Source organism: Streptomyces sp. TSRI0281 (assembly GCF_001905125.1).
Lineage (GTDB): Bacteria > Actinomycetota > Actinomycetes > Streptomycetales > Streptomycetaceae > Streptomyces.
Genome location: NZ_LWLE01000036.1, coordinates 232220 through 289890 on the forward strand (window position 1 = coordinate 232220; position 57671 = coordinate 289890).

At 68.6% G+C, this 57671-nt stretch carries 53 protein-coding genes and 3 tRNA genes (2 of these 56 running past the window's edge); 30 read left to right on the plus strand and 26 right to left on the minus strand.

Translation table 11 applies throughout. The annotated features are described in order from the left end of the window. The 4 genes from sigM to trxA form a co-directional block, all read left to right on the plus strand. Positions 1 to 286 carry the 3' end of an RNA polymerase sigma factor SigM gene (gene sigM / locus A6A29_RS37880; protein WP_073727722.1) on the plus strand. Its footprint begins 419 nt before the window's first position, so the window shows 286 of its 705 coding nt (coding positions 420-705); the start codon falls outside the window, past its left edge; its stop codon occupies positions 284 to 286. Beyond that, entirely contained in the window at positions 283 to 1248 is a 966-nt protein-coding gene (locus A6A29_RS37885; RefSeq protein WP_073727724.1) for a hypothetical protein, read from the plus strand. The genes sigM and A6A29_RS37885 overlap by 4 nt, the downstream gene beginning before the upstream one ends. Positions 1249 to 1363: 115 nt before the next feature. Then, entirely contained in the window at positions 1364 to 2335 is a 972-nt protein-coding gene (gene trxB, locus A6A29_RS37890) for a thioredoxin-disulfide reductase (RefSeq protein ID WP_073727726.1), read from the plus strand. Between the two features lie 43 nt (positions 2336 to 2378). Next, entirely contained in the window at positions 2379 to 2711 is a 333-nt protein-coding gene (gene trxA, locus A6A29_RS37895) for a thioredoxin (protein ID WP_073727728.1), read from the plus strand. A gap of 83 nt (positions 2712 to 2794) precedes the next feature. On the opposite strand, the gene A6A29_RS37900 is transcribed toward trxA, so the two are convergent. From A6A29_RS37900 to rpmH, 9 genes are all read right to left on the minus strand, one after another. After that, positions 2795 to 3412: a GNAT family N-acetyltransferase gene (locus tag A6A29_RS37900; protein ID WP_073727730.1), complete on the minus strand. Its 618-nt coding sequence runs from the start codon at positions 3410 to 3412 to the stop codon at positions 2795 to 2797. Between the two features lie 304 nt (positions 3413 to 3716). After that, positions 3717 to 4817 carry a ParB/RepB/Spo0J family partition protein gene (locus A6A29_RS37905; RefSeq protein ID WP_073727732.1) on the minus strand — a complete coding sequence of 367 codons (1101 nt, stop codon included), beginning with the start codon at positions 4815 to 4817 and terminating at the stop codon, positions 3717 to 3719. Beyond that, on the minus strand, positions 4814 to 5890 hold the full coding sequence (locus tag A6A29_RS37910) for a ParA family protein (protein WP_073727734.1): 1077 nt from the start codon (positions 5888 to 5890) through the stop codon (positions 4814 to 4816). Before A6A29_RS37910 ends, A6A29_RS37905 begins: the two co-directional genes overlap by 4 nt. A gap of 304 nt (positions 5891 to 6194) precedes the next feature. Beyond that, positions 6195 to 6911: a 16S rRNA (guanine(527)-N(7))-methyltransferase RsmG gene (gene rsmG, locus A6A29_RS37915; RefSeq protein WP_073727736.1), complete on the minus strand. Its 717-nt coding sequence runs from the start codon at positions 6909 to 6911 to the stop codon at positions 6195 to 6197. A 109-nt stretch (positions 6912 to 7020) separates the two neighbouring features. Beyond that, complete coding sequence (locus A6A29_RS37920; RefSeq protein ID WP_073727738.1) at positions 7021 to 7530, minus strand: Jag family protein; 510 nt, start codon at positions 7528 to 7530, stop codon at positions 7021 to 7023. 14 nt (positions 7531 to 7544) lie between these two features. Then, positions 7545 to 8822: a membrane protein insertase YidC gene (gene yidC / locus A6A29_RS37925; protein ID WP_073727740.1), complete on the minus strand. Its 1278-nt coding sequence runs from the start codon at positions 8820 to 8822 to the stop codon at positions 7545 to 7547. Between the two features lie 3 nt (positions 8823 to 8825). Beyond that, a complete protein-coding gene (gene yidD, locus A6A29_RS37930; protein ID WP_073727742.1) occupies positions 8826 to 9185 on the minus strand; it encodes a membrane protein insertion efficiency factor YidD in 360 nt (119 codons plus the stop codon). Further along, positions 9182 to 9553, minus strand: coding sequence for a ribonuclease P protein component (rnpA, locus tag A6A29_RS37935; RefSeq protein ID WP_073727745.1), 372 nt, complete (start codon positions 9551 to 9553; stop codon positions 9182 to 9184). Before rnpA ends, yidD begins: the two co-directional genes overlap by 4 nt. Before the next feature lie 18 nt (positions 9554 to 9571). Next, positions 9572 to 9709: a 50S ribosomal protein L34 gene (rpmH, locus tag A6A29_RS37940; RefSeq protein WP_003967884.1), complete on the minus strand. Its 138-nt coding sequence runs from the start codon at positions 9707 to 9709 to the stop codon at positions 9572 to 9574. A gap of 381 nt (positions 9710 to 10090) precedes the next feature. Here rpmH and dnaA point away from each other — a divergent pair, with 381 nt between their 5' ends. From dnaA to A6A29_RS37990, 9 genes are all read left to right on the plus strand, one after another. Further along, entirely contained in the window at positions 10091 to 11908 is a 1818-nt protein-coding gene (gene dnaA / locus A6A29_RS37945; protein WP_073727747.1) for a chromosomal replication initiator protein DnaA, read from the plus strand. A 1164-nt stretch (positions 11909 to 13072) separates the two neighbouring features. After that, complete coding sequence (dnaN, locus tag A6A29_RS37955; RefSeq protein ID WP_073727749.1) at positions 13073 to 14203, plus strand: DNA polymerase III subunit beta; 1131 nt, start codon at positions 13073 to 13075, stop codon at positions 14201 to 14203. Between the two features lie 148 nt (positions 14204 to 14351). Further along, positions 14352 to 15230, plus strand: coding sequence for a phosphogluconate dehydrogenase (NAD(+)-dependent, decarboxylating) (gnd, locus tag A6A29_RS37960; protein ID WP_073727751.1), 879 nt, complete (start codon positions 14352 to 14354; stop codon positions 15228 to 15230). A 45-nt stretch (positions 15231 to 15275) separates the two neighbouring features. Further along, positions 15276 to 16418, plus strand: coding sequence for a DNA replication/repair protein RecF (gene recF / locus A6A29_RS37965; protein ID WP_073727753.1), 1143 nt, complete (start codon positions 15276 to 15278; stop codon positions 16416 to 16418). Next, positions 16415 to 17023, plus strand: coding sequence for a DUF721 domain-containing protein (locus tag A6A29_RS37970; RefSeq protein ID WP_073727755.1), 609 nt, complete (start codon positions 16415 to 16417; stop codon positions 17021 to 17023). Before recF ends, A6A29_RS37970 begins: the two co-directional genes overlap by 4 nt. 560 nt (positions 17024 to 17583) lie before the next feature. Next, on the plus strand, positions 17584 to 19653 hold the full coding sequence (gyrB, locus tag A6A29_RS37975) for a DNA topoisomerase (ATP-hydrolyzing) subunit B (RefSeq protein WP_073727757.1): 2070 nt from the start codon (positions 17584 to 17586) through the stop codon (positions 19651 to 19653). 46 nt (positions 19654 to 19699) lie between these two features. Continuing rightward, on the plus strand, positions 19700 to 22324 hold the full coding sequence (gene gyrA, locus A6A29_RS37980) for a DNA gyrase subunit A (protein WP_073727759.1): 2625 nt from the start codon (positions 19700 to 19702) through the stop codon (positions 22322 to 22324). 93 nt (positions 22325 to 22417) lie between these two features. Then, positions 22418 to 23005: a DUF3566 domain-containing protein gene (locus tag A6A29_RS37985; RefSeq protein ID WP_073727761.1), complete on the plus strand. Its 588-nt coding sequence runs from the start codon at positions 22418 to 22420 to the stop codon at positions 23003 to 23005. Between the two features lie 70 nt (positions 23006 to 23075). Next, positions 23076 to 23149, plus strand: a tRNA-Ile gene (locus A6A29_RS37990). 382 nt (positions 23150 to 23531) lie between these two features. Here A6A29_RS37990 and A6A29_RS37995 read toward each other — a convergent pair. Continuing rightward, the gene (locus A6A29_RS37995; RefSeq protein WP_073727763.1) at positions 23532 to 23891 is read right to left on the minus strand and encodes a DUF6344 domain-containing protein; all 360 of its coding nucleotides are present in this window, start codon (positions 23889 to 23891) and stop codon (positions 23532 to 23534) included. Between the two features lie 291 nt (positions 23892 to 24182). Here A6A29_RS37995 and A6A29_RS38000 point away from each other — a divergent pair, with 291 nt between their 5' ends. Both A6A29_RS38000 and A6A29_RS38005 read left to right on the plus strand, forming a co-directional pair. Further along, positions 24183 to 24317 carry a DLW-39 family protein gene (locus tag A6A29_RS38000; RefSeq protein ID WP_003958712.1) on the plus strand — a complete coding sequence of 45 codons (135 nt, stop codon included), beginning with the start codon at positions 24183 to 24185 and terminating at the stop codon, positions 24315 to 24317. A 554-nt stretch (positions 24318 to 24871) separates the two neighbouring features. Next, positions 24872 to 26221 (plus strand): hypothetical protein, encoded by a 1350-nt coding sequence (locus A6A29_RS38005; RefSeq protein ID WP_073727767.1) that lies wholly within the window; start codon positions 24872 to 24874, stop codon positions 26219 to 26221. Positions 26222 to 26289: 68 nt separating this feature from the next. On the opposite strand, the gene A6A29_RS38010 is transcribed toward A6A29_RS38005, so the two are convergent. Continuing rightward, a complete protein-coding gene (locus tag A6A29_RS38010; protein WP_073727769.1) occupies positions 26290 to 27750 on the minus strand; it encodes a serine/threonine protein kinase in 1461 nt (486 codons plus the stop codon). 146 nt (positions 27751 to 27896) lie between these two features. After that, complete coding sequence (locus tag A6A29_RS38015) at positions 27897 to 28445, minus strand: helix-turn-helix domain-containing protein (RefSeq protein WP_073727771.1); 549 nt, start codon at positions 28443 to 28445, stop codon at positions 27897 to 27899. Positions 28446 to 28624: 179 nt separating this feature from the next. Here A6A29_RS38015 and A6A29_RS38020 point away from each other — a divergent pair. Further along, positions 28625 to 28697 (plus strand) — tRNA-Ala (locus A6A29_RS38020). Between the two features lie 107 nt (positions 28698 to 28804). On the opposite strand, the gene A6A29_RS38025 is transcribed toward A6A29_RS38020, so the two are convergent. Continuing rightward, positions 28805 to 31648 (minus strand): PDZ domain-containing protein, encoded by a 2844-nt coding sequence (locus A6A29_RS38025; RefSeq protein ID WP_079183189.1) that lies wholly within the window; start codon positions 31646 to 31648, stop codon positions 28805 to 28807. 530 nt (positions 31649 to 32178) lie between these two features. On the opposite strand from A6A29_RS38025, the gene A6A29_RS38030 reads away from it, so the two are divergent. After that, complete coding sequence (locus tag A6A29_RS38030) at positions 32179 to 33021, plus strand: DUF2690 domain-containing protein (protein WP_073727773.1); 843 nt, start codon at positions 32179 to 32181, stop codon at positions 33019 to 33021. 163 nt (positions 33022 to 33184) lie between these two features. Here the strand turns inward: A6A29_RS38030 and A6A29_RS38035 are convergent, their stop codons facing one another. Further along, entirely contained in the window at positions 33185 to 33904 is a 720-nt protein-coding gene (locus A6A29_RS38035) for a DUF5324 family protein (RefSeq protein ID WP_073728122.1), read from the minus strand. A 326-nt stretch (positions 33905 to 34230) separates the two neighbouring features. On the opposite strand from A6A29_RS38035, the gene A6A29_RS38040 reads away from it, so the two are divergent. After that, positions 34231 to 34758, plus strand: coding sequence for a peptidylprolyl isomerase (locus A6A29_RS38040; protein ID WP_073728124.1), 528 nt, complete (start codon positions 34231 to 34233; stop codon positions 34756 to 34758). A 119-nt stretch (positions 34759 to 34877) separates the two neighbouring features. Then, on the plus strand, positions 34878 to 35786 hold the full coding sequence (locus A6A29_RS38045; RefSeq protein WP_073727775.1) for a rhomboid family intramembrane serine protease: 909 nt from the start codon (positions 34878 to 34880) through the stop codon (positions 35784 to 35786). Between the two features lie 249 nt (positions 35787 to 36035). On the opposite strand, the gene crgA is transcribed toward A6A29_RS38045, so the two are convergent. Beyond that, a complete protein-coding gene (gene crgA, locus A6A29_RS38050; RefSeq protein WP_073727777.1) occupies positions 36036 to 36290 on the minus strand; it encodes a cell division protein CrgA in 255 nt (84 codons plus the stop codon). Positions 36291 to 36431: 141 nt separating this feature from the next. On the opposite strand from crgA, the gene A6A29_RS38055 reads away from it, so the two are divergent. From A6A29_RS38055 to A6A29_RS38080, 6 genes are read left to right on the plus strand one after another with little or no spacing between them, the layout of a single operon-like run. Beyond that, on the plus strand, positions 36432 to 37199 hold the full coding sequence (locus A6A29_RS38055) for a DUF881 domain-containing protein (RefSeq protein ID WP_073727779.1): 768 nt from the start codon (positions 36432 to 36434) through the stop codon (positions 37197 to 37199). 18 nt (positions 37200 to 37217) lie between these two features. Continuing rightward, a complete protein-coding gene (locus A6A29_RS38060; RefSeq protein ID WP_073727781.1) occupies positions 37218 to 37958 on the plus strand; it encodes a class E sortase in 741 nt (246 codons plus the stop codon). 56 nt (positions 37959 to 38014) lie between these two features. After that, the gene (locus A6A29_RS38065; RefSeq protein WP_073727783.1) at positions 38015 to 38203 is read left to right on the plus strand and encodes a hypothetical protein; all 189 of its coding nucleotides are present in this window, start codon (positions 38015 to 38017) and stop codon (positions 38201 to 38203) included. Next, the gene (locus A6A29_RS38070) at positions 38200 to 38838 is read left to right on the plus strand and encodes an aminodeoxychorismate/anthranilate synthase component II (protein WP_073727785.1); all 639 of its coding nucleotides are present in this window, start codon (positions 38200 to 38202) and stop codon (positions 38836 to 38838) included. Before A6A29_RS38065 ends, A6A29_RS38070 begins: the two co-directional genes overlap by 4 nt. Beyond that, positions 38835 to 40259, plus strand: a complete 1425-nt coding sequence (locus A6A29_RS38075; protein WP_073727787.1) for a class E sortase — start codon at positions 38835 to 38837, stop codon at positions 40257 to 40259. Before A6A29_RS38070 ends, A6A29_RS38075 begins: the two co-directional genes overlap by 4 nt. Positions 40260 to 40286: 27 nt before the next feature. Further along, a complete protein-coding gene (locus tag A6A29_RS38080) occupies positions 40287 to 41015 on the plus strand; it encodes a class E sortase (protein ID WP_073727789.1) in 729 nt (242 codons plus the stop codon). Between the two features lie 193 nt (positions 41016 to 41208). On the opposite strand, the gene pknB is transcribed toward A6A29_RS38080, so the two are convergent. The 6 genes from pknB to A6A29_RS38115 all read right to left on the minus strand — a co-directional run bounded on the left by pknB (position 41209) and on the right by A6A29_RS38115 (position 49267). Beyond that, positions 41209 to 43176 (minus strand): Stk1 family PASTA domain-containing Ser/Thr kinase, encoded by a 1968-nt coding sequence (pknB, locus tag A6A29_RS38085; protein WP_073727791.1) that lies wholly within the window; start codon positions 43174 to 43176, stop codon positions 41209 to 41211. A gap of 170 nt (positions 43177 to 43346) precedes the next feature. Beyond that, positions 43347 to 44801: a peptidoglycan D,D-transpeptidase FtsI family protein gene (locus tag A6A29_RS38095; RefSeq protein WP_073727793.1), complete on the minus strand. Its 1455-nt coding sequence runs from the start codon at positions 44799 to 44801 to the stop codon at positions 43347 to 43349. Then, positions 44798 to 46198 (minus strand): FtsW/RodA/SpoVE family cell cycle protein, encoded by a 1401-nt coding sequence (locus A6A29_RS38100; RefSeq protein WP_073727795.1) that lies wholly within the window; start codon positions 46196 to 46198, stop codon positions 44798 to 44800. The genes A6A29_RS38095 and A6A29_RS38100 overlap by 4 nt, the downstream gene beginning before the upstream one ends. A gap of 23 nt (positions 46199 to 46221) precedes the next feature. Continuing rightward, complete coding sequence (locus tag A6A29_RS38105; RefSeq protein ID WP_073728126.1) at positions 46222 to 47733, minus strand: Stp1/IreP family PP2C-type Ser/Thr phosphatase; 1512 nt, start codon at positions 47731 to 47733, stop codon at positions 46222 to 46224. 129 nt (positions 47734 to 47862) lie between these two features. Beyond that, the gene (locus A6A29_RS38110) at positions 47863 to 48381 is read right to left on the minus strand and encodes an FHA domain-containing protein FhaB/FipA (RefSeq protein WP_073727797.1); all 519 of its coding nucleotides are present in this window, start codon (positions 48379 to 48381) and stop codon (positions 47863 to 47865) included. 10 nt (positions 48382 to 48391) lie between these two features. After that, complete coding sequence (locus A6A29_RS38115; protein WP_073727799.1) at positions 48392 to 49267, minus strand: FhaA domain-containing protein; 876 nt, start codon at positions 49265 to 49267, stop codon at positions 48392 to 48394. Positions 49268 to 49582: 315 nt separating this feature from the next. On the opposite strand from A6A29_RS38115, the gene A6A29_RS38120 reads away from it, so the two are divergent. Together A6A29_RS38120 and A6A29_RS38125 are read left to right on the plus strand one after the other, a co-directional pair. Continuing rightward, positions 49583 to 49665 (plus strand) — tRNA-Leu (locus A6A29_RS38120). 213 nt (positions 49666 to 49878) lie between these two features. Further along, positions 49879 to 50598, plus strand: a complete 720-nt coding sequence (locus A6A29_RS38125) for a phosphatase PAP2 family protein (RefSeq protein ID WP_079183190.1) — start codon at positions 49879 to 49881, stop codon at positions 50596 to 50598. A gap of 175 nt (positions 50599 to 50773) precedes the next feature. On the opposite strand, the gene A6A29_RS38130 is transcribed toward A6A29_RS38125, so the two are convergent. The 3 genes from A6A29_RS38130 to A6A29_RS38140 are packed head-to-tail and all read right to left on the minus strand — an operon-like array spanning position 50774 to position 53563. Beyond that, positions 50774 to 51412 (minus strand): response regulator, encoded by a 639-nt coding sequence (locus A6A29_RS38130; protein ID WP_079183191.1) that lies wholly within the window; start codon positions 51410 to 51412, stop codon positions 50774 to 50776. A gap of 52 nt (positions 51413 to 51464) precedes the next feature. Further along, positions 51465 to 52442 carry an NAD-dependent epimerase/dehydratase family protein gene (locus tag A6A29_RS38135; RefSeq protein WP_073727803.1) on the minus strand — a complete coding sequence of 326 codons (978 nt, stop codon included), beginning with the start codon at positions 52440 to 52442 and terminating at the stop codon, positions 51465 to 51467. Then, positions 52439 to 53563, minus strand: a complete 1125-nt coding sequence (locus A6A29_RS38140) for an AfsA-related hotdog domain-containing protein (RefSeq protein ID WP_073727805.1) — start codon at positions 53561 to 53563, stop codon at positions 52439 to 52441. The genes A6A29_RS38135 and A6A29_RS38140 overlap by 4 nt, the downstream gene beginning before the upstream one ends. Before the next feature lie 400 nt (positions 53564 to 53963). Between A6A29_RS38140 and A6A29_RS38145 the strand changes: the two genes are divergently transcribed. Then, the gene (locus tag A6A29_RS38145) at positions 53964 to 54692 is read left to right on the plus strand and encodes a ScbR family autoregulator-binding transcription factor (RefSeq protein ID WP_079183192.1); all 729 of its coding nucleotides are present in this window, start codon (positions 53964 to 53966) and stop codon (positions 54690 to 54692) included. Between the two features lie 203 nt (positions 54693 to 54895). Here A6A29_RS38145 and A6A29_RS38150 read toward each other — a convergent pair whose 3' ends face one another. Continuing rightward, positions 54896 to 55507: an FMN-dependent NADH-azoreductase gene (locus tag A6A29_RS38150; RefSeq protein WP_073727807.1), complete on the minus strand. Its 612-nt coding sequence runs from the start codon at positions 55505 to 55507 to the stop codon at positions 54896 to 54898. A 192-nt stretch (positions 55508 to 55699) separates the two neighbouring features. Here A6A29_RS38150 and A6A29_RS38155 point away from each other — a divergent pair, with 192 nt between their 5' ends. Continuing rightward, positions 55700 to 56047: a winged helix-turn-helix transcriptional regulator gene (locus A6A29_RS38155; RefSeq protein ID WP_073727809.1), complete on the plus strand. Its 348-nt coding sequence runs from the start codon at positions 55700 to 55702 to the stop codon at positions 56045 to 56047. A 110-nt stretch (positions 56048 to 56157) separates the two neighbouring features. On the opposite strand, the gene A6A29_RS38160 is transcribed toward A6A29_RS38155, so the two are convergent. Next, positions 56158 to 56607, minus strand: a complete 450-nt coding sequence (locus A6A29_RS38160; protein ID WP_073727812.1) for a MarR family winged helix-turn-helix transcriptional regulator — start codon at positions 56605 to 56607, stop codon at positions 56158 to 56160. Between the two features lie 81 nt (positions 56608 to 56688). Here A6A29_RS38160 and A6A29_RS38165 point away from each other — a divergent pair, with 81 nt between their 5' ends. Next, positions 56689 to 57671, plus strand: the 5' portion of a protein-coding gene (locus A6A29_RS38165; RefSeq protein WP_241838795.1) for a hypothetical protein. It continues 268 nt past the right edge of the window; only the first 983 of its 1251 coding nucleotides appear in the window; its start codon is at positions 56689 to 56691; the stop codon falls past the right edge of the window.

Genomic DNA, 57671 nt, shown 5'->3' on the forward strand with positions numbered 1-57671 from the left:
CGAACAGCGCGCCGCCCTCGTCCTGGTCGATATGCAGGGCTACCCCGTCGCGGAGGCCGCTCGCATTCTCGACGTGCCGACCGGCACCGTGAAAAGCCGCTGCGCACGCGGCCGGGCGAGACTGGCACCCCTCGTCACCCATCTGCGCGGTGACAACGGGGATAGTGGCGGCCTCGCCGTGGGAAGGAACCGGACGCCCGGGACATCCGTCCCACCAGCGTCAGGACCAAAGGACGCAGGAACAAGTGATCCTGCTGCTGTGAAGGGAGGAGGTGGGCGCACGTGACATCCACGACGGACACCGCTCAGCACCCGGACGTCTCGGAGATCTCCGACCTCACCGAAGGACTTCTCTCCCCTTCCCGCACAGCGGAAGTCCGCAGCCATGTCGACGGTTGCGCACTCTGCGGTGACGTCCGCACCTCGTTGGAGGAGATCCGCGGGCTGCTCGGCACGCTCCCGGGCCCTCAGCCGATGCCCGAAGACATCGCCGGACGCATCGACGCCGCTCTGGCGGCAGAAGCCCTTCTCGACTCCACCGCCCCCGACAGCACGGCCGATGTTTCACGTGAAACATCGTCGTCCACCGAGGACCTCGCCCCACAGACGACCGCCCTCCCGGACCAGCGCACCGGTCCTTCCCCCGCCGACCGCCCCGCAGGGCGCCCACGGGCCGCCACAGGACCGGGCCGCCACCCCTCCCGGCGCCGCCGCCGCGCAGTGATCATCGGCACGACGTTCGGGGCTGCGGTGATCGCCATGAGCGCCTTTCTCCTCCAGCAGCTCCAGACCCCGCAGGACACGGCAGGCAGTCGGGCGGACAGCAGCGCCGCCTCGGCAGAGAGCAGCGCACAGACCTTCTCGGAAGGCACCCTCGAAGGCAGGGTGCAGGGCCTGCTGAGCAGCGCAGCGGCCCCGGAGAGTCCCGGCGGCCAGAAGCAGCAGCCGGAGGCCGGCACCAAATCCACCAATGAAGTCGGCGCTCCCGACTCCTCCGCACCCAAGAATCCGCTGCGTACCCCTACCGTGGCAGTGCCCCCGTGCGTTCAGCAGGCCACCGGCCGGAACACCCCGGCTCTGGCCCTCGACGAGGGCCGCTACCAGGGAACGGACGCCTTCCTCGTCGTCCTGCCCCATGCCACCGACGCCACCCGCGTCCAGGCCTACGTCGTCGATGCCACCTGCGTCGATGCCACGCCCGAGGCCAAGGGACGGCTGCTGCTCACCCACTCCTACGACCGCCCCTGACAACGGCCCCGGCACGTCGGGAATGCATCCCCCGTAGGATCCGTTGGGTGGGGTGAGAGTCGTTGAACCGGCCCCAGTAGGCAGTAGGCAGTCTGCAGAGACGAGGAAGTAACCCGTGAGCGACGTCCGTAATGTGATCATCATCGGCTCCGGACCGGCCGGTTACACGGCCGCCCTCTACACCGCGCGGGCATCGCTGAAGCCGCTGGTCTTCGAGGGCGCCGTCACCGCCGGCGGTGCGCTGATGAACACCACCGACGTGGAGAACTTCCCCGGCTTCCAGGACGGCATCATGGGCCCCGAGCTCATGGACAACATGCGCGCGCAGGCCGAGCGCTTCGGTGCGGAGCTCGTCCCCGACGATGTCGTCTCCGTGGACCTCACCGGCGACATCAAGACCGTCACCGACACCGCCGGCACGGTCCACCGTGCGAAGGCCGTCATCGTGACCACCGGCTCCCAGCACCGCAAGCTCGGTCTGCCGAACGAGGACGCCCTCTCCGGACGTGGTGTCTCCTGGTGCGCCACCTGCGACGGCTTCTTCTTCAAGGACCACGACATCGCCGTGGTCGGCGGCGGCGACACCGCCATGGAAGAGGCGACTTTCCTCTCCCGGTTCGCCAAGTCCGTCACGATCGTCCACCGCCGTGACTCCCTGCGCGCCTCCAAGGCCATGCAGGACCGGGCCTTCGCCGACCCGAAGATCAAGTTCGCGTGGGACAGCGAGGTCGCCGGGGTCCACGGTGAGCAGAAGCTCTCCGGTCTGACCCTGCGCAACACCAAGACGGGCGAGACCTCGGAGCTCCCTGTGACCGGCCTGTTCATCGCCGTGGGTCACGACCCGCGCACCGAACTCTTCAAGGGTCAGCTCGACCTCGACGACGAGGGTTACCTCAAGGTCGAAGCCCCCTCGACGCGTACCAACCTGACGGGTGTCTTCGGCGCGGGAGACGTTGTCGACCACACCTACCGACAGGCCATCACCGCTGCCGGTACCGGCTGTTCCGCAGCTCTGGACGCCGAGCGCTTCCTCGCCGCGCTCGCCGACGGCCAGCTCGCCGAGCCGGAGAAGACCCCGGCAGTCTGATCTGTCTCACCTCACCCCACCACGAGAGACTAAGGAGGCCGCCGTGGCCGGCGACCTGAAGCACGTTACTGACGACACTTTCGACGAAGTGGTCCTGAAGAGCGAGAAGCCCGTACTGGTGGACTTCTGGGCGGCCTGGTGCGGCCCCTGCCGCCAGATCGCCCCCTCGCTGGAGGCCATCGCCGCTGAGCACGGCGACCAGATCGAGATCGTCAAGCTCAACATCGACGAGAACCCGGCCACCGCCGCCAAGTACGGCGTGATGTCCATCCCGACGCTCAACGTCTACCAGGGCGGCGAGGTCGCCAAGACGATCGTCGGTGCCAAGCCGAAGGCCGCGATCCTCCGCGACCTCGAAGGCTTCATCGGCCAGTAAGCACCACCCTGCACGATGTTTCACGTGAAACGGGCCCACCCCTTGAAGGGGCGGGCCCGTTTCACGTCTCAGAGACTTCCTGCTCAGAGCGGACGCAGTACCGGCTCCTTGTGCACGGCTCCCAGCAGCCGGTCCAGAGCGAGCTCGACATCCTCCTTCCAGGAGAGCGTCGTCCGCAGCTCCAGCCTCAACCGCGGGTACGTCGGATGCGGCCGCACCGTCTTGAATCCGACCGCAAGCAGATGGTCCGCCGGGAGTACACAGGCAGGCTCCTTCCACCGGGCGTCCCCGAACGCCTCAATCGCCTTGAACCCCCGCTGCAACAGGTCCTTGGCCACTGTCTGCACCATGACGCGTCCCAGCCCCTGTCCCTGATATCCCGGCGTGATCCACCCCGTGATGAGCTGAACGGCATCGGGGGAGACGGGGCTGGTGGGAAACGCGGTCGCCCGCGGGACATACGCGGGCGGCGCGTAGAGAACGTAGCCGACCGGCACATCATCGACATGGACGACCCGACCGCAGGAACCCCACTCCAGCAGCACAGCGGAGATCCAGGCTTCCTTCTCCAGCTCAGGCCTGCCCGCCTTTACCGCGGCTTCGCCGCTGACCGGATCAAGTTCCCAGAAGACGCACGATCGGCAACGCTTGGGGAGATCCGGAAGGTTGTCCAGTGTGAGCGGTACGAGTCGACGCCCCATGAAGGCGATTCCTCACTTCCTTCGCCCGCCGCATCGCGTGCGGCTGTCAGCGCACTCCGTTCGCGGAACAGACTGCCGACGAAACCTCCGACGGCCCCCAGGCCCAACCCGACGGTCATCAGTCGGCTGCGGCTCACTGCTCGCACGGTCTCCCGCCTCCTCTGAGGTGGATCCAGGTGGATGCGCCATACCAGAACGCATCGTATCCACCCAGAGTTGATGCGGAAACCGAGAGAGAGCAAAGGGCGGGCTGTGTTCCGGCATTCGCCGGAACACAGCCCGCCCCACACGGGTCCTTCGGACCTCAGCCGTCCGCGTCCTCTTCCGAGCCCTCGGCGAGTCCACGCTCCAGCACACGTCCCTCGCCCGGTGCGAGGCTGCCGAGAATCCGGTCCAGATCCTCCATCGAAGCGAACTCGACGACGATCTTGCCCTTCTTCTGGCCGAGGTCGACCTTCACCCTCGTCTCGAACCTGTCGGAGAGCCTGGATGCCAGATCGCTCAGGGCGGGCGACACCCGCCCGCCGGCCCGCGGCCCCTTCGACTTCGGCGAGCTCGTGGGGCTCGACCCCATGAGCGTCACGATCTCCTCGACCGCGCGCACCGAGAGCCCTTCGGCCACGATGCGATGGGCCAGCCGGTCCTGCTCCTCGGAGTCATCGACGGACAGCAGCGCTCGGGCGTGACCGGCCGAAAGCACTCCCGCAGCGACCCTTCGCTGCACGGGCGGAGACAGCCGCAGCAGGCGCAGGGTGTTGGACACCTGCGGACGGGACCGCCCGATCCGGTCGGCCAGCTGATCATGGGTGCACTTGAAGTCCTTGAGAAGCTGGTCGTACGCAGCCGCCTCTTCCAACGGGTTCAGCTGAGCTCGGTGAAGGTTCTCCAGGAGAGCGTCCAGGAGCAGCTTCTCGTCGTCCGTCGCCCGGACGATGGTCGGAATCCGCTCCAGACCCGCCTCGCGGCAGGCTCTCCATCGACGCTCACCCATGATGAGCTCGTAGCGGTCCGGACCCACCTTCCGCACGACGACGGGCTGGAGGAGACCGACCTCCTTGATGGAGGTGACCAGCTCGGCGAGAGCGTCCTCATCGAACACTTCACGAGGCTGCCGGGGGTTCGGCGTAATCGATCCGATGAGGATCTCGGCGAAGTACGCCCCGGCAGAAGCCGTCGTGTCAGCAGCCGTCTCCCGCTCGGCCTCCGGGGCACTCGGCTCCGGCACCACCGAAGCCTGCGGGAGTGTGGTCACCTTCGCGGCAGCCACTCCACGCTCGGCCGTCAGCACCGGAACCGTCCCGGGCGACGTCGAGCCGCCCCCGGGAGACGACACCTGCTTCTCCTGCGGAGCCGCGGGGATCAGCGCACCGAGCCCACGCCCCAACCCTCTACGACGCTCACTCACTGAATGCCCTCCGAGATGCTTTGCTGGCTGTTCTGACTACCCGTGTGGGCATGCTGGGCCTCGTAGTGCACCCCGACGCCCCGCAGGGCAATCTCACGTGCCGCCTCAAGATACGACAGTGACCCGCTGGATCCCGGGTCGTAGGTCAGCACGGTCTGCCCATAACTCGGCGCCTCCGAGATCCGCACCGACCGCGGAATGCTCGTCCGCAGCACTTCCTTGCCGAAGTGGGTGCGCACCTCCTCGGCGACCTGCGAGGCGAGCCTGGTCCTGCCGTCGTACATCGTCAGCAGGATCGTCGACACATGCAGATCCGGGTTCAGATGCCCCCGGATCAGGTCGACGTTCCTCAGCAGCTGCCCCAGTCCCTCCAGCGCGTAGTACTCGCACTGGATAGGGATCAGCACCTCGGCCCCGGCGACCATGGCGTTGACCGTCAGCAGACCGAGCGAGGGCGGACAGTCGATGAGGATGTAGTCCAATGGCTGCTCATACGCCTGGATGGCCCGCTGAAGCCTGCTCTCCCGCGCCACCAGCGACACCAATTCGATCTCCGCACCGGCGAGATCGATGGTGGCGGGGGCGCAGAAGAGACCTTCGACGTCCGGGACCGGCTGAACCACCTCGGAGAGCGGCCGACTCTCCACCAGGACGTCATAGATGGAGGGAACCTCGGCATGGTGGTCGATTCCCAGAGCCGTGGAGGCGTTGCCCTGCGGGTCGAGGTCGACCACCAGAACACGCGCGCCGTGCAGTGCCAGCGACGCGGCAAGGTTGACCGTCGAAGTCGTCTTGCCGACCCCGCCCTTCTGGTTGGCCACCACCATGACGCGGGTCTGGTCAGGGCGGGGCAGCCCCTCGCCGGCGCGGCCAAGGGCCTCAACCGCCAGCTGAGCCGCACGACCGATGGGTGTGTCGTCCAGCGGCGGCGGTGTTTCACGTGAAACACCCTCCCCCGCGGACTCGGTTCGGGGACCGGGGACCGGATCGGTCATCGGTCCCGCGATATTGGCGTCGGACCGCAAGGATTCACTCTCCTCGACTTCAGGCTCGCAATGAACAGAGCCTGCCATGCTTTCGGGGTCGTGAACCAGCGAGGCCCGCTGTTCTGTGGATGAATCCACGTCTGTGGACAACTCGGTAGCCCTAACGGGCTTGCGGTCGCGCGGCGTGGCGGCCGCGCGACCGCGGCTGATGATTCCCTGCAGCAGAGAGCGACGTTTCACGTGAAACACGATGCCCTCGCATCGCTACTACCAGGCCACGACACTCCGCACGAGGTACGTACAGCCTCATTACCGGAGCATTGCTGATAGATGGAACGAACCGGTAGGTAACGGACTCCTGGGTCTCATCACCCCGGCCCCTCCGACCCCGTCAGCGACGCCGACGCGTACGTCCCACCCGCGCGGCCTTGGCCCTCTTTGCGGCGAACCTCACACCACCGGGGCTCTCCCCGACCACCACACGTACCACCGTGGACGTCGGATCGACCACGCCCTCACCGACGTGCAGCACCTCGGTCTCGACCACCCCGAGCTTGCTCAGGGCGGCACGAGCGCCCTGGATCTCCTCCGCCGCGGTGTCGCCCTTCAGCGCCAGCATCTCTCCGTACGGGCGCAGCAGGGGCACACCCCAGCCCGCCAGCCGGTCCAGCGGGGCCACCGCACGAGCTGTCACCACATGAACGGGCTGCAGGGTCCCGAGGACTTCCTCCGCGCGGCCACGAACGACCGTCACATGATCCAGTCCCAGCAGCTCGACGACTTCCTGGAGGAAATTCGTCCGTCGGAGCAGCGGCTCCAGCAGGGTGATCTTCAGATCCGGGCGCACCAGAGCAAGCGGGATACCCGGGAGGCCGGCCCCCGAGCCCACGTCGCACACCGTGACCCCCTCAGGGACCACCTCGGAGAGCACCGCGCAGTTCAGCAGGTGACGCTCCCAGAGCCGCGGCACCTCACGCGGCCCGATCAGACCACGCTTGACCCCGGCATCCGCAAGGAGCTCCGCGTACCGGACGGCTTCCGGGAAGACCTCTCCGAATACCGCCTGCGCCTCTTCAGGTGCCTGGGGGAGCTCTGCTGCCTCCGTCACGGGGACCGTCCTTCCGTACCGCACTAACGCACTGTGGGTGGCTGACTATCAGGCTGACAAAGATCGGCCCCGCCTGCGAACAGACGGGGCCGACAGTACAAGGATCCGGTCAGGCCGGGAGAACGACGACGAAGCGCTGCGGCTCCTCGCCCTCGGACTCGCTCCGCAGACCGGCTGCCGCGACCGCGTCGTGCACGACCTTGCGCTCGAACGGCGTCATCGGGTCCAGCTTCATCGGCTCGCCCGAGGTCTTCACCTCGTCCGCGGCCTTGGCACCCAGCGCGGCGAGGATCTCGCGCTTCTTGGCCCGGAAGCCGCCGATGTCGAGCATCAGACGGCTCCGGTCACCGGTCTCCCGGTGGACGGCCAGCCGCGTCAGCTCCTGAAGCGCCTCCAGCACCTCGCCGTCGCGCCCCACGAGCTTCTGCAGTTCACGTGCCGAGTCGCTGATGATCGAGACCGCGGCCCGGTCCGCCTCGACGTCCATGTCGATGTCGCCGTCCAGGTCGGCGATGTCAAGCAGGCCCTCAAGGTAGTCGGCTGCGATCTCCCCTTCCTGCTCAAGGCGGGTCAGAGTGTCGCTGCCCTCAGCGGCCGTGGAAGTGGTGCCTTCCGTCACGGATGGACTCCTTCTTACTTCTTGGACGGGTGCTTGGGCCGCTGCGGGCCCTTGCGCTGTCCGGACTTGGCTTGGCGTGAGGAGCCGGACGCGGGCTTGCCCGCCGCCTTCGGCTTGTCGTCGTCCTGCGAGGCGTCGCTCTTCTCCAGCGAGGTCTTGGAGCCCTTCTCGGCCGCATCGGCCGTATCGGAATCCTTGGCACCACCGGCCGTGGTGGCCCCGGTCTGGCGCTTCGCCTTGGTCTGCCGCTTGGGCTGGTGCCGCTTCTGCGCACCGCCGCCCTCGGCCTCGGCCACGGCCGTATCGCTCTTGGCCACCGTGCCGTCCTCCTGGGCCGCGAGACCCAGCTTGGCCAGACCGGTGATGAACTTGCGCTCGATGTCATTGCGGTCCGGGCCCTTGGCGACGATCCGCTTGATCATGTTGCGCCTGGTCCGCCCGCGGACCTCGCCATGAGCGGTCACGCTCTTCAGCAGACGTCCCAGGTACTGGTCCTGCGCCTTGCTGCCCGGCGTCGGGTTCTGGTTGATCACATACATCTGCTGACCCATGGTCCAGACGTTGGTGGTCAGCCAGTAGACGAGGACACCGACGGGGAAGTTGATACCCATCACGGCGAAGATGACCGGGAAGATGTACATCAGCATCTTCTGCTGCTGCATGTACGGGGTCTTCACCGTCAGGTCGACGTTCTTCGTCATCAGCTGGCGCTGCGTGAAGAACTGCGACGCGGACATCATCACGATCATGATCGCGGTGACGACGCGGACGTCGGTCAGCGAAGCCTGGAGAGAGGCGACCTTGTCGGCGCTGTCCGTGAACTTCGCGGCCAGCGGGGCACCGAAGATGTGAGCCTGACGCGCGCTGTCGAGCAGCGACTGGTCGATCGCGCCGATCTTCTTGCCCGAGGCGATGGCCGAGAGCACGTGATACAGGGCGAAGAAGAACGGGGACTGCGCCAGGATGGGAAGGCACGAGGAGAGCGGGTTGGTACCCGTCTCCTTGTACAGCTTCATCATCTCTTCGGACTGACGCTGTTTGTCGTTCTTGTAGCGCTCCTGGATCGCCTTCATCTTCGGCTGGAGCACCTGCATGTTCCGGGTCGACTTGATCTGCTTCACGAAAAGCGGGATCAGACAGATCCGGATCAGCACCACCAGGGACACGATGGACAGGCCCCAGGCCCAGCCCGTGTCATCACCGAACATCGCTCCGTACAGCTTGTGGAACTGGACGATGACCCATGAGACAGGTGTGGTGATAAAGCTGAACAGACTGGCAATCGTGTCCACTAATCAGGCTCCTTGAGCTTTGGACGAGGTCTCTGTGGCCGGGCTCAGGGGTTCGGAGACCGACCCCCCGGGCGGCACATCAGCGGCGGAGTCCCCGCCCTTGCCGCCGCGCAGAGCGTTGCGCAGCAACTCGTGCCAGCGCGGACGCTTGCGTGGCGGAACATGATCCACACCGCCGGGTGACCACGGATTGCATCGCAGGATGCGCCATGCGGTCAGCGCTGTTCCCTTGATCGCACCGTGTCGGTCGATCGCCGTATATCCATAGTGGGAACACGACGGGTAGTAACGGCAGACAGGCCCGAGGAGTGGGCTGATCGTCCACTGATACAGCTTGATGAGAGCCAGCAACGGGTACTTCATCGCGCGCCCCCTCCCAGGAGCCGCTGCAGGGCGGCGTCCAGGTCTCGGGCCAGCTGTGCATGGTCGGCGTCGCCCGATCCGGGCAGCGCTCGTACGACAACAAGGCTACCGGGGGGCAGCTGAGCCAGCCGTTCGCGGACCAGATGACGAAGCCTTCGCTTCACCGCTGTGCGTACGACAGCTCCACCCACAGCTTTGCTGACAACGAAACCCGCACGCGGCGGGGGAACAGTCTCCCCAGTCACGTGCGGGTCCGTTGCACCGCTGCATAGATGGACGACGAGTAGCGGACGTCCGGCTCGACGTCCTCGTCGTACCGCGGTCGCGAAGTCCTCGCGCCGCCTCAGCCGATTCTCGGTAGGCAGCACGTCATGACCTGTAAACGATCAGGCGGACAGGCTGCTGCGGCCCTTGCCACGGCGGTTCGCGAGAATCGCACGGCCGGCACGGGTACGCATACGCAGCCGGAAGCCATGGGTCTTGGCGCGACGACGGTTGTTCGGCTGGAAGGTGCGCTTGCTCACTCGGGGGCTCCAGAAATGATTCGTGTGTTGGCGGGACATCGCCTGGCTGTCACCGTGCGCCCACGAGGAACTCGCGTAAACGCCTTAGTGCACCGCTTCACAATCACAGATCGTGATCTTTGCCCATCGGAGGCAGGCGGCAGCAGCCATCGACAACTCGACCTGGTCACGGTACGCGCGGCTACGCCATCCGGTCAAACCGGCCCCGCACGGGCCACCGCTATGCACAGCCTGTGGACAACAACTTGAACCACGCGGGTCGGCCTGACTACCTTGGCTGAACTCCGGTTCTTTTCCTTCCCGCCTGCCGGGCCTCACCCGACCCGACCCATCCCGTCCCGAGAACCACACATTCGTGGGACCTGCGAGAGAGCGTGCCCTGTGGCTGACGTACCTGCCGATCTTGCCGCAGTGTGGCCACGAGTGCTGGAACAACTCCTCGGGGAGGGCCAGCAGGGCATCGAGCCGAAGGACAAGCAGTGGATCGAGCGCTGCCAGCCGCTGGCACTCGTCGCCGACACCGCACTGCTGGCCGTCCCGAACGAATGGGGCAAGCGCGTCCTGGAGGGCCGGCTCGCGCCGCTCATCAGCGAGACGCTGACCCGTGAGTGCGGCCGCCCCATCCGGATCGCGATCACCGTCGACGACTCCGCCGGCGAACCGCCCACCCCGCCGGCGCCCCCGATGCACCAGCAGTCCCACCAGGGCCAGCAGGCCCACCGTTACCAAGGGCAGCAGCACGACGACTCTCCGCACAACGACGGATACGACGGTTACGGGCACCGGCCCTCGGACGACGGCATGCCGACCGCCCGCCCGGCCTACCCCGACTACCAGCAGCAGCGCCCCGAGCCCGGCGCCTGGCCCCGCACCCAGGAGGACCTCTCCTGGCAGCAGCCCCGGCACGGCGGATACCAGGACCGCGAGCAGCCCTCCGACCAGTGGCGCGAACCGTACGGAACCGGGCGGCCCCAGCAGCCGCAGCACGACTACCGGCCGCAGCCGCCGGAGCGCCAGGGCTACGAGCAGCAGCGCCCCGACCGCCACGACATGCAGGAGCAGCAGCCCCAGCACCGCCAGGGCGGGCCCGGCCCCGGCCGCACCGGAGGCGGCGGTCCCGGTCCGATGGGCGCCCAGTCGGCGCCGCCGCCCGGTCCCGGCGAGCCCCATGCCCGGCTGAATCCGAAGTACCTCTTCGACACGTTCGTCATCGGCGCCTCCAACCGGTTCGCGCACGCCGCGGCCGTCGCCGTCGCCGAGGCTCCGGCGAAGGCGTACAACCCCCTCTTCATCTACGGGGAGTCGGGGCTCGGCAAGACCCACCTGCTGCACGCCATCGGGCACTACGCGCGCAGCCTCTACCCGGGGACCCGGGTGCGGTACGTGAGCTCGGAGGAGTTCACCAACGAGTTCATCAACTCGATCCGTGACGGCAAGGGCGACACGTTCCGCAAGCGCTACCGCGACGTGGACATCCTGCTGGTCGACGACATCCAGTTCCTGGCGAGCAAGGAGTCGACGCAGGAGGAGTTCTTCCACACCTTCAATACGCTCCACAACGCCAACAAGCAGATCGTGCTGTCCTCCGACCGGCCGCCCAAGCAGCTGGTGACCCTGGAGGACCGGCTGCGGAACCGTTTCGAGTGGGGGCTCACCACCGATGTGCAGCCCCCCGAGCTGGAGACGCGCATCGCGATCCTCCGTAAGAAGGCGGTCCAGGAGCAGCTCAACGCCCCGCCGGAGGTGCTGGAGTTCATCGCCTCCCGTATCTCGCGCAACATCCGCGAGCTGGAGGGCGCGCTGATCCGGGTGACGGCCTTCGCCAGCCTCAACCGGCAGCCGGTCGACCTCGGGCTGACCGAGATCGTGCTCAAGGATCTGATCCCGGGCGGCGAGGACTCGGCTCCGGAGATCACCGCACCGGCCATCATGGCGGCGACCGCGGACTACTTCGGTCTGACGGTGGAGGACCTGTGCGGATCCTCCCGCAGCCGCGTCCTGGTGACGGCGCGCCAGATCGCGATGTATCTGTGCCGCGAGCTGACGGACCTCTCCCTGCCGAAGATCGGCGCGCAGTTCGGCGGCCGCGACCATACGACGGTGATGCACGCGGACCGGAAGATCCGGGCACTGATGGCGGAGCGGCGTTCCATCTACAACCAGGTCACCGAGCTCACCAACCGCATCAAGAACGGCTGACGCACCGACTCGGCCTGCCAGCCCCACACGACGCCTGCTGACACACCCGCCCCGCCTCCATACGGCGCACCAGGCGTGTCGGACGTACGAAACGGCGCCCCGGAAGGACTCTCCACGGTCCTTCCGGGGCGCCTTTTCGTCGTCGGCGAACCCGTCGGTACGGCAGTCGGCATCCCCTCGATACGGCGGTCCGCACCCCTCAATACGGCAGCCGACACCCCTCGTACGCGGTCGACGCGCCCGACGCGACGGCCTTCGTGAGCCTTCTGGATGCCTCCTGATGCCCTCCGGAAGGCGTCCAGGAGCCCTCGGACAGCCCTCTGCGGCGCCTCGATCGGGCCGGAAGAGTGCCGGAAGCACGCCCGGAAGCCCCTGCCCGAACCCGCCGCCGCGTCACCGCTGTTCGAATAGGGGCCGCCGAGCGCCCCTTCTCCACAGATCTGGGAGGAATCTGCCGTCCACAGCCTGGGGACTGGGAAGTTGTCCATATTGCGTCCACAGGGGCATCTGCCGATACTCCATCAGACCAGGTCAGGTGCCTGGGGATTTGTGGTCAACAATGATCCACAGCCTGTGGACAAAGTTTTCGTCCACAGGGGGGCTTCGGAGTTGTCCACCGTCGACCCACAGGCCGGGCCGTGTTGTCCCCAGCTTCTCCACAGCCCTGTCCACTGTTCGGCAACCCAGCACCCACTTTCACCGCCGAGAGTGAAAGGCGTCACACCATGAGGGTCGGTTGGGCTGTGGGGAACGTGGGTAAAGCTGGGGACAGGCCTGGGGAGAAGTAGCCCCCTCCTGTGCATCGGGTGTGCAGAACTTTCCTGTGTCCACAGAAACGCCTGGTTGTCCACCGGTACCGCCCACAGGGTCGGTGGATAAAAAACCGTGGCTGACCTGCGCAAACGACGTTATCCACGGTTTCCACAGGGCCTACTACTACTACCACTCAGAGTTAGCCAGGAATCCGCTTCGAAGTGGGGCCTGTGGACAACTTGAGTGGCGAGTGCCGCTGACCTCTTGGCGCGACTTGACCCCGAGCAGCAACGACTGTCGGTGCCGTACGTCAGACTGGACCCCGGGTCCTCCCCAGCCCCTCGGCAGGGAGACCCCATCCAGACGACGAAGGCCAGCAGGGCGAGCGAGCAACAGCAGGAGGCGGTTCCGGTGAAGATCCGGGTGGAGCGCGATGTACTCGCGGAGGCGGTGGCCTGGGTGGCCCGCAGCCTCCCGGCCCGGCCGCCGGCGCCCGTTCTCGCGGGCCTTCTGCTGAAGGCTGAGGACGGAGCCCTCAGCTTCTCGAGCTTCGACTACGAGGTCTCGGCCAGGGTCTCGGTGGACGCGGAGATCGACGAGGACGGCACGGTGCTCGTCTCCGGCCGCCTGCTCGCCGACATCTGCCGCGCCCTGCCCAACCGTCCGGTGGAGATCTCCACCGACGGTGTACGGGCCACCGTGGTCTGCGGCTCCTCGCGCTTCACCCTCCACACCCTTCCGGTGGAGGAGTACCCGGCTCTGCCGCAGATGCCGACCGCCACGGGCACCGTCCCCGGTGAGGTCTTCGCCTCGGCCGCCGCGCAGGTGGCCATCGCCGCCGGCCGCGACGACACGCTGCCCGTCCTGACCGGTGTGCGGATCGAGATCGAGGGCGACACCGTCACCCTCGCCTCGACCGACCGCTACCGCTTCGCGGTCCGCGAGTTCAACTGGAAGCCGGAGGACGCGGACGCCTCGGCCGTGGCCCTGGTGCCCGCCAAGACGCTCCTGGACACGGCCAAAGCGCTGACCAGCGGCGACACGGTCACGCTGGCGCTGTCCGGCTCGGGTGCGGGCGAGGGGCTGATCGGTTTCGAGGGCGCGGGCCGCCGTACGACGACCCGACTGCTCGAAGGCGACCTGCCGAAGTACCGGACGCTCTTCCCCACCGAGTTCAACTCGGTCGCGGTGATCGAGACCGCTCCGTTCGTCGAGGCGGTCAAGCGTGTGGCTCTGGTCGCCGAGCGGAACACTCCTGTGCGGCTCAGTTTCGAGCAGGGCGTGCTCATCCTGGAGGCCGGGTCGAGCGACGACGCACAGGCTGTGGAGCGCGTCGACGCGGTGCTGGAGGGCGACGACATCTCGATCGCCTTCAACCCGACATTCCTGCTGGACGGTCTGAGCGCGATCGACTCCCCGGTCGCCCAGCTCTCGTTCACGACCTCCACCAAGCCCGCCCTGCTCAGCGGCCGCCCGGCGGTCGACGCGGAAGCGGACGACGCGTACAAGTACCTGATCATGCCGGTCCGCCTCTCCGGCTGACCCGGCCGACCGGCTGATCCGCGAGTCGGTCCCTGCACGGCAGCTTCCGGCGGGCACGCTCAGCGCAGAGCATGCCCGCCGCGCTGTCCCCGGCCGGGCGTAGGCTCGGCCCTGGGTACGAATCGGCACAACGCTTAAGGAATCTCTGATGGAGCTCGGTCTCGTCGGCCTCGGCAAGATGGGCGGCAACATGCGCGAGCGCATCCGCCGCGCAGGCCACACCGTCATCGGTTACGACCGCAACCCGGACGTCTCCGATGTCCAGAGCCTCGAAGAGCTCGTGGGCAAGCTGAAGGGCCCGCGGGTCGTGTGGGTGATGGTTCCGGCCGGTGCCGCGACCCAGTCCACGGTCGACGAGCTGTCGGCGCTGCTGTCCCCCGGCGACATCGTCGTGGACGGCGGGAACTCCCGCTGGACCGACGACGAGAAGCACGCGGTCGAGCTGGGCATCAAGGGCATCGGGTTCGTCGACTGCGGAGTCTCCGGCGGTGTCTGGGGCCTGGAGAACGGCTACGCGCTGATGTACGGCGGCGACGCCGAGAACGTCGCGAAGGTCCAGCCGATCTTCGACGCCCTCAAGCCCGAGGGTGACTTCGGCTCCGTCCACGCGGGCAAGGTCGGCGCCGGCCACTTCGCGAAGATGGTTCACAACGGCATCGAGTACGCCATGATGCAGGCCTACGCCGAGGGCTGGGAGCTGCTGGAGAAGGTCGACTCCGTCACCGACGTGCGCGAGGTCTTCCGCTCCTGGCAGGAGGGCACGGTCATCCGTTCCTGGCTGCTCGACCTGGCGGTCAACGCGCTGGACGACGACGAGCACCTCGACAAGCTCCGGGGCTTCGCCGCCGACTCCGGCGAGGGCCGCTGGACCGTGGAGGCCGCCATCGACAACGCGGTGCCGCTGCCCGCGATCACGGCGTCCCTCTTCGCGCGGTTCGCCTCGCGTCAGGACGACTCCCCGCAGATGAAGATGATCGCCGCGCTGCGCAACCAGTTCGGCGGGCACGCGGTCGAGAACAAGAAGTAGTACGAGAAGCGCACAGCGGAGCAGGAAAGCGGGAGGTCGGCGCAGATGCATGTCACCCATCTCTCGCTGGCCGACTTCCGCTCGTACGCCCGGGTCGAGGTCCCTCTCGACCCGGGCGTCACCGCGTTCGTGGGGGCCAACGGCCAGGGCAAGACCAATCTGGTCGAGGCGGTCGGCTATCTCGCGACGCTCGGCAGCCACCGGGTCTCGTCCGACGCGCCGCTGGTGCGGATGGGTGCGGAGCGGGCCGTCATCAGGGCCGCGGTCACCCAGGGCGAGCGCTCGCAGCTCATCGAGCTGGAGCTCAACCCCGGGCGGGCCAACCGCGCCCGGATCAATCGGTCCTCGCAGGTCAGGCCCCGTGATGTGCTGGGCATCGTACGGACGGTGCTGTTCGCTCCGGAGGACCTGGCCCTGGTGAAGGGCGATCCCGGTGAGCGCCGGCGGTTCCTCGACGAGCTGATCACGGCACGTTCGCCGCGGATGGCGGGCGTCCGGTCCGACTACGAGCGGGTGCTCAAGCAGCGCAACACGCTGCTGAAGTCCGCGGCGATGGCACGCAGGCACGGCGGCCGGTCGATGGACATGTCCACGCTCGACGTCTGGGACCAGCATCTGGGCCGGGTGGGTGCCGAGCTGCTGGCACAGCGGCTGGATCTGATCGCGACGCTGCGGCCCCTGGCGGACAAGGCGTACGGGGACGTGGCGCCGGGCGGCGGGCCGGTGGCGTTGGAGTACCGCAGTTCGGCGGGGCCCGAGGTGGGGGCCGACCTGGCCGCGGGACGGACGCGCGAGGAGCTGTACGAGCAGTTGATCGCGGCGCTCGCGGAGGTCCGCAAGCAGGAGATCGAGCGCGGAGTGACGCTCGTCGGTCCGCACCGCGACGATCTGGTGCTGGGGCTGCGGGGGATGCCCGCGAAGGGGTACGCGAGCCACGGCGAGTCCTGGTCGTACGCGCTGGCGCTGCGGCTGGCCTCGTACGAGCTGCTGCGCTCCGAGGGCAATGAGCCCGTGCTCGTCCTGGACGATGTCTTCGCCGAGCTGGACGCCCGCCGTCGTGAGCGGCTGGCGGAGCTGGTGGCGCCGGGCGAGCAGGTGTTGGTGACGGCCGCGGTGGGCGACGATGTGCCGGGTGTGCTGGCGGGGGCGCGCTATGCGGTGTCCGCGGGCGAGGTGGAGCGGGTATGACCGCCCGGGGCGCCCGGAGCGAGGGGCCGGCCGGTTCGCCGGACGGCGGTGCGTCGGGGCCGTCGCCCCAGGACCCGGGCGGTGCGGCGAAGCCGCCTGATGTGTCCGGGGTCGACCTGGCGCGGGTGGCGTTGCGCGCGGCCAAGGAGCAGGCCCGTGCGCGGGGCGCCGCCGCGCAGCAGAAGAAGCAGGCCCGGCGGGGTGGCGGGCTGCGTTCGGGAGCGCGGTCGGACGGCCGTGATCCGCTGCCGTTGGGGTCGGCGATCAACCGGCTGATCACCGAGCGGGGCTGGGAGACACCGGCCGCGGTGGGCGGGGTGATGGGGCGCTGGCCGCAGATCGTGGGTGAAGATCTGGCCAATCATTGTGTGCCGCTGCGTTACGACGAGGATCCGGACGCACGGGTGCTGACCGTGCAGTGCGACTCGACGGCCTGGGCGACACAGCTGCGGCTGCTGGCTCCGCGTCTGGTGGCCCGGCTGAACGAGGACCTGGGCCGGGGCACGGTGCGGATGATCAAAGTGCTGGGGCCGGGAGGGCCGCAGCGCCGGTTCGGCCCGCTGCGGGCGCCGGGCAGCACGGGCCCCGGGGATACGTACGGCTGAGCCGCGCGCCACCTGCGTACCCGCTCACCTGCGTACTCGTTCATGTCCGTACCGCTCACCCACGTACCGCTCACCCGCGGGAGCGCGATCCGCGCGTCCGCCCGCTGCCTCTATGGGGGCGCGTTCCGTGAGGTGCCGGCCCGCGGCCCTGTGCGTCCCGCTCGCGCCCCGTTCCCGTATCGCCCCTCTGACCTGGCCTTCCGCCGGTGTGAGGCGCTGTGATTCCGGTCATCGCCGCCGCTTCGGGCGCCGACCGGCGGTTCCGGGACGCGCCCTGTACGGCGGAGCGGACCGGGCCGTGGAACTGCGCCGTCCCTCACCGTAGTGGGAGGTTGACAGGCGGAAGCGCTCAATGCCCGTCACAGCCCCTTGGGGCCCCTTCCTGAATATGGGGAGTCGTCAGCCGCTCATTCAGGGCGGCACATGCGGACTCAGGTACCGGCAAACCCCCATTCATGTCGGCGCTACCGGTAGACTGATGGCTAATCCCGCTACTCAAGCGGGAGTCGTCGATACAAGCCGAACGACGCAGCCGCTCCCGCCTGACCGGAGAACGGCCTGTGCTGTGCCAGAAAGGGCGCTTCGTGGCCGATTCCGGCAACCCCAACGAGAACAACCCGTCCACAACCGGTGAGCACGGCGAGGTCACCGCCTCGTACGACGCCAGCGCGATCACCGTCCTTGAGGGCTTGGACGCGGTCCGCAAGCGACCTGGCATGTACATCGGATCGACCGGTGAGCGCGGTCTCCACCACCTCGTGCAAGAGGTTGTCGACAACTCGGTCGACGAGGCGATGGCAGGCCACGCGGACACCATCGACGTCACGATCCTCGCCGACGGCGGGGTGCGCGTGATCGACAACGGCCGTGGCATTCCGGTCGGCATCGTGCCGTCCGAAGGCAAGCCCGCCGTCGAGGTCGTGCTGACCGTGCTGCACGCGGGCGGCAAGTTCGGCGGCGGCGGCTACGCCGTCTCCGGCGGTCTGCACGGTGTCGGCGTCTCCGTCGTCAACGCCCTGTCCACGCGGGTCTCCGTCGAGGTCAAGACGGACGGCTACCGCTGGACCCAGGATTACAAGCTCGGTGTCCCGACCGCGCCGCTGGCCAAGCACGAGGCCACCGACGAGACCGGTACGACGGTCAGCTTCTGGGCCGACGGGGACATCTTCGAGACCACCGAGTACAGCTTCGAGACCCTCTCGCGCCGCTTCCAGGAGATGGCGTTCCTCAACAAGGGCCTCACCCTCAAGCTCACCGACGAGCGGGAGTCGGCGAAGGCGACGGCGGGCGCGGACAGCGCGGACGCGGTCGAGCCCGCCGAGGAGGAGGCCGCCCGCTCGGTCACGTACCACTACGAAAACGGCATCGTCGATTTCGTGAAGTACCTCAACTCCCGCAAGGGCGACGTCATTCACCAGTCGGTGATCGACATCGAGGCCGAGGACAAGGAGCGTCTCCTCTCGGCCGAGATCGCCATGCAGTGGAACACGCAGTACACCGAGGGGGTCTACTCCTTCGCCAACGCGATCCACACGCATGAGGGCGGTACGCACGAGGAGGGCTTCCGTGCGGCGCTGACCTCGCTGGTCAACCGGTACGCGCGCGACAAGAAGCTGCTCCGCGAGAAGGACGACAACCTCACCGGTGAGGACGTCCGCGAGGGCCTGACGGCGATCATCTCGGTGAAGCTGGGCGAGCCGCAGTTCGAGGGCCAGACGAAGACCAAGCTGGGCAACACGGAGGCCAAGACCTTCGTGCAGAAGGTCGTCCACGAGCAGCTGACGGACTGGTTCGACCGGAACCCCAACGAGGCCGCCGACATCATCCGCAAGGGCATCGCGGCGTCGACCGCCCGGGTGGCGGCCCGCAAGGCCCGCGACCTGACCCGGCGCAAGGGCCTCCTGGAGAGCGCCTCGCTGCCCGGCAAGCTGAGCGACTGCCAGTCGAACGATCCCACCAAGTGCGAGATCTTCATCGTCGAGGGTGACTCCGCCGGTGGTTCGGCGAAGTCCGGCCGTAACCCGATGTACCAGGCGATCCTGCCCATCCGCGGCAAGATCCTGAACGTCGAGAAGGCCCGGATCGACAAGATCCTCCAGAACACCGAGGTCCAGGCGCTGATCTCGGCCTTCGGTACCGGGGTCCACGAGGACTTCGACATCGAGAAGCTCCGCTATCACAAGATCATCCTGATGGCGGACGCCGACGTCGACGGCCAGCACATCAACACCCTGCTGCTGACGTTCCTCTTCCGCTTCATGCGGCCGCTGGTCGAGGCGGGGCACGTCTACCTCTCGCGCCCGCCGCTCTACAAGATCAAGTGGGGCCGGGACGACTTCGAGTACGCCTACTCGGACCGTGAGCGGGACGCGCTCGTGGCGCTCGGCAAGCAGAACGGCAAGCGGATCAGGGAAGACTCGATCCAGCGCTTCAAGGGTCTCGGCGAGATGAACGCCGAAGAGCTGCGCATCACGACGATGGACGTCGACCACCGGGTGCTCGGCCAGGTCACCCTGGACGACGCGGCGCAGGCCGACGACCTCTTCTCGGTGCTGATGGGTGAGGACGTCGAGGCACGGCGCTCGTTCATCCAGCGCAATGCCAAGGACGTCCGCTTCCTCGACATCTGAGTCGGCCGTACAAGCAAGCCGCAGCTCGAAAGGACTTTGACCAGCAATGGCCGACGAGAACACCCCTGTCACGCCCGAAGAGGAGCCCGCCGCCGGTGTGGGCATGCGTGTCGAGCCCGTGGGGCTCGAAACGGAGATGCAGCGCTCCTACCTCGACTACGCGATGTCCGTCATCGTCTCGCGTGCGCTCCCCGACGTACGGGACGGTCTCAAGCCCGTCCACCGCCGGGTGCTGTACGCGATGTACGACGGCGGCTACCGGCCCGAGAAGGGCTTCTACAAGTGCGCCCGTGTCGTCGGTGACGTCATGGGTACGTACCACCCGCACGGCGACTCCTCGATCTACGACGCGCTCGTGCGCCTCGCGCAGCACTGGTCGATGCGCATGCCGCTGGTGGACTCCAACGGCAACTTCGGTTCTCCGGGCAACGACCCGGCCGCCGCCATGCGGTACACCGAGTGCAAGATGATGCCGCTGTCCATGGAGATGGTCCGGGACATCGACGAGGAGACCGTCGACTTCCAGGACAACTACGACGGCCGCAACCAGGAGCCGACGGTCCTGCCGGCGCGCTTCCCGAACCTGCTGGTCAACGGTTCCGCGGGCATCGCGGTCGGCATGGCCACCAACATCCCGCCGCACAACCTGCGCGAGGTCGCCGCCGGTGCGCAGTGGTACCTGGAGCACCCGGAGGCCTCGCACGAGGAGCTCCTGGACGCGCTGATCGAGCGGATCAAGGGCCCGGACTTCCCGACGGGCGCGCTCGTCGTGGGCCGCAAGGGCATCGAGGAGGCGTACCGCACCGGCCGTGGCTCGATCACGATGCGCGCGGTCGTCGCGGTCGAGGAGATCCAGAACCGGCAGTGCCTGGTCGTCACGGAGCTTCCGTACCAGACCAACCCCGACAACCTCGCGCAGAAGATCGCCGACCTGGTGAAGGACGGCAAGGTCGGCGGGATCGCGGACGTCCGGGACGAGACCTCGTCGCGTACCGGTCAGCGCCTGGTCGTCGTGCTCAAGCGGGACGCGGTCGCCAAGGTCGTACTGAACAACCTGTACAAGCACACCGACCTCCAGACGAACTTCGGCGCCAACATGCTGGCGCTCGTCGACGGGGTGCCGCGCACGCTGTCGATCGACGCGTTCATCCGGCACTGGGTGACGCACCAGATCGAGGTCATCGTCCGGCGCACGCAGTTCCGTCTGCGCAAGGCGGAGGAGCGGGCGCACATCCTGCGCGGGCTCCTCAAGGCGCTGAACGCGATCGAGGAGGTCATCGCCCTCATCCGGCGCAGCAACACCGTGGAGATCGCGCGCGAGGGCCTGATGGGCCTGCTGGAGATCGACGAGATCCAGGCGAACGCGATCCTGGAGATGCAGCTGCGGCGGCTGGCGGCGCTGGAGCACCAGAAGATCACGGCGGAGCACGACGAGCTCCAGGTGAAGATCAACGAGTACAACGCGATCCTCGTCTCGCCCGAGCGGCAGCGGCAGATCGTCAGCGAGGAGCTCGCGGCGATCGTCGACAAGTTCGGCGACGACCGGCGTTCCGCGCTGGTGCCCTTCGACGGCGACATGTCCATGGAGGACCTGATCGCCGAGGAGGACATCGTCGTCACCATCACGCACGGTGGCTACATCAAGCGGACCAAGACCGAGGACTACCGCTCGCAGAAGCGCGGCGGCAAGGGTGTCCGCGGCACGAAGCTGAAGCAGGACGACATCGTCGACCACTTCTTCGTGTCGACGACGCACCACTGGCTGCTCTTCTTCACCAACAAGGGCCGTGTCTACCGGGCGAAGGCGTACGAACTGCCGGACGCCGGCCGCGACGCGCGTGGCCAGCACGTCGCCAACCTGCTGGCCTTCCAGCCGGACGAGAAGATCGCCCAGATCCTGGCGATCCGCGACTACGAGGCCGCGCCGTATCTGATCCTGGCCACGAAGGGCGGTCTGGTGAAGAAGACCGCGCTGAAGGACTACGACTCTCCGCGCTCCGGCGGTGTCATCGCGATCAACCTGCGGGAGACCGCGGACGGCAGCGACGACGAGCTGATCGGCGCGGAACTGGTGTCGGCCGAGGACGATCTGCTGCTCATCAGCAAGAAGGCCCAATCGATCAGGTTCACCGCTACGGACGATGCGCTGCGCCCGATGGGCCGTGCGACTTCGGGTGTCAAGGGGATGAGTTTCCGCGAGGGCGACGAACTGCTCTCGATGAATGTCGTCCGGCCCGGTACTTTCGTGTTCACTGCTACCGACGGTGGATACGCGAAGCGGACCCCTGTCGACGAGTACCGGGTTCAGGGTCGTGGCGGCCTGGGCATCAAGGCCGCCAAGATCGTGGAGGACCGGGGCTCGCTCGTCGGTGCGCTGGTGGTGGAGGAGACGGACGAGATTCTCGCCATCACACTCGGCGGTGGTGTGATTCGTACGCGAGTCAATGAAGTCAGGGAGACGGGCCGTGACACCATGGGCGTCCAACTGATCAATCTGGGCAAGCGTGATGCCGTCGTCGGCATCGCGCGCAACGCCGAGGCCGGTCGCGAGGCTGAAGAGGTCGATGGGACCGATGAAGCCGAAGGCGACACGGCCGAAGTCCACGCCGAGCGCGTGGTCGAAGGCACTGTCGAGGGCACGGAGCCTTCGACCGGGGAGCACGAGGAGTAGAGCGTGAGTGGAGCCACGGGCGCCGGTTCGGCCGCTTCCGGAGCTGGAGCGAACGGTGCCCGTGGCCCTGCCACGGACTCCCAAGGGGGCACTGTGACGGACACTCGGGGGCCTCAGCCCCAGTACGAGGGTTACGCGACCGGGCCGTTGCCCGGCGAGCGTGAGCCCGCGCCGGGGACGGCGGGGCCGTACCACCCGCCGCAGGCGTACCCGTCGCCCTCGGGCGGCACACAAGGGGGTCAGCAGGGCGGGACACAGGGCGGCTCGCAGGCGATGCGCCTGCCGCGCACGGGGGCGCGGACCACTCCGCGTACCCGCAAGGCGCGGCTGCGGGTGGCGAAGGCCGATCCGTGGTCGGTGATGAAGGTCAGCTTCCTGCTCTCCATCGCCCTGGGCATCTGCACGGTGGTCGCGTCGGCGGTGCTGTGGATGGTGATGGACGCGATGGGCGTCTTCGACACCGTCGGCGGCACGATCAGCGAGGCCACCGGTTCGAACGAGAGCAACGGCTTCGATCTCCAGTCGTTCCTGTCGCTGCCGCGCGTCCTCATCTTCACGTCGGTCATCGCCGTGATCGATGTGGTTCTGGCGACCGCGCTGGCGACGCTGGGCGCGTTCATCTACAACTTGTCGGCGGGCTTTGTGGGCGGCGTCGAGCTCACTCTGGCCGAGGACGAGTAGCGCACCGGGTATCGATTTTGGGACTGGCCCCGACGTGCGCTAATCTTCAGAAGTCAGCGCACAGCGCGGCGGGGCTATAGCTCAGTTGGTTAGAGCGCATCCCTGATAAGGATGAGGCCACAGGTTCAAATCCTGTTAGCCCCACGCAGACGAAGACCCCCAACCATTCGTGGTTGGGGGTCTTCGCGTTTCCGGGGTGGTACGGGTCGATGTCGCGGTCGGAGTCCGGCGGCGCGGTCGGAGCCGGCGGCGGGGCGGCCGGAGTCCGGAGTTGGCGTACGCGGGGTTTGGGCGGGGCGTCCGAGGTGCGAGGTGCGGCGGGCCGTGATCCGTGCGTACGGATGTCTGGCGGAGGCCCGGTGCCGGTGCGGACGTGGGGAGCGCCGGCTCCTCGTCTACGGGGCGGGTACGGGAACAACGGACTCGGGGGCGGGCAGGGGAACGGCTCGGGTACGGGCATGGAAAAGGCCCCCGTCCGGTGTGAACCGGACCAGGGGCCCTGGGAGAGCCGTGCGGCGGGGCGGGATCAGGGTGGCAGCAGGGACGAGTCGTCCGCCGGGGCCGCGGGGTTGGTGCGGGCCGTCCCCGTGGCGTTCACGGCGTCCGTCGTGTCGGCGGACAGGTGCCGGGTGGCCGGTGAGGAGTTGTGTGCTTCGGCGCGGATGCGCTGCTTCATCGTGGGTGGCAGCGCCCTGTCACGCGGAAGGGTCCATCGGACCGACGGGGTGGTCGCGGTTGCCGCGGTCGCACCCGTGTGCTCCTGAGTCGCGGCCGTCGGCTGCGTGATCGCGGCGGCGGGGGTGGAGGCGAGGCCCAGCGACGCGAGGATCGCGAAGAAGGCGGTGATGAAGGCGGTCCAGATGCTCTTGACCCTGAAGGTGCTCATGGCCCCTCGCTTTCAGGTGGTCCGGTTTGCTTACTTTCCTGATCATGTGGATCCGGCTCGCGATTTCGGGGACCGACGCCCCCGCTGCGCCGATCTTCGGATGAACACCACTCGTATGGTTCAACCGGTGCTGACGGACCGTCTGTGGGTCGTCGTGGGGCCCTGAGGATGCTCGGATGATCGCTCCGGCCCGCCGCAGCGGGGTTCCGGGCAGGTCACCGATCGGTATCGGCCGGTGTGTATAGTCGGGCGGCAGAAGTCCCCTACGTCAAGGAAAGACGAGGTCGCGCGGTGAAGAAGCTTCTCCTGGTCGCACTGGCCGCCATCGGCGGGCTCCTCGTGTACCGCCAGATCCAGGCGGATCGCGCCGAGCAGGATCTGTGGACGGAGGCGACCGACTCCGTGCCCGCAGGTTCGGGTGTGTGAGACGGCACAGTCTGTTACGGGCCCCGGTCGCTGAGCGGCCGGGGCTTCGTGCTGTCCGGGGGCCTTTCCGGTGGTCGCCGACGACGTCTTCGCTGCTGGTGGCGGCCGGCCGTGCTGTTGCCGGACCGTGACGCCCCGGCCCTTGAGTTCACCCACGCAAATCAATAGGTTGCGAGAGCGAATCAGCTGGGTCGACGGCCGAGGGGGCACCGGGTGAGGGCACGTGACCACTGCCGCACCGTGACGGCCCCGGGTGCGCGGGACGCGGAGATCGCGGACAATCCGCCGGCCGGTGTGGTGTTGCGGGTGGCGGTGCTCGGTGAGGCGCTGTCCGGTCCTCGGCGCGGCGCCCCTGTCGCGGTCGATACGACGTCCGAGAACCCTGACAAAAGTGGCAATTCGACAGCGGCCGAAGACAGCAGTGGTGCGGGCGGGGCAGGATGGACCGGCGTTGCGGCCGTCGCGGGGGCGAGCGCCCCGGTGGTTGTCGCCGGGGGGCTCGTGTTCGTACGCGGCCGTCGCAGGACAGCCAAGCGGACGACGAGGGGAAGCGCGTGAAGAGGCAGCGCAACAAGGGCCGGGTGACGCTGGCGGCCATCGCGGCGATGTGCGCGGTGGTGGCGCTGCCGGGGCAGGCGCACGCGGCCGGCACGTCGGCGTACACCTTCGATCCCGGGGCGAAGACGGTCCAGGGTGCCGTGGCCAACGCCGACGCGTCTGTGCTGGACGAGGGCGCGGTGTACCGGAGCACCATCAAGCCGGGCGAGAAGCTCTACTACCGCGTGAAGCTCGACGCCCGGTCCAACGCCTATGTCTCGGCGGTGGCGGTGCCCGCGGCAGGTGGCACGGTCGCCTACGGGGACGGCATCACCGTCAGCCTCCGCGATCTCGACGACTCCCGGTGCAGCTCGGAGGGCGCCGACTTCGGGTCGACCGAATTCCCCCGTCCGATCTCGGCCTACGCGTACCGGACCATCGACAAGGAAAGCCCCACGTGCCAGAAGGCCGGCACCTACGACGTCCTGATCGAGCGGGAGAGCAAGGCGACCTCCAGCCCCGCCCCCTGGGACCTGGAGCTGCGCTTCGCGCTGGAGCCGAAGCTGAAGAACGGCGGGTCGATGCCGACCGAGGCCCCGGAGAACTGGCCCTCGGCGTCCCCCGAGGCGATCACCGAGGCCGGGAAGAAGCGGACGGGCGGCAGCGGGTACTACGAGGCCACCAGCCTCGATTCCGGTGAGTGGAAGGACACCATCGCACCGGGCCAGACGCGCTTCTACCAGGTGCCGGTGGACTGGGGGCAGCAGATCTACGCCACCGCCAAGCTGAGCAACAGCCCCACCGACTCGGACGAGTTCGTCGGCAACGCGCTCTCGCTGTCCCTGGACAACCCCGCGCAGGGGCATGTCGACGGGGCGACGCTCTCGTACTCCGGAAGGCCCGCGTCGGCGGCACTCGATCCGCTGCCTCCGGTGGCGTACGAGAACCGGTTCGACTTCAGTACCGATGTCAACGCCATGCGTTTCGCGGGCTGGTACTACCTGTCGGTGTCGCTCAGCCCGGCGGTCGCGAAGTCCTACGGCAAGGACCCGATCCTGCTGACCCTGAGCGTGCAGGTGAAGAACAAGGCGAAGACCTCCCCGTACGAAGGGGATGCCGGGATCTTCGGCGTCACCCAGAAGGACAGGGACATGGCCAAGAACGGGCAGAGCGGCCCGCAGGCCGAGAAGAGCGACACGATGAGGCTGGTCGCCGCGGGCGGGATCGGCGCGGGCACCGTGCTGGTGCTCGGGCTCGGGGTGTGGACGCTGCTGGCCAGGCGCCGTCCGCGGTCGGCCGATGCCGTGCCGCCGGGCGGCAGCGGACAGCAGCCGCCGTTCGGCGGTCCGCCGCCGCAGAACTGGTAGCCGGTCCGGGGCCCGGCGGCCGTGGTGCCGGCCGCCGCCCTCCCGGACGAGCCCGTGTCAGCTCTGGGTCAGCTCTGGGTCAGCGCCCAGATGCCGACCGCGAAACAGAGCAGCGCCACCAGCAGGACCGGGACCGCCACCTTTCGGGGCGGTCCCGTTCGCGTCCGGTGGGCGGGGGCACCGTGCGACGCGGGGGCGGGCGGCGGGGAGACCGACGCGCCGGGGTGCGAAGCCTGCGGGTGCTGGGCGGTGTAGGCCCGGGTGGCGGCCGGATCGTGCGGCACCGCGGATGTGGGGGCGTGGGAGAGGTCCGGGGTTCCGGCGGCGTAGGGGGCGCCCGCGTGCGCCGGGAGCGGAGCGGGAGGCGCGGCCGACTGCGGCGGGTGGGGCAGTTGCGTGGGCGGAGGCGTGGGCTGGTGCGTGGACTGCTGAGGAGGCGGCGCCAGGTGGAAGCTGCCCGTCTCCGACATCGAGACGGGCTGCTGTGCGGGCTGCTGCGCGTACGGATCCTGTGTGTACGGATCCTGTGTGTACGGATCCGGTGCGTACGGCTGCCGCGCGGAGGGCGGCTGTGTGGCCTGAGAGGCGTCCTGGGGCGGCTGGGTGGCGTGGGGAGCCTGTGTCGCCTGTCCGGGCGCCTGGAGGCCCGCCACGGGGCCGTCGGGGCCGAATCCGGCCGGTAGCGGCCCGATCTGGTCGAAGACCTCGACCGGCTCGTCGCCCGGACCCGGTTCGGGCAGCATCTCGACCGCCGCCGTCAGAGCCTTGCGCGCCCCGGTGGCGGTCCGGAAGCGGGACTGCGGGTCGGGCTGCAGCAGACCGGCCAGGACCTGCCACAACGGTTCCGGGATGCCCTGCGGGGCGCTCGGGGTGCCGTGAGTGACGAAGTGCTCGACGAGCGCCTGGGAGTCGGGCTTCTGGCCCTGGAGCAGATAGAGCGCGACGAGGCCGACGGCGAACAGGTCGGCGGGGAAGTCCGGCTCCGCGCCCATCATCTGCTCGGGCGCGAAGTAACCGGGCGTGCCCACCACGTAGTTGGTCTCGGTCAGACGCGGTTCGCCCTTGCGCATCGAGATGCCGAAGTCGGAGAGGCGCAGATGCGGACGGCCCGTTCCGGTGGCCTCCATCAGGATGTTGGCCGGCTTGATGTCCCGGTGGACCACGCCCTCCGCGTGCACCGTGGACAGTCCGGACAGCAGCTGGTCCAGCAGCAGACAGACGAAGCGCGGCGGCAACGGGCCGTAGTCGCCTATGACATGGGCCAGCGAACCGCCGCTGACCAGATTCATGGTGAACAGGACCTTGTCGTCGTCGGCGGCCCAGCTGGCGGGAGCCAGCACGTGCGGGTGCTCGATGCGCAGCGCCTGCTCGCGCACGAAGCGCAGCAGCGTGTGCGCGTCGCTCTGTTGCAGGACCTTGGCCGCTACATAGCGGCGGCGCCGGTGGTCCCAGGCCCGCCACACGGCGCCGACCCCACCACGTCCGATCGGATCGATCAGTTCGTACCGACCAGCGAAGACCTCACCCATTGCGCTGCGCCCGCTCCCCGTTCCTGGTTCCTGCTCCGGTGTTGCTCACCGACCCGTACCCCGGTTCTCAGGGGTGCTGCCGGGTCCAGGGCATCCGCCTTCGGGCGAGCCCTGGCTCCGGTGTCCGTGCGGCCCTGGGGCCTGTCTCAGCTCTGGTGCCCCTCGTAGTGCGCGACCGCGTCCGCGGTGCGCCCCGCTCCGTACACCTTGAGGAACTCTGCCAGTTCCGGGTGGGTCGGGGCGAGGGAGTCGGCGGCATCGATGATGTCCCCGGCCGCGGCGACCGACCTCAGCAGCGACTGGATCTCGCGCACCACACGGCGGACGGTGGGGGCTCCGCCCGTGCTCGTGGTCTGCCCGGTGTTGGTCAGGACGGAGCCGCCCTGGGACTTCTTGATCTCTTCCATCCGGTCGGTGGCCTCGCCCGCGCTGGCGCTGCCGTCCGCGACCTGGCTGGCCAGCTCCTGAAGGGCCTGCACGCGCTGGACGACCGCGGGGTTGCCGATCTTGGCCCGCTGGCCGCTCATCAGCTGGGACAGCATGGGCGCCGACAGCCCGAGTACGGCGGCGAGCCGGGCCTGGTTCAGGCCGAGATCATCGATCAGCCGGCGGAAGAGCGCACCGAGCGGCTCTCCGTACCAACTGCGCTGAAGCTCTCTGGCTCTTGCCGTTGCCTCTTGCTGCGCTGCGTCCATGGCGTCTCCCCTTCGCTGCGGCTTCGCTGCTGCGAACCTCGTCGTGCATCTTACGGAGAGTGGTTGCCGACCGGGAGTCCCAATCCTTTTGCGGGATTCCGGGGGTCACCCGGTACTCTGGTCTGCGACGGCAGCCGTGACACGGATGTGTTCGACGTTGTTTGCGTGTGCTGTTTTCCGGGGCCTTAGCTCAGTTGGTAGAGCGCTGCCTTTGCAAGGCAGATGTCAGGAGTTCGAATCTCCTAGGCTCCACATCGAAAGAGGCCCCCTGGCCTGCGGAAACGCAGATCAGGGGGCCTCTTGTCGTCTTCGTCCCCGCTGCCTGGGTGCCTTCCTGCCCCCGGGCTCGCGGGAGCTCTCTACGAAACCTTGAAGCTGTCGACGATGAAGTAGTCGCCCGTCTTCATGATGCCCTTGAGGGTGTGCGGGCCGGGTGCGAGGCCCGTCCTGCTGAAGACGGTCCGCTGGTGGACACGGGTGTCGCTGTGGTTGTCGATCGTGGCCACGAGTGTGCCGTCGAGATACAGGTCGACCTGGCCCTCGTCGCTGTTGACCTGGGTGATGAGGTCGATGGCGGTGCCGTTGAAGGCCAGCTCGAAGGAGTCGCCCTTCGTCTGCGTCGCGTGCACATCGTCGGCCCAGCCACCGGCGCCGCCCCGGGAGGCGTTCTTCCAGTCCCAGCCGCTGCCGCCGTACACCACTCCGGAGGTGTTGTTGAGCTGCTCGCCGCCGACGGGCTTGGTGACGGTGAGGTCGGTGGACGCCTGGCTGCGCCAGATCGTCAGCTTCACCGACGAGCCGGGCGCGAGGCCGTTGTACACCTGCCAGAAGCTGTCGCGGTCCGTGACCTGTGCGCCGTCGATCCTGCGGATCACGTCATTTCCGCGCAGCCCCTGCCGGTACGCCTCCGACGTCTGTGCGACGGTCTGGAGGTAGAGCCCGTCGCTGTCGGTGAGGCCGGTGGAGGACTTGATCCGGTCGGAGTAGATCCGCGTCGCCTGTGCGCCGAGCAGCGGTTCGAGGAAGGCGTCGACCGTGTCGGTGGGTGTGTCGTCGGCCCACTCGACGGGCGGCGGAGTGGGGGAGCCGGCCTTGCCGAAGCCCGTCATCGGGATGTTCCTGAATCCCAGCGCCAGAGCGGGTGAGCCGTCCTGGACGGTGTAGTCGAGCTTCTTCGGGTCGCTGAACGGGTCGCTCCCGGTGAACTCCGGGTCGGCGATCAGCGAGTGGGTGTCGAGGCCCTGACCCCGCCAGGCGTCGCTCAGGTCGGGAACGGGGCGCCCGTTGTTCCAGAACAGGTTGTTGTCGATGACCGGCCTGCTCCTCGCCGTGTCCACCTGGATCAGGTCGTACGGGTCGGCGGTCACGAAGAGGTTCTTCTCGACCGTGTCGCCGCTGTCCGCGTACCAGACGTGGAAGTGCGCGCCGCCGTTGACGAAGACGTTGTTGCGTATGGTCCGGTGGAAGCCCTCGCGCAGCTTGACGCCGCCGTTGAGCAGCAGGTTGTTCTCGACCAGATAGTTGGACGAGCCGTCGTCGAGGTCGATGTCCCAGTGCGAGGAGTGCCGGATCCGGTTGTGCCGGATGACGGTGGTCTCCATCGCGTCGAGCTTCGCGTACGACTTCTTCGTCGCGTCGTCCGCCGTGAGCGGCCAGAAGCGGTCGCGGCCCCAGGCGTTGACCGGTCCGTGGTCGGAGGTCTCCTTCACGCAGTTGAAGATGTCGTTGTCCTCGATGACATGGCCGCCCCAGGTGCCGTCGTTGATGTCGACGCAGGCGCGCGGGCCGTCGTGGAGGGTGTTCCCGGCGACGGTGACGCGACGGCTCATCGAGATCTGCACACCGGACGTCTGCTTCTCGAACTGCCCGTTGTCGTGCATGTAGTTGTCATCGATGCTGATGTCACGCGGGTAGTTCTCGCTCTTCGGCCCGGGGGTGGTGTCGCTGATCGTCCTGCGCATGCTGTCCCAGGTGGACGGCTCGCGTACGGCGTCCGGGCTGCCGATGACCGCGACGTCCGAGGCCCCGGAGTGGCTGAACTCGTTGCCGGACACGGCGTTCCCGCTGTTGTAGCCGTCCAGGAGGACGGCGTTGCCGCCGACCTGGTCGAAGCGGGAGCCCTTGATGTCCACCCGCGCGGTGTTCTTCAGGTGGACCGCACCGGCGCGGGCGATGGCCCAGTCGCCCAGCTGGAGCTTCTCGTACGGCTGGTTGAAGAGGGTGCGATGGGTCTGGGTGAAGGTGAAACCGGCGAAGGAGAGGTGGCGTACGGGGGCCGTGCTGCTCTTCCCCTCGACCCGGATCAGCTCGTTCCGCTCGGCCGTCGCGATCTTGGCCCTGCTGAGGTCGGTGCCTTCGGGGGCGTAGAAGTAGAGCTTGCCGGCGGGCTTGTCGTAGAACCACTCGCCGGGTGCGTCCAGTTCCTCGAAGACGTTCTCCACCATGCGGTACGTGGCGTGCAGCCCGCTGCCGCGGTTGTTGTCGCCGACCCAGGAGAGCGTGGGTGCGCCGTCCGGGCCGAGGCCGGTGACCTTGAAGGAGTTGCCGCCCCACTCGCCCTGGTGCAGTCCGCGTACGAGTGCGGTCGTCGGGTTCTTCCAGCGGGCCGCGCGCTGGGCGGACACGGCGTCGGCGGCGTAGCCGCCGAGGATCGCGGTCGCCGGGTCGTGGTTGGGGTAGCGGGCGAGGGTCTGGCGTGCACCGTCGAGAAACAGTTCGTCGAAGTCCAGGCCGCGGCCGATGTCGGCGACCCGCACCTTGCCGGAGTGCGTCCTCCAGTGCGGGGTGAGCGAGCGGCCCCCGCTGAGGACGACCTTCTCGCCGCGCGCCGCCGCGTACCGGACCGGGGCGGCGGCGGTGCCGGAGTCCTCGGGTCCGAAGCTCAGGGTCTGTCGCAGCCGGTACGTACCGCCGCGCACGATGACGTCCACCGGGCCGCGCTTGGCCTTCGCGGCCTTGCGCGCGGCCCGCTGGGCGCGTTCCAGGGTGCGGAAGGGCCTGGCCCTCGTGCCCTGGGCGTGGTCGTTCCCGGTGGGGGACACATACAGCTGCACGGCGCGGGGTGTCGCGGAGGAGGTGGTGGCGGAGGCGCCGGCGGTGGGCAGCAGGGTGAGCCCGGCCAGTGCGAGGGCGGCGACCGTGGCGGTGGCGCCCGCCCGCGTTCTTCTCGGGGAGAGCGGCGGTGAGGGGTGCGGTGGGCGCACAGATGACTCCTGGTGTCGTGCTGGACGGGAATCATCCGAGCTATCCGGGTCGTCCAGCGCATTAATGGACCATGTGCGCCTGGAAGTTATAAATAGATCGGATGACCGTCAAGGGTGGTGACAGAACCCGCCGTGATGGCCGGATCGGCGTCAACCTTTGTCCGCGTCCACGGAAACAGCCCGATCGGGGGAAATCTCGCCGCCGCAGGGTGACGCGGAGCAACGCCCGGCGATCCGGTGAGCCAGTGGTGAGTGCGGTCGCATGCGCCGTGCGGACAGCGGCACAAGGGGCGGGGGCTCGGCGGAGGCGGTCGCACCGGCTCGCTCTCGTGGGTTTGGCGGCGAATCATTATAGAGCCAACGGAACTGTGGCAGGCGTCAGTTGGAGTTGACGGGGGTTGCCCGGCGGAGGGCGTGAATCACGGGGGAGGGCGGGGAAGAATCTCCCTCAGGAAGTGAGGAACATCACGTGTAGCCTCCCGTGCGGTCAGCCGCCGGGCGCCGAGCAACGGTCGGGACGAGGGAAAGAGATGACAGACGGTAGCGGGCCCCCCTCACCGGACGACGAGCCCGGCGCTCCGGCCGGGGACGCGGGCGGGGACGGCCGACGTACGGGAGTCGGCGGTGGCTCGGCCTTCGGCCGTGCCACCGCGTGGATACGGCGTCACGGCCCCTCGACGCTCATCGGATCGGTTCTCGTCACCGTCGTGGGCGCGACGGTGACGGTGGTCCTGACCGCGCTGATCGGTGACGGCGGAGGGGACGGCGAGGCGGGAGCCGGGCCGGGCCCGTCCGGGGTGTCCGCTCGGGTCACGGCCGGACCCGAGCGGACACCCCGGACGAGCCCGGCCAGCTGCTCGGGCGAGGGCTGTGCGGGGCTCGACCCCAAGGACACCGGCTGCGGCGACCACGCGAGAACCGTGGGGAGCGAGTGGGCGGGCACGATGAGCCTGGAGATCCGCTACAGCCCGGAGTGCCGGACCGTGTGGGGCAAGCTGACCGGCGCGGAGGTCGGCGACACGGTCGAGATCCGGACCTCACCGACCCGGCACCAGATCGCCAAGGTGCTGAGGGGGCACACGAAGTACACGTCGATGCTCCCCGCCCCGGCGGGGTTCACGGCGCAGGCGAGCGCCGTGGCGGTCAACGCGACCGTCGTACGGGACGTTCCGCGGGGGCATGTGGTGAGGGTTGGGGCGGACAGCTCGGACCTGCCCTCCGGGAGCCCGACGGACGGCACGGTGAGCGGCGCGGCTGGGGGCGCGGCGGACGGCCCGATGGACGGCACGGCGGACGGCGCGGTGAGCGGTACGGCCGGGGGCTCGGACAGCGGTACGGCCGGGGCGGGCCGGAATCCGGCTTCGGCTTCCTGACCCGCGCCAGCACTCGTGCTCGTGCTCGTGCCGTCGTGCCCCCTCGGGCGAACGTCGGAAAGGGGCGCCGGCAGACCGTGAGGTCCTCCGACGCCCCTTCCCGTTGGGACATTGGGCAGTTGGGCCGTTCTTACGGTGCCGGATCGTCGCACCCGGCCTCGGTTCAGCGCCGGTCGTCGCGGTCGGTGCCTTCCGCGTCGCCCGACTCGGAATCGGCCTGCTTCGCCCGGACCTCCGGGTCGAGCACCGGCTCGCCGCTGCCGTCGACCGAGGTCAACGGTGCGCGCTCGTCGGACACCTCCGTGGGGGCGGGCGGCTCGACCAGCCAGTCCGGGTTGGCCTGCTTGTCCCACCACCGCCAGGCGGCGTACGCGCCGCCCGCCAGGACACCCAGCACGACAACGCTCCTGGCCACCCGGCCGGCCCTGGCCCGCCGCTCGTGCTTCCTGACCAGCTTCTGGATCTCCTTCGCCGTGACCTGTCCGCGCAGGGCGGCCAGTGCCGCCGCGCTGCGCGCGGTGGCCTGCTCGGCGACGGGCTGGGCCAGGGCCACCGCGTGCTCGACGCGGGGCACGGTGTAGTCGGCGGCGCTCCGTGCGGCCTGCCGGGTCCGGACCGCGGCGCGGTGCGCGGCCTCGTCGACCTTGGGCGGTACATGGGTCAGCGCTTGTTCGATACGTGGCGCGAGATGGGACGCGTACTGGGCACGGGCCTGGTGGCTCGCCCTGGTCACCTTGGGCGCGAGCCGTACACGTGCCTCGTTCGCATAATGTGCGGCCTGTTCCTTGGCCGTGTCGGCGTAAGGCGCCACCACTTCCGCGGCGTGCTGAGCGCTGTCCTTCGCCGAGTAGGTTGCGGCGCGCACGCGGTCAATGCGGGTCACGGGATCCTCCTCCTTGGTGGCGGGTAGGTACTCCGCCTTTCCGCCCAATTCGAAATCATGCCTGTCACGGCCCTGAGCGGCATGTGGGACAGGCATCCGGGTCATGGACGGCTTCTTCGGGCAATGCGGTGCAAGCGGAGCGTGCCGACGACAATGCCACGGATCGGCCGTGCCCGCGTGGCTTCGGCGGGCATGTGGCCGCAGTAGTCCCGGCGGGGGCGTGCGTGCGGAGGGACGGCACCATTGCCGCGCGGTGACAGCACGACGGCGGGGGTGGGCCGTGCGAGGATCGGTCCACGCCAGTGAAGACTTACGGAAGGCAGATCGTGGCCGAGCAGCTTTACGCCACCTTGAAGACCAATCAAGGCGACATCGAGATCCGGCTTCTGCCGAACCACGCGCCCAAAACAGTCAGGAACTTCGTCGAGCTCGCCAACGGTGAGCGCGAGTGGACCCACCCCGCGACCGGGAAGAAGTCCACGGACAAGCTGTACGACGGCACCGTCTTCCACCGGGTGATCAGCGGCTTCATGATCCAGGGCGGGGACCCGCTGGGCAATGGCACCGGCGGTCCTGGCTACGAGTTCGCCGACGAGTTCCACCCGGACCTGGCGTTCACCAAGCCGTACCTGCTGGCCATGGCCAACGCGGGCCCGGGGACGAACGGGTCGCAGTTCTTCCTGACCGTGTCGCCCACCGCGTGGCTGACCGGCAAGCACACCATCTTCGGCGAGGTCTCCGACGAGGCCGGCAAGAAGGTCGTGGACGCCATCGCGGCCACGCAGACCAACCCGCGCACCGACCGTCCGGTGCAGGACGTGGTGATCGAGTCGGTCGTCATCGAGACCCGCTGACGGTCCGGTCCCCCGGGAACCAACCGCCCTGCTCGTCCGTACTGTTACATAGCGGACGAGTGGGGCGGTGGCATGTGCGCCGCCCCCCATGACGAGGAGCGAGAGGCAGGCCAGGACCGATGGATCAGCAGCCGCCGGCAGACCAGGGCCCGTCCGGGGACAGCGGCGGCGCGCCGACCTGCTACCGCCACCCGGACCGGGAGACCGGAATCCGCTGCACGCGCTGCGACCGCCCGATCTGCACCGAGTGCATGGTCAACGCTTCGGTCGGTTTCCAGTGCCCGGACTGCGTACGCCAGGGCTCCGGCACGGGACATCATCCGGCCGCCAACCAGCCGCGTACGCTCGCGGGCGGCCGGGTCGCGGCCGACCCGAGGCTGGTCACCAAGGTCCTGCTCGGCATCAACCTCGCGGTCTTCGTGGCGGTCTGGGTCACCGGCCACTCCTGGCTGGTGGACGATCTGATGCTGCTGGGCCGGGCCTGGGACCCCAGCCCGCCGCCGGGCAGCATCGAAGGTGTCGCCGAGGGCCAGTGGTACCGGCTGGTGACGTCGATGTTCCTGCACCAGGAGGTGTGGCACATCGCGTTCAACATGCTGGGGCTGTGGTGGCTCGGAGGTCCGCTGGAGGCCGCGCTCGGCCGCGGCCGCTATCTGGTGCTCTATCTGCTGTCCGGGCTCGCCGGCAGTGCCCTGATGTACTGGATCGCGGCCCCGAACGAGGGCTCGCTCGGAGCCTCCGGGGCGGTCTTCGGGCTCTTCGGGGCCACCGCCGTCATGATGCGCCGGATGAACTACGACATGCGGCCGGTCCTCGTGCTGCTCGCACTGAACCTGCTCTTCACCTTCACCTGGGGCGGAATCGCCTGGGAGGCGCACGTCGGCGGTCTGATCGCGGGCACGCTGATCGCGATCGGCATGGTGCACGCCCCGCGTGAGCGGCGTACAGCCGTGCAGTACGGGACCTGTGCACTGGTTCTGGTGGCGATCCTCGGGATCGTCCTCGCCAGGACCGCCGCGCTCACCTGAGCGGATTTCTGTCCTCCGCCCCCAAAGTTGTCCACAGTGTGCGCAGGATCTTGTGCATGGCAAGAGGAACATGTGTTCCCGTTGTCGCTGAACTGGGTTTTTCCCGCAGAAACAAGGGCTGCAGCCCCCCTCGACGAGGGAGGCTGCAGTCACACCGGCGTCAACATCGGCGGAAGTTATCCACAGATCGTCTGACCTTTTCCCCCACCTGTGGATAACTCTGTGGGTAACTTCAGGGCAGGGCTTGCGTTACTTCCACTGGGTCGATACGCCGAAACCGCCCGCGATGAAGCCGAAGCCCACCACGATGTTCCAGTTGCCCAGGGCGTCGATCGGCAGATCGCCCTCGGTCACGTAGAAGATCACGATCCAGGCCAGCCCGATCAGGAAGAGGGCCAGCATCACCGGCGCCACCCAACTGCGGTTGGTCAGCTTTATGTTGGTTGCCTGCTTCGCCGACGGCGGCGTGAAGTCGGCCTTCTTGCGGATACGTGACTTCGGCACGAGGAACTCTCCTGTCGATGCGCTGCGTGACCGCGCAGGGATCTTTGGCTGGCGCCGGGGCGAGGCGCGAGGGGGAATGCTGCCTCCCCCGGGCGTCCGTTAGCGTAGTGCTTCCATGGCGCCTGAGGAGATAAGGGTACGTTGAGCAATTCTGCCGACTCTCCTGACGGCCCGGCCCGGCACACCTCCAAGTGGCCCGTCCGGGGGCTCACCGCTGCTGTTTTCGCCCTGGCCGGACTGATCTTCGTCACCAGCGCCAACACGGCCAAGGGCACGAACATCCGCAGCGATTCCTCCCTGCTCAAGCTCTCCGACCTGATCAAGGCGCGCAGCGAGAACAACGCCGAGCTCAACGAGTCGACCGCGACCGTGCGCGAGGACATCGACGCCCTCGCCCAGCGCGACGACGGCAGCACGAAGGCCGAGGACGCCAAGCTCAAGGCCCTGGAGAAGGCGGCCGGCACCACCAAGATCACCGGTGAATCCGTCAGCGTGACGCTCGACGACGCGCCACCGGACGCCACCGCGAACCCGGGTTACCCCGACCCCCAGCCCAATGACCTGGTCATTCACCAGCAGGACCTCCAGGCCGTCGTGAACGCGCTGTGGCAGGGCGGGGCCCGCGGCATCCAGGTCATGGACCAGCGGCTGATCTCCACCAGCGCGGTCCGCTGCGTCGGCAACACGCTGATCCTCCAGGGCCGGGTCTACTCCCCGCCGTACAAGGTCACCGCGGTGGGCGATCAGGGCAGGCTCAGGCAGGCGCTCAACAACTCCACGGCGATCCGGAACTACCAGCTGTACGTGAAGGCGTACGGGCTCGGCTGGAAAGTCGAGGAGGACAGGGCGATGACTCTTCCCGGCTACTCGGGCACAGTGGATCTCCACTACGCGCAGCCTGTGGAGTAGCCCCGGGGAGGCCGGCCGGTGACGGTGCGACTGATCGTCAGAACGTTCAGCGAACTCTGCATCACCGTCGGCACGCTGATCGTCCTCTTCGTGGTCTACGTGCTGTTCTGGACCGGGGTGAAGGCCGCCGGCGCGACGGAGGGGCAGATCGACACCCTCCAGAACCAGTGGGCGCAGGGTGCCGTGCCCGGCCCCACGCCCGACACCGGCCGCGGCCCCACGCCCGCCCCCGACACGGCGCCCGCGCCCCCGCCCGCGTCGCCCTCGTCGAAGGACCGGGAGGCGTACCGCGGCGGGAAGCCGTTCGCGATGATGTACATCCCCCGCTTCGGTACCGGATGGGAATGGCCCGTCCTGGAGAACACCGAGGTCAGGACCCTGCAGAAGGGGCTCGGGCACTACAGCGGGACCGCCCGCCTCGGTGATACGGGCAACTTCGCGGTGGCCGGGCACCGCCGGACGTACGGCGACCCGTTCAAGGACTTCCCGAAGCTGCGTTCCGGGGACGCGGTGGTGCTGACGGACGGGACGACCTGGTTCACGTACCGCATCGCTTCCAGGCCCTACCGGACCGTGCCCGGCGACACCGCGGTCATCGACCCCGTCCCCCGGAAGTCGGGGTTCGACGGGCCGGGTCGCTATCTGACGCTGACCACCTGCGAGCCCGAGTGGGGCAGCAGCCACCGGCTGATCGCCTGGGCGCATCTGGACTCCACCCAGCCTGTGACGGACGGCAGACCGGCGGCTTTCCACAGCTGACCCACGGCCAGGCCCCGGCCCTTTAGTCTGGTGCCGTACCGAATGGAGGGGTCAGCATGTACGGCTGGATCTGGCGGCATCTGCCGGGCAACGCATGGGTGCGGGGTGCCCTCTCGCTCGTGCTGGTCCTGGCCGTCGTCTACGCGCTGTTCCAGTATGTCTTCCCGTGGGCGGAGCCACTGCTTCCGTTCGGTGATGTGACGGTCGACGGCGAAGGCACCAGCGGAGCGGGGACCGGTCAGTGAGCGCACGCATCCTTGTCGTGGACAACTACGACAGCTTTGTCTTCAACCTCGTCCAGTACCTCTACCAGCTCGGCGCGGAGTGCGAGGTGCTGCGCAACGACGAGGTGACGACGGCACACGCCCAGGACGGCTTCGACGGCGTCCTGCTCTCGCCGGGTCCCGGCACCCCCGAGCACGCCGGTGTCTGCGTCGAGATGGTGCGGCACTGCGCGGAGACTGGGGTTCCGGTCTTCGGCGTCTGTCTGGGGATGCAGTCGATGGCGGTCGCGTACGGCGGCGTGGTGGACCGCGCCCCGGAGCTGCTGCACGGGAAGACCTCCCTCGTGACCCATGGGGGCAAGGGCGTGTTCGCGGGTCTGCCGTCCCCGTTCACGGCGACGCGCTACCACTCGCTCGCCGCCGAGCCGGGCGCGCTGCCCCCTGAGCTGGAGGTCACCGCCCGTACGGCGGACGGCATCATCATGGGCCTGCGCCACCGGGAACTGGCGGTGGAGGGCGTGCAGTTCCACCCCGAGTCGGTGCTCACCGAGCACGGCCACCTGATGCTCGCCAACTGGCTGGAGCAGTGTGGTGACGAGGGAGCCGTCGCGAGGTCGGACGGGCTCGCGCCGGTGGTGGGCAAGGCCGCCGCGTGACCCCACTCCGCCCCGAACCGGAAGCCGGACAGGAGGGCCCGTACGCGCAGGGAGCGGACGGGGCCGACGGCGCGTTCGAGGCGGCGGTCGACAAGCTCGCGGACCCGCTGAACGATCCACTGCCGGGACAGCACGCCTCGCCGTGGTTCCGGGCGGACAACATCCCCACGGATCAGCAGGGGCGCCCGGCCCCCCCGGACCCACAGCAGCAGCAGACGCAGCAGGCGCACCAAGGGCCTCAGGGCGGCCAGGACGCCCCGAGCGAGTGGTACGACCCCGAGGGCTACCAACGGGACTGGTACGGCCGGCAGGAGCCCCCCGCACCTGCTCCTGCACCGGTTCCCGCCCCGGCCCCCGCACCAGCCCCGGCCCCCTCCCCTGCTGCGGCCCCCTCCCCTGCTGCGGTGCCCGAGCCGGTTCCTCCCCCGTCCGACGACGAGACCGTCGGTCTGCGGACAGCCGACACCCGGCGCATGATGGCGGTCGACCGGGACGGGCGTGAGCCGCGGCTCGGGCAGGAGCTCGGGCAGGAGTCCGAACAGGATCCTGAACCGGCGCCGGTGCCGCTGCCGTCCGAACACCGCACCGGAGGGCGTGCCGAGCGCCGCAAGGCCGCCAAGGGGCGTGGCAGACGCCGCCCCGGACCGCAGCCGGACCCGGCAGCGGGCTCGGCGGGCGCAGCGGACCCTGTCGTACCGGCCGTTCCCATGACGCGCCTGGAGGCACGGCGCGCGGCGCGTGCGGCCAAGGACAGCCCCGCCGTCGTCGCCAGCCGGGTCGTGGGCGAGGTGTTCATCTCGCTGGGGGTGCTGATGCTGCTGTTCGTCACCTATCAGCTGTGGTGGACCAACATCCGCGCCGATCAGATAGCCGGCAAGGAGACGAACAAGATCCAGGACGACTGGGCGAACGGGGAACGCAGTCCCGGTGTCTTCGAGCCCGGCCATGGCTTCGCGATCATGTATATCCCCAAGCTCGACGTGGTCGCGCCGATCGCCGAGGGCATCAGCAAGGAGAAGGTCCTCGACCGCGGCATGATCGGCCACTACGGCGAGGGCAAGCTGAAGACCGCGATGCCGTCCGACAGACAGGGCAACTTCTCGGTGGCGGGCCACCGGAACACCCACGGGGAGCCGTTCCGCTACATCAACAAGCTGAGCCCCGGTGACCCGATCGTGGTCGAGACGCAGGACGCGTACTACACGTACGAGATGACCAGCGTTCTTCCCCAGACCTCGCCGTCCAATGTCTCGGTGATCGGGCCGGTGCCGCCCGGTTCGGGCTTCAAGGGGCCCGGCCGGTACATCACCCTGACGACATGTACGCCGGAATTCACGAGTACGTACCGTTTGATCGTCTGGGGCAAGATGGTCGACGAACGGCCGCGCAGCAAGGGAAAGCCCGACGCGCTCGTGGGCTGAACATCATCACGACAGGGGACGGGTGCGGTGGCAGCGAGGACCGAGCACGAAGAGCGGACCGACGAGTCCGCGCCCCCGGCGCGGAGCAGGGGCCGCCATCCCGTCGCGACGGCCGTCAGTGTCTTCGGTGAACTGCTGATCACCGTGGGTCTGGTGCTCGGCCTCTTCGTCGTCTACTCCCTGTGGTGGACGAACGTGCTCGCCGACCGTGAGGCCGACAAGCAGGGCAACACGGTCCGCGACAGCTGGGCGGACGGCCCGGGTGCCCTGGACACCAAGGACGGCATCGGCTTCCTGCACGTACCCGCCATGAAGAACGGCGAGGTGCTGGTCAAGAAGGGCACCGACACCAAGACCCTGAACAACGGCATCGCCGGTTATTACACGGACCCGGTGAAGTCGGCGCTGCCCTGGGACGAGAAGGGCAACTTCACGCTGGCGGCCCACCGGGACGGTCACGGCGCCAAGTTCCACAACATCGACAAGGTGCGGACGGGCGACGCGGTCGTCTTCGAGACCAAGGACACCTGGTACATCTACAAGGTCTACAAGGAGCTCCCGCAGACCTCGAAGTACAACGTCGAGGTGATCCAGCCGGTGCCGAAGGAGTCGGGCGTGAAGAAGCCCGGCCGCTACATCACGCTGACGACCTGCACCCCGGTCTACACCTCGAACTACCGCTACATCGTGTGGGGCGAGCTGGAGCGTACGGAGAAGGTCGACAAGGACCGTACGAAGCCGGCGGAACTGCGCTGAGCCCCGCCGGGCGGAAGCCGCCCGGCCCCGTACAGCGAACTGCCCGGCACGGGAAGCCCCGTACAGCGAACTGCCCGGCACGGGAAGCCCCGTACAGCCGGGAATTGCCCCCGTACGGAGACCGCCCCCGTACAGCGAACGGCCCCGCACACCGGTGAAGTGTGCGGGGCCGTTCGCTGCGCTGTCGGCAGGGTCAGCGCCGGAAGCCGGAGGGGCCGCCGAAGATGCCGTTACCGCCGTCCTGTGCGGTGAAGAGCGTGACCTTGCTGTTCTTGTCCACCTGGGTGTTGGGCCCGGGGTTGCTCGTCACCACCTTGGCGTTGGGGTTGTCGGACGAGCCCGGGGCCAGCTCGACCATCAGCCCCATCCCCTCCAGCTGGGCCTTGACCTCCTGGAAGGTCTTCCCCGCGATGTCGCCGGGAATGGCGACCTTCTCGGGTACCGCCGGACCCTTGGAGACCTTCAGGACGATCTGGACGTCCTTCGCCGCCTTGCTGTCCCGCTCAGGGGTCTGCTCGATGACCTGGCCGGCCGGCTCGTTGGAGTCGACGTCGGTGCGGGAGATGCTGGTGAAGCCGAGGTTCCTGAGCTGGGACTCCGCGTCCGCGAAGGACCTGCCGACCACGCCGGGCACGTTCTGTGTCGCCTTCTTGGCGATCGTGATCGTGACCTCGGACTCCTTGGCGGCCTTCGAGCCGCCGTCGGGCTTCTGGTCGATGACGGTGTTCTCGGTCTTCTCGGACTCGACGGTCTTGACGGTGACCGTGAAGCCCTTGTCCTCCAGGGCCTGGCGGGCGCCGTCCTCCGACTTCTCCATGACGTCGGGGACCTCGACCTTCGGCGCCCCGGTGGAGACGACGACCGTGACGGTCCCCTTCTGCTCCACCTCGCCGCTCTCCGGTGTCTGGCTGCAGATCAGGCCCTTGTCCTGGGTCTCGCAGGGCTCCTTGGCGCCGATCTTGAGAACGACGTCGGCGCGGTCCGCGAGTGTCTGCGCCTCCTCGACCGTGGAGCCGACCATGTTCGGCACGCTGACCTTGCCGTCGTCGGCGGTGGGGCCGAAGACGGAGCGGCCGATCAGGATCGCGCCGATGAGCACCAGGATGCCCGCGACGATCAGCAGGATCGTCGAGGTGTTGCTCTTCTTCTGACGGCGGCGGTCCGGGCGGTCGTCGTAGCCGTAGCCGTCGTCCGGGCCCACCGGCGGCAGCATGGACGTCTGGCCGCTGTTCGGGTCGGCCTGGCGCAGCGCGGTCGTCGGCTGGTCGTGGTCGTAACCGCCGTAGCCCACCCCGCCCATCGCCGCCGTGGCCGCGACCGGCTGGCCGTCGAGGCATGCCTCGATGTCGGCCCGCATCTCGTCGGCGGACTGGTAGCGGTAGTCGGGGTCCTTGGTGAGGGCCTTCAACACGATCGCGTCCATCTCGGGCGTGATCTCGGGGTCGAAGTTGCTCGGCGGCTGGGGCTCCTCCCGCACGTGCTGGTAGGCCACGGCGACGGGCGAGTCCCCGACGAACGGCGGCCGCACCGCGAGGAGTTCGTAGAGCAGGCAGCCGGTGGAGTAGAGGTCGGAGCGCGCGTCGACCTGCTCGCCCTTGGCCTGCTCGGGGGAGAGGTACTGGGCGGTGCCGATGACCGCCGAGGTCTGGGTCATCGTCATGCCGGAGTCACCCATGGCGCGGGCGATGCCGAAGTCCATGACCTTGACCTGCCCCGTGCGCGTCAGCATGACGTTCGCCGGCTTGATGTCGCGGTGGACGATCTGGGCGCGGTGCGAGTACTCCAGCGCCTGGAGGATGCCGACCGTCATTTCGAGCGTGCGCTCGGGCAGCAGTCTGCGACCGGAGTGCAGCAGCTCCCTGAGCGTCGACCCGTCGACGTACTCCATCACGATGTACGGGATGGAGACCCCGTCGACGTAGTCCTCGCCGGTGTCGTAGACAGCGACGATCGCGGGGTGGTTGAGCGAGGCGGCCGACTGGGCCTCACGGCGGAACCGGGCCTGGAAGGACGGATCGCGGGCGAGATCGGCCCGGAGCGTCTTCACAGCTACGGTGCGGCCGAGCCGGGTGTCGTGCGCGAGGTAGACCTCGGCCATGCCACCACGGCCGAGCACCGAGCCCAGCTCGTACCGGCCGCCGAGGCGACGCGGCTCTTCCATAACTGTTCCAGCCCTCTCCGTCAGTCCCGACCGCACCCGTGTGTGGTCCGGCGGTGCGCTGTTCGCGCATACGCTACCGGGCACGCGCTACGTGATCGGCCCGCACCCGTCAGCTGATATCTGACCGGTATCCCGATGTCCGGTTATGGCGGTCGCTGTGACGGGACTCACTACTTGCTGTCGATGACCGCCTTCATCACATCTCGCGCGATCGGGGCGGCCAGACCGCCACCGGAGATGTCGTCCCGGTTGGCCTGACCGTCCTCGACCACGACGGCGACGGCGACCGGGGAGCCGTTGCCGGTCTTCGCGTAGGAGATGAACCAGGCGTACGGCTTCTCGCTGTTGTTCAGACCGTGCTGGGCGGTACCGGTCTTGCCTCCGACAGTGACGCCGTTGATCCGGGCGTTGGTTCCCGTGCCGTTCTTGACGACGGTCTCCATCATCTGCTGGACCTTCTGGGCGTTCTCCCCCGAGAGCGGCTGGCTGAGCTGCTCCTTCTTGTGGGTGTAGATGACGTCCAGGTTGGGCGCCTGGCGCTCGGCGACCATGTACGGCTGCATGAGCTTGCCGTCGTTGGCGATGGCGGAAACCACCATGGCCATCTGGAGCGGGGTGGTGCGGTTGGACGCCTGGCCGATTCCCGCCATGGCGTTCTGCGGCCTGTTGTCCTTGGGGTAGACGCTCGCGTCGGCGCGGACCGGAGTGAAGACTTCCTTGTTGAAGCCGAACTTGTCCGTCTGCTCGATCATCTTGTCGTTGCCGAGGTCGTCGCTCATCTTGCCGAACACGGTGTTGCACGACAGCCGGAGCGCTTCCCGGAGCGAGACGTTCTCACACGGGATGTTGTTCTCGTTCGTCAGCGGCTTGGTCGACTGCGGGAGCGTCCAGGGCAGCGGGGAGTTCGTCTTCTCGTCGATGCTGTCGTAGAGGCCGTTCTCCAGCGCCGCGGCGGCGGTGACGACCTTGAACGTCGAACCGGGCGGGTAGGTCTCGCGCAATGCCCGGTTGAGCATCGGCTTGTCCTTGTCCTTCAGGAGCTTCTGCCGGGCGTCCGAGTCCTTGAGCGAGTTGCCCGCGAAGACCGAGGGGTCGTACGAGGGGGTGCTCGCCAGGGCCAGGATGGCGCCGCTCTGCGGGTCCAGGGCGACGACGGCGCCCTTCTTGTTGTCGAGCCCCTTGAACGCCGCCTTCTGCGCGTCACTGTTCAGCGTGGTGACGATGTTGCCGCCGGTCTTCTTGTCGCTGGTGAACATCGACAGCGTCCGGTCGAAGAACAGCTGGTCGTCGTTGCCCGTGAGGATGCCGTCCTCAAGGTTCTCCAGCTGGGAGGAGTCGAAGGCCTGCGAGGAGTACCCGGTGACGGGAGCCCACAGGGGCCCGTCCTTCCAGACCCGCTTGAACTTGAAGTCGCTGTCGGTGGTTTCGACGGATCCGGTGACCGACTTGCCGTCCACGATGATGTCGCCGCGCTCATGGGCGTACCGCTCTATCTGTACGCGGCGGTTGTACTTGTGGCCGTTCAGCTCGTCGGCGCGGACGTACTGGAGCCAGTTGTCCCGGATCAGCAGGGCGAGGACGAGCAGCCCGCAGAAGATGGCGATCCGGCGCAGAGGCTTGTTCACGGTCGGACCACCTGGGTCATCTCGGCGTCGGGTGAGGGGGCTGGGGCCGGTGCGGGACGGCGGGCGGTGTCGCTGATCCGGATCAGGATGCCGATCAGCGCCCAGTTGGCGATCACGGACGACCCGCCTGCCGCGACGAACGGCATGGTCATACCTGTCAGCGGGATGAGGCCCATGACGCCGCCGGCGACGACGAAGACCTGGATGGCGAACGAGCCGGAGAGGCCGATCGCGAGGAGCTTGCCGAACGGGTCACGGGCGGCGAGCGCCGTACGGACACCGCGCTCGACGATCAGACCGTAGATGAGCAGGAACGCCATCATCCCGGCCAGCCCGAGTTCCTCGCCGACGGTGGCGAGGATGAAGTCGGAGTTGGCGGCGAAACCGATCAGGTCGGAGTTGCCCTGGCCGAGGCCGGTGCCGAGGGTGCCGCCGGAGCCGAAGGCCATCAGGGACTTGGCCATCTGCTCGCTCGCGGCTTCCTTGCCCCAGCCCGCGAACGGGTCGAGCCAGGCGGTGACGCGATCCTGGACATGCGGTTCGAACGAGGCGACGCCGACCGCGCCCGCCCCGGACATCAGCAGACCGAAGACGATCCAGCTGGTGCGCTCGGTGGCGACGTACAGCATGACGACGAACATGCCGAAGAACAGCAGCGAGGAACCGAGGTCGGTCTCGAAGACCAGGATCAGGATCGAGAACGCCCAGACCATCAGGATCGGTCCGAGGTCACGGCCGCGCGGCAGGTACAGCCCCATGAAGCGGCGGCTGGCCAGCGCCAGCGCGTCGCGCTTCACCATCAGGTAGCCCGCGAAGAAGACCGTAATGATGATCTTGGCGAACTCTCCGGGTTGGATCGTGCCGACGCCAGGGATCTTGATCCAGATCTTGGCGCCGTTCACCGCGGGGAAGAACATCGGCAGGATCAGCAGGAACAGGGCCACGACCATGGAGATGTACGTGTAGCGCTGAAGGATGCGGTGGTCCTTGAGGGCCACCAGCACCACCACGAGCAGTGCCACGCCCACGGCCGAGAAGAGCAGCTGCTTCGAGGCCGCCGGGACGAAGGTGTCCAGCGCCTGGAAGCGCGGGGACTGGTCGAGGCGCCAGATGAGTGCAAGGCCCAGCCCGTTCAGCACGGTGGCCAGCGGCAGCAGCAGCGGGTCCGCGTACGGCGCGAACTTGCGCACCACGAGGTGGGCGACCGCGCCGAGCAGGGCGAGTCCGATTCCGTATCCGAGCATGCCGGAGGGCAGCTCGCCGTTGAGGGCGAGGCCCACGTTGGCATAGGCGAACACCGAGATGAAGACGGCGAAGACCACCATCATCAGCTCGGTGTTGCGGCGGCTCGGTGCGTCGATCGCGCCGATGGTGGTCGTGTTGGTGACAACGCTCATGGTGCTGAAGGCCCCCTACGGCTTTACTGCTTACCGCACTGCGGGACCAGCTTCTTCTCTTCCTCCGAGAGGCTGGGGCCGGGAGTGGGAGTCGCTGCGGTCGGCTTGGTCGCGGTGCTGGCGGACGTGGAGGACGTGGCGGAAGTCCTGGTGGCGGGGGCACCGGCGGTGCCGCCCGCCTCGCCCTCGCCGGTGCGGGCATTGCTGTCCGCCTCGGCCGCGCGGCGCTGCGCGTCCTTCTTGCAGGCGGATGCCTGGGCGGCGAGTTCGCCGACCTTCTTGCGTGCGTCGGCGATGCTGCCCTCGGCGATGGTCGCCTCGACCTGCTTGCGCTGGTAGGGCGGGAGGTACTTGAGCTCGATCTCGGGGTGGTCCTTCTCGATCTTCGAGAGCGAGACCCACGCGAGGTCCTGGCTGATGCCGCGGAACATCGCGACGTTCTCGTTCTTCGTGCCGACGTAGTACTGGGTCTGGGTCCAGCGGTATCCGCCGTACAGCCCCCCGCCGACGACGGCCAGCGCCAGGACGACGTACAGGGACCTCTTCAGCCACCTACGGCCACCGGGTTTGACGAAGTCGTCGTCGGCGTACGAGTCGAAGTCGTCGTCGGGCATTCCGCCGTAGCCGGCGTCCCCGCTGCCGGGGGGGCCGAAGCCGCCCGAGGGCGGCGGGACGGGGCGGCCGAGGCCGGCCGCGCGCCCGGCGGGGGTCTGCATGGCCCCGTCGTCGTTCAGCTGGGCGGCCTGGTTCTCGGCGACGGCTCCGACGATGACCGGGGTGTCGTTGAGCTGCGCGGCCAGGGTGTCGTTGCTGTCGACGTCCAGGACGTCGGCGACGATGCAGGTGATGTTGTCGGGTCCGCCGCCGCGCAGAGCGAGCTGGATGAGGTCCTGGATGGTCTCCTGCGGGCCCTGGTAGCTGGCGAGGGTCTCTTCCATCGTCTGGTGCGAGACGACGCCCGAGAGACCGTCGGAGCAGATCAAGTAGCGGTCGCCGGCCCTCACTTCACGGATGGAGAGATCGGGCTCGACGTGGTCGCCGCTGCCCAGCGCCCGCATCAGCAAGGAGCGCTGCGGGTGGGTGGTGGCCTCTTCCTCGGTGATCCGGCCCTCGTCGACGAGCCGCTGCACCCAGGTGTGGTCCTGGGTGATCTGCGTCAGTACCCCGTCGCGCAGCAGATAGGCGCGGGAGTCGCCGACGTGGACCAGGCCGAGGCGCTGCCCGGTCCAGAGCAGGGCGGTGAGCGTGGTGCCCATGCCCTCCAGCTGGGGGTCCTCCTCGACCATCATGCGCAGCTGGTCGTTGGCCCGCTGGACCGCCGTACCGAGCGAGGTGAGGATGTCGGAGCCGGGTACGTCGTCATCGAGCTGGACGAGGGTGGAGATCACCTCGGAGCTGGCGACCTCACCGGCCGCCTGGCCGCCCATGCCGTCGGCGATGGCGAGAAGGCGGGGGCCGGCGTAGCCGGAGTCCTCGTTGCCTTCCCGGATCATGCCCTTGTGCGATCCGGCGGCGAAGCGCAGGGACAGACTCATGCGCACCTCGCCCGTCGGCTCGGGGTACAGCCGGTCTCGAGCCACACTGCCCACCCTCCGGTCGGGAGCCGGGCAGCGTCCGTCGTCAGGACCGCCGCGGCTCGCTCGCTCCGCTCGCTCATTGTCGTACTACTTCCGCAGCTCGATGACGGTCTTGCCGATACGGATCGGCGCGCCCAGCGGAACAGGTGTCGGGGTGGTGAGTCGGGTCCGGTCGAGATACGTGCCGTTGGTGGACCCGAGATCCTCGACGATCCACTGGCCGTCACGGTCCGGGTAGATCCTGGCATGCCTGCTGGACGCGTAGTCGTCATCCAGCACGATCGTCGAATCGTGCGCGCGGCCCAGGGTGATGGTCTGGCCCTGGAGCGCGACCGTGGTGCCCGTGAGGGTGCCCTCGGAGACGACGAGCTTGGTGGGTGCCCCGCGGCGCTGGCGCCCGGGTTGCTGGCGCTGCGGTGGCGGCGCCGTCTGTTGTTGTTGGCGTGCCTGTTGCGGGCGCGCGTCGGCGGCAGTGCGGCGTGAGCCGCGCTGCGTGACGCGCGTTCCGAACAGGTCGCTGCGGATGACCTGGACGGCCACGATCACGAACAGCCACAGAACAGCCAGGAAACCTAGCCGCATGACCGTCAGGGTCAGCTCTGACATTGCCCCCGCTTCACCCTTCGGCTTGCCGGTAAACGATGGTGGTGCTACCCACGACGATCCGCGAGCCGTCGCGGAGCGTAGCGCGGGTTGTGTGCTGCCCGTCTACCACGATGCCGTTGGTAGACCCGAGATCCTGGATCGTCGAGGGCGTTCCGGTCCGGATCTCGCAGTGCCGACGCGATACGCCGGGATCGTCGATCCGCACGTCGGCGTCGGTGCTGCGTCCCATCACCAGCGTCGGACGGGAGATCTGATGGCGGGTGCCATTGATCTCGATCCAGCGCCGCACCTGGGCGTCCGGCAGGGGGCCGGGCGCGGTCGGCGGGCGCCGGTCGGTCGAGGTGCCCGGGGGCCGTCCGGTGCCGGGCGGCGGGGCCGCGGGCATCGGCGGAGCGGCGCTCGGGGGGTAGCCGTAGCCGCCGGTGCCCTGCGGGGCGGCGGGCCGCCCGGGTCGCTGCGGCTGGGCGGACGCGGGGCCGCCGTGCTGGCCCTGCGGGTCCTGCTGTGACGAACTCGACGCCAGGGTGCGGCTGCGTACCCGGTAGAGCCCGGTGTCGAGGTCGTCGGCCTTCTCCAGATGGACCTTGATCGGGCCCATGAAGGTGTAGCGCTGCTGCTTGGCGTAGTCGCGTACGAGGCCGGAGAGCTCGTCGCCGAGCTGGCCCGAGTACGGGCTGAGCCGCTCGTAGTCGGGCGGGCTGAGCTCGACGATGAAGTCGTTCGGGACGACCGTCCGCTCACGGTTCCAGATCGTCGCGTTGTTGTCGCACTCACGCTGGAGGGCACCCGCGATCTCGACCGGCTGCACCTCGGACTTGAAGACTTTGGCGAAGGTGCCATTGACCAGACCTTCGAGACGCTGCTCGAAACGCTTCATGACTCCCATGGGGCACCTCCTCCGGTGTCGTCGTCCCTGTACTGCTTACTGATCGTATCCACGCGTCGGGAAATCGGCTGGTTCCCCTTGTCTGCCCAGTGGATGAGTGTCACCCCTCACACGGATCGTAGAGGTGGCTCCCTGACAGTGTCCCGCACACGGGGTGCTCTCTGAAGGAGTGGGTGCGCCCGCTCCGCGTTCCCGCTTCCCCACCTGGGATCGGCGAAACAACGGATGTGAATCCACCCTGTCCAGCGTGCTAATCTTCCGGATGTCGCCAGGAGCTCGCACCACACGGTGGGAGAGCCCGGAAACACCACTCATGCGCGAGTGGCGGAACGGCAGACGCGCTGGCTTCAGGTGCCAGTGTCCTTAGGGACGTGGGGGTTCAAATCCCCCCTCGCGCACAAAGAGAGCCCCCGCTTCGGAGAGATCCGGAGCGGGGGCTTCTTCGTTGTACGGCTGTGATCTTGCCGCCGCCCTGACGAAAGTCGGGGTGGTGCCCTGCCGGAAGAGGGGGTGACCGGTTCCTTCGGTGGGATGTGTCCGCATCCGGCCGGACCTTACGTTCCGAATGACCGGAGAACGTGGGAATCGGCGTGCGGAGAACGACACCCCTTATGTACATCGACACAGCGCACAGCATCACGGCGCACAGCGCTACAGGGCCCGGCGGTACGGCGCTCGGCGTCACCGGGTTCAGCGGTACGGCCTATCCGGAAGCGGCCGGTCCGCCGCAGAAGGCGGGACCCGACTACGGAGTCGGGGTGTACCGCGGGATCACGGAGTGGGCGGCAGGGACTCCCGAGTGGCTGCAGAAGCTGGGGGAGGTCGTCACCGAGGGCGGGATACTCGTCCTCGTCGCCCTCTTCGTCCTCCAGTGGTGGAGGGCCCGCAGGGGCGACGACCGGACCCTGGCACTGGCCCTGCTCGGTCCGGTGGCGGTGGCGGTGGTCTACGCGCTGAGCGAGATCATCAAGGTCTGGCTGCACGAGGAGCGCCCCTGCCGGGACATTCCGGGTGTCACGGCGATCGCGGAGTGCCCGGAGCCGGGTGACTGGTCGTTCCCCAGCAACCATTCCGTCATCGCGGCCGCGTCGGCGATGGCCCTGGTCGTCTCCTGGCGCGTCATCGGACTGCTGGTGGTGTCTCTGGCGGTGCTGGTCGCGCTGTCCCGCGTGTACGTCGGCGTCCACTACCTGCACGACGTGGCGGCCGGCTTCCTGCTCGGTGCGGTGTTCGCGCCGCTGCTGATGGTGGTCCTGGCGGTGCCCGGAACCCGGGCGGTGAGCAGGTTCCGCAGGGCCCGCGGACGGCGGGGCACGGGGATCGCGGCGTGAGCCGAAGGACGGCCGCCGCCGGGGCTCCGGCGGCGGAGTGCCTGGGCGCCGGGGCTGCGGCGGCGGTGCCTGGGCGGTGAGGTGCCGGTGTCAGGGTTCCGGGGTGGCGGTGTGTCAGGGCTCTGGGGCGGCGGGGGCGCCGGTGTGTGAGGGGCTCCGGGGTGGCGCGGGGCGTTCAGTCCTCGCGTCCGATCAGCCCGGACTCGTACGCGACGATGGCGGCCTGGACCCGGTTGCGTACCCCGAGACCGGTGAAGACGGCGCTCACATAGCTCTTCACGGTGCCCTCCACGACGTGGATCCGCCGGCCGATCTCGGCGTTGGACAGCCCGGCGCCCAGCAGGGCGAGCACTTCCTGTTCCCGCGCTGTCAGCGCGGTGACCCGCTCGTGCAGTGACGCCAGGCGTACGTCGCGGTGCCGGGCCGAGCCGCGGTTCAGCTCCGCGATGACGTGCTGTGCCACCTTCGCGGAGAGGCAGGAGGCCCCGGCCGCGGCGGTGTGCACGCCGGCCAGCAGCTCGCGCGGGTCACCGGACTTGAGCATGAAGCCGCTGGCGCCGCCGCCGAGAGCCCGGCTCACGTACTCGTCCTCGGAGAACGTCGTCAGCACGAGTACGGAGGTGCCGGGCGCGGCACGTTTGATCTCCTCGGTGGCGGTGAGACCGTCCATGACCGGCATGCGGATGTCCATCAGGACGACGTCCGGCCGGTGTTCCAGGGTCAGCGCGACGGCCTCCCGCCCGTCCGCCGCCTCGGCCACGACCTCGATGGCGGGGTCGGCGGCGAGGATGGCCCGCAGACCGGCCCGGATCATCGTCTCGTCGTCGGCCAGGATGAGCTTGACGGTGGTGATGGATGGCTCCTCTTCAGCGGGGCACGGGGGCCGTGCGGGACAGGACGTTCCGGTACCACTCGCCGTGTCCGCTCAGCCGTGCCGCGAGTCCCGGGCCGCTGGAGCAGCCGGTGCTCTCCCACAGAGGGGACCGGTACCAGCGGTCCTCCGTCATCATCCGGGCCTGGCGGACGCTGACGGCCCCGGGGGTCCGTCCGAGCCGTTCCAGGTACTCGGGCGTCGGCAGGCTCGCCGTGGGCAGCGGCAGTCCCGCGGTACGGGCGAGAGCCGTGACCAGGTCGCGCAGGGCGACCGGTTCCGGGTGGCCCGCGTGGTGGACGCCGGGTGGCGGCGGGGCGGGGGACAGCGCCAGCGAGGTCACCAGCCGGGCCAGGTCCTCGACCGCCACGAGCGAGATCAGGGCGGTGCCGCCGTCGGGCAGCGCGGGGACCCGGTGCAGGAGCTCGGCGATGGCCGGGACCACCCAGGCGTCGCCCCGCCCGTACACGAACGGGGGCCGCAGGACCGTTCCTGCGGCGCCCAGCACGGCCTGTTCGGCCAGCAGCCTGGTGCGGCTGACCTCGGACGCGGGGGCGGGTGGCCGCGTGCCCTCGGACAGGCCGCGGTGCGGGCCGGCTCCGTAGACGGCGGTGGTGCTGATGTGGATGATCCGGCGGACCCCGGCGCGGGCCGCCTCGTCGAGCAGGGCCCGGGTGCCGGCGTCGTTGACCGCGCTGCAGGCGGAGTCGTCCGGACCCACGTAGGACGCGCAGTGCAGGAGCGTGTCCACCTGGTCACAGGTGCCGTGCAGCGAGGCGGGGTCGGTGAGGTCCGCGATGAGGTACTCGACGCCGGGAGCCACCGGGCCGGTGCGAGCGGGGTCCGGATGGCGTCGGGCCAGCGCCCTCAACGGGGCGGGGGGTGCGGGCAGGTGGCGGCTCAACACCCGCACGACAGCGGAGCCGATGAATCCGGTGCCCCCGGCCACCAGGATCCCGCCAGGGCCCGTCATGGGCGTACGGGAAGGTTGTGGCGGGCTGCCGGTTTGACGTCCTGCACGAGCAGGAGGGCGAGGGCGGCGACCTCATTGTCCTGATACATGGTCACTTCTATCGGTATCCGGCCATCGGGCTGCTCCGCACCGATCTCCGTGCTGACGGTGCAGGGGCGGTCGAGTTCGACGTACCGCCGGAACTCCGCGTTCATGGACAGCACGAGGGCGTGGTCGAGGCCCGCGGCGAGCTGGGCTGCCTGGCGCATGGCTTCGATGATGCCCCGGCCGGGCAGGTGGTCGCTCTGGCTGTCGAAGATGACGGGGTGGTCCCGGTCGGCGCGCAGCCGCCAGGCGGCGGTACGGGGGGCGCCGGCGGGCCGTGCGGCGCTCCAGGGGGCGCCAGGGGCGGCGGACGCGGTGTCCAGGGGTGCCGCGGGGGTGTGCGCGGGCGCGGTGTCCAGGGGGGACGTGGAGTCGAGGGGGGACAGCATGACGTCCTGTTCGTTCTCCTTGCCCACGAGGGAGGGCAGGATCGCGGTCCGTGGTGCGACGGCCGGCACGGGAGCGTCATGTGCGTCCGATGTGTCCGGTGCGTCCGGGAGTCCGGGGCGCAGGCGTCGATAGGCGGCGGCGGAAAGGCAGTTCGCGGAGGCCGCGCCCGTGCCGATCCGCAGATGGCCGGAGAACAGCTCCATGTCTATGTGGATCGTGGCCAGTCGGCGGCCGCGCAGGGTGACCTCCGGGCTGCGTATGACCGCTTTCGTAGGGGTCGGTGGCCCGCCGGGCCGGCGGAGATCGTGGAAGGACTCGTAGCGCAGGTTCCAGAGCAGGAACTGGTCGTCCATCGGCGCCTCGAAGACCTTGTGCGCCAGTACGGTGCCCGCCTGCCGGACTGTCTCCGCTATCAGCATGGGGTTGACCTGTCCCAGAACTGAGCTGAACAGCGCGTGTGTCGTTGGCCATTGGACGGTGAACAGATACGTGTCAGCATCGGCTCGGCCGAAGTGCGTCAGCAGGACATCGGCCTCGTCGGACCGGTGCACGAGGTGCGGCGGCACGGGACTCATGACGGACGGCTCACCGGTGAGGGGTGTGCGGGTGCGTATGTTCTGGTCTGCCGGAGCGGCGAGTGCGGTCACGTGATCTGTCCCCTTTCACGTCGTAGGAGCCGGATGGCTCCCACGGCCCTGCAAATCAAAACCATCTGGCCGGTTTATTTATGCAATGAGTCTGCTCGCGAGTGGTAGTTGATGCTATGGGAGAAAGCGCTCAACTTGCGTGCTGACAAGTGCGCGAACCCCTTGACCAACCGGAACAAGAGGGTTTTTCACACGTCAGAAGGGGTAGGGGGGCAGCGCGTTGGGCGACGCCTCGGCATACTGCGACAACGTGCGTTGGACGCCTATGGTCCAGTGCGTAAACAGACCGTTCGTCGGTTAGAGTGAAGTGCTTGCATACGCTGACTACTGATGCTGGATTGACGGTTGCTCGGTTGCTCGGCGCGACGGCCGAGCACACAGAACGTCCCGGAGGCAAGAGATGGCGAAGCAGGCTCGCGCGGTGCAGACGAGGCGTTCGATCGTGGAGGCAGCGGCGAGTGTCTTCGACGACTACGGGTACGAGCGTGCCGCGATCTCGGAGATCCTCCGCCGTGCAAAGGTCACCAAAGGGGCTTTGTACTTCCACTTCGCGTCCAAGGAAGCCATCGCCCAGGCGATCATGGATGAGCAGACGGCCACGGTGGACCTGGTGGAGGATGGTTCTCCGCTCCAGTCACTGGTGGACGGCGGTCAGCAGTTCGCCTTCGCGCTGCGCCACGACTCGATGGCGCGTGCCGGTACCCGTCTCTCCATCGAGGGTGTATTCCTCGGCGGTCCGCATCCATGGAGCGACTGGATCGCGGCGACGTGCCGGATGCTGGAATTGGGCAAGGAGCGCGGAGAGGTGCTCCCCCAGGTGGACCCACTGGTTTCGGCCGAAGTCATCGTCGCGTCGTTCACCGGTATTCAGCTGATTTCGGAGGCCAATTCCGGACGGGCCGACCTGCGTGAGCGCGTGGCCCAGATGTGGCGCCATATTCTGCCGTCCATCGCCCATCCCGGTGTCATCGTGCATATCAAGCCGGAGGGCCGGGTGGACCTGGCCGCGCAGGCGCTTGAGAGAGAGCGGCAGGAGGCCGAGGAGAGCGCGGCGGAGGCGGCGGAGGCAGCCCCTGTGGGTGCCGCTGTCGGGGAAGCCGTCGGGGCGTCGGTCGGCGCGGCAGGCTGAGCGGTCGGCTGAGCCTTCTTGAGGGCGCCCTGTCTGAGGGCGCGGTGCTTCGTTTCACGTGAAACGCCCCGAATCGCGAGGGTGCACAGGGTTGTAGACACACAGGGCTGCGGGGCTCATTCGAGCCCCGCAGCCCTGTTCTGTCAGTCGCGCGGGCCGCTGGGCGGCGGCGCGCTCGCGCCGCTGGGCCCGCGGTCGCGGTGTCAGGCGGCCAGTCGGCTCGCGAGGGCTTTTGCCTTCTGCGCGGCATCTTCGAGAGCCTTGGCGCGGGACTCCACGGCGAGCGGTATCAGCTCGGCCATCTCGGGCTTGGAGTGCGCCAGCGTCAGCTCCGGAACGATGAAGTCGACCTCGACGGAGAACATTCCTGTCAGCACCTTCTCCAGGTAGTTCGTGACGAACTCGAAGTCCTCGCGCGGGGTGCCGGGGGCGTACGAACCGCCACGGCTCGCGACGACGGTGACAGGGACCCCTGCGACAGGGCTGTCGGATCCGGCGTTGTGGCCCACGATGATCACTTGGTCCAGCCAGGTCTTCAGTGTGGACGGGATGGAGAAGTTGTACATGGGCGCGCCGATCAGGACGGCATCCGCGGCGGCCAGCTCATCCGCCAGCTCCCGTCGCAGCGGGTCATCGGCACCGGCGGCCACTGCCGCGGCGTCCAGATGGGGAAGCGGTGCGGCGGCGAGGTCCCGGTAGACGACCTTGCCCTCCGGGTGCTGTTCGCGCCAGGTCTCCACGAACGCCGAGGTGATGTCGCGGGAGGCGGAACCCTCGGGGAAGACGGCGGAGTCGAGGTGCAGAAGTGTGGCCATGGAGGTCTCCACAGGTATGAGGGATCGAGAGGCGCGGGCCGGGTTCGTCGTCGGCCATCCGCCGCGAGTGGCGCGGGCGGGTGGTGCGGTGGCGGACCCGCCGACCGGACGCTAATTTTTCGTGTGTAGCTAGGAATACCATAGTCCCTTACTTTTTGTAAGTACCTCACGAGGGCGCAGTACTCTGGGGGTATGGCAGATCACAGCGAGCAGACCTGTCGGCGGGTCGACATGGGCATCACCCGCGTCTTCGAGCTGTTCGGCAAGCGCTGGACCGGTCCGATCGTTTCGGTGCTGATGCGGCAGTCGGTGCACTTCGCGGATCTGCGGCGCGCGATTCCGGGCATCAGTGAGCGCATGCTCTCGGACCGGCTGTCCGAGCTGGGGGCTGCCGGTCTGGTGGTGCGTGAGGTCGACGAAGGGCCGCCGCTGCGCGTCTCGTACCGCCTGACGGATGCCGGGGCCGCGATGGAGCCGGCCCTCAAGGAGCTCGGGCGCTGGGCGGACGTATATCTGCCGGGCGGGGATTCCAGCTGCTGACGGCTCCGCTGCGGGGGCGCGCCGGGAGCCCGCCGGGGGTGCCTGCTGCGGAGCCCGCCGGGGGTGCCTGGGCTGCCTGCTGCGGAGATGTTCGGGATGCCCGTGATGCCCTACTGCGGAGCTGGGCCGCCGGTCGAGTTGTAGCGCAGCAGGTAGTCCGCGAACCGGGTGAGATCTTCCGCGGTCCAGTCGGCCAGCCGCTCCTGATAGGCGGCCCGACGGCTCGCCTGGGTGGAGGCGAGGGCCTGTGTACCGGCTTCGGTGGGGTGCAGCACCTGGATGCGGTGATCGGTGGGGTCCGGGTGGCGTTCGACCAGGCCGAGCTTCTCCAGGGTCGCGATCTGCCGGCTGATGGTTGATTTGTCGAGCATGTAGTGAGCGGCCAGGTCGGTCGCGCGGCAGCCGTGCTGGTCGTCGATGTGTGCGAGCAAGGTGTACGACACGAGCGGCAGCTCGGGGTGGAGCCGTGCCGCCGCCGCGCGCGCACGCCGCGCGAAGGCGGTCAGCTCACGCTGGATGATGTCCAGCGACTTCTCGCGCTCTCCGGGGGTGCCTGGCACGGATTCACCTTCCTCGAAATTTCAGTTGTATAGTACAACGGAACTAGGAGTTGTAAAAGCCAACCATTGGAGATCGTCCGGATGTCCGCAGGCCCGAGTACCGCTTCCGGCGCCACCGCCGGTGCGCTGCGTCATGTGCTGACCCACCTCGTCACCCCGCTGCTGATGTGCGTCGGCATGGGGCTCGCTTATCTGGGGGCCTTCCACGCCCCGGAACCACACGATCTGCGCGTGGACGTGGTCGGCTCCGGGCCGAGCGTCCAGGTGCTGGCGCAGACCCTGCAGGACACGGGGGACGGCGCACTGGACGTGCGTACCGTCGCCGATCGCGATGCGGCCGTGAACCACCTGGAGACACAGGCGAGTTACGGTGCGTACGTGCCGGGGAGGAGCCCCGAACTGCTGGTGGCCACCGCCTCGTCGGACACCAGCGCCACGGTGGTGCAGAAGGTCTTCACCGAGGTCGCGGCCGGCCAGGGCGCCCCGCTGAAGGTGACGAATGTGGCTCCGACGGCGGACGGCGATCCGACCGGGCAGGGCATCTTCTTCCTGCTGGTCGCGATCAGCATCGGGTCGTACGCGTCGGTCGCGGTGATCGGCGGCGCGGGCGGTGCGCTGGCGCTCCGGATCAGGGCCGCGCTGGTGGCGGGCGCCTCGCTCGTGGTGAGCCTCATCGGCGCTGTGTTCGCGGGGCCGCTGTTCGGTCTCGTGGACCACGGGCTAGGAGGTCTGTGGGCGATGGCGTGGCTCTACTCCGCGGGAATCCTGCTCGTTGGTGTCGGACTGCACACCTTCCTCAAGCGTTGGACGACGCTCGGGGTGATGGTGCTGTTCGTCATGCTCAACTTCACCAGCTCCGGCGGTATCTTCCGGCCCGAGTTGCAGCCCGGCTTCTTCGGCTCCCTCCACGCCTTCTGGAACGGCGCGGGCTTCGTCGAGGGTGTGCGGAGCCATGTCTACTTCGACGGTCATGCGCTCGGCGGGCATGTGCTGGTGCTCGTGCTGTGGTTCGTGGCGGGTCTGGCCGTGATGGGAGTCGCGGGTCTGGCCGAGGCCCGGAAGCG

Bases quoted from the DNA above. Each gene is read 5' to 3' on its own strand.
- A6A29_RS38100 (WP_073727795.1), bottom strand. From the start codon at position 46,198: ATGAGCGTTGTCACCAACACGACCACCATCGGCGCGATCGACGCACCG.
- A6A29_RS37910 (WP_073727734.1), bottom strand. From the start codon at position 5,890: ATGGCAGGCTCTGTTCATTGCGAGCCTGAAGTCGAGGAGAGTGAATCC.
- A6A29_RS38130 (WP_079183191.1), bottom strand. From the start codon at position 51,412: ATGATCCGGGCCGGTCTGCGGGCCATCCTCGCCGCCGACCCCGCCATC.
- A6A29_RS38155 (WP_073727809.1), top strand. From the start codon at position 55,700: ATGGCAGATCACAGCGAGCAGACCTGTCGGCGGGTCGACATGGGCATC.
- A6A29_RS37970 (WP_073727755.1), top strand. From the start codon at position 16,415: ATGACCGCCCGGGGCGCCCGGAGCGAGGGGCCGGCCGGTTCGCCGGAC.
- A6A29_RS38010 (WP_073727769.1), bottom strand. From the start codon at position 27,750: ATGGGTGAGGTCTTCGCTGGTCGGTACGAACTGATCGATCCGATCGGA.
- A6A29_RS38105 (WP_073728126.1), bottom strand. From the start codon at position 47,733: ATGAGTCTGTCCCTGCGCTTCGCCGCCGGATCGCACAAGGGCATGATC.
- A6A29_RS38045 (WP_073727775.1), top strand. From the start codon at position 34,878: ATGGATCAGCAGCCGCCGGCAGACCAGGGCCCGTCCGGGGACAGCGGC.
- gyrA (WP_073727759.1), top strand. From the start codon at position 19,700: ATGGCCGACGAGAACACCCCTGTCACGCCCGAAGAGGAGCCCGCCGCC.
- A6A29_RS37995 (WP_073727763.1), bottom strand. From the start codon at position 23,891: ATGAGCACCTTCAGGGTCAAGAGCATCTGGACCGCCTTCATCACCGCC.
- gnd (WP_073727751.1), top strand. From the start codon at position 14,352: ATGGAGCTCGGTCTCGTCGGCCTCGGCAAGATGGGCGGCAACATGCGC.
- A6A29_RS37900 (WP_073727730.1), bottom strand. From the start codon at position 3,412: ATGGGGCGTCGACTCGTACCGCTCACACTGGACAACCTTCCGGATCTC.
- A6A29_RS38150 (WP_073727807.1), bottom strand. From the start codon at position 55,507: ATGGCCACACTTCTGCACCTCGACTCCGCCGTCTTCCCCGAGGGTTCC.
- A6A29_RS38135 (WP_073727803.1), bottom strand. From the start codon at position 52,442: ATGACGGGCCCTGGCGGGATCCTGGTGGCCGGGGGCACCGGATTCATC.
- A6A29_RS38065 (WP_073727783.1), top strand. From the start codon at position 38,015: ATGTACGGCTGGATCTGGCGGCATCTGCCGGGCAACGCATGGGTGCGG.
- recF (WP_073727753.1), top strand. From the start codon at position 15,276: ATGCATGTCACCCATCTCTCGCTGGCCGACTTCCGCTCGTACGCCCGG.
- A6A29_RS38125 (WP_079183190.1), top strand. From the start codon at position 49,879: ATGTACATCGACACAGCGCACAGCATCACGGCGCACAGCGCTACAGGG.
- A6A29_RS38145 (WP_079183192.1), top strand. From the start codon at position 53,964: ATGGCGAAGCAGGCTCGCGCGGTGCAGACGAGGCGTTCGATCGTGGAG.
- A6A29_RS38030 (WP_073727773.1), top strand. From the start codon at position 32,179: ATGACAGACGGTAGCGGGCCCCCCTCACCGGACGACGAGCCCGGCGCT.
- A6A29_RS38115 (WP_073727799.1), bottom strand. From the start codon at position 49,267: ATGGGAGTCATGAAGCGTTTCGAGCAGCGTCTCGAAGGTCTGGTCAAT.
- A6A29_RS38110 (WP_073727797.1), bottom strand. From the start codon at position 48,381: ATGTCAGAGCTGACCCTGACGGTCATGCGGCTAGGTTTCCTGGCTGTT.
- pknB (WP_073727791.1), bottom strand. From the start codon at position 43,176: ATGGAAGAGCCGCGTCGCCTCGGCGGCCGGTACGAGCTGGGCTCGGTG.
- A6A29_RS38015 (WP_073727771.1), bottom strand. From the start codon at position 28,445: ATGGACGCAGCGCAGCAAGAGGCAACGGCAAGAGCCAGAGAGCTTCAG.
- yidD (WP_073727742.1), bottom strand. From the start codon at position 9,185: ATGAAGTACCCGTTGCTGGCTCTCATCAAGCTGTATCAGTGGACGATC.